The sequence below is a fragment of the Sediminibacterium sp. FW305-C-269 genome (assembly GCF_058231045.1).
This window is the reverse complement of record NZ_JBIQXQ010000002.1, coordinates 692,058-749,728: the sequence shown is the minus strand read 5'-3', so window position 1 is coordinate 749,728 and position 57,671 is coordinate 692,058. Positions and strand designations below refer to the sequence as shown.

Annotated in this window: 41 protein-coding genes, 1 tRNA gene and 1 CRISPR repeat array (2 of these 43 cut by a window edge); of the genes, 9 read left to right on the top strand and 33 right to left on the bottom strand. The window is 45.4% G+C overall.

All coding sequences use genetic code 11. The annotated features are described in order from the left end of the window. Positions 1-80, top strand: the 3' end of a protein-coding gene (locus ACH3Y6_RS08555; RefSeq protein WP_490835183.1) for a DUF4197 domain-containing protein. It extends 646 nt beyond the left edge of the window; only the last 80 of its 726 coding nucleotides appear in the window; the start codon falls outside the window, past its left edge; its stop codon occupies positions 78-80. A gap of 59 nt (positions 81-139) precedes the next feature. Here ACH3Y6_RS08555 and lpdA read toward each other — a convergent pair whose 3' ends face one another. The 3 genes from lpdA to ACH3Y6_RS08540 form a co-directional block, all read right to left on the bottom strand. Then, the gene (gene lpdA / locus ACH3Y6_RS08550) at positions 140-1,549 is read right to left on the bottom strand and encodes a dihydrolipoyl dehydrogenase (protein WP_490835182.1); all 1,410 of its coding nucleotides are present in this window, start codon (positions 1,547-1,549) and stop codon (positions 140-142) included. Positions 1,550-1,731: 182 nt separating this feature from the next. Further along, positions 1,732-2,553, bottom strand: coding sequence for an SAM hydrolase/SAM-dependent halogenase family protein (locus tag ACH3Y6_RS08545; protein ID WP_490835181.1), 822 nt, complete (start codon positions 2,551-2,553; stop codon positions 1,732-1,734). A gap of 29 nt (positions 2,554-2,582) precedes the next feature. Continuing rightward, complete coding sequence (locus tag ACH3Y6_RS08540) at positions 2,583-3,389, bottom strand: SDR family oxidoreductase (RefSeq protein ID WP_490835180.1); 807 nt, start codon at positions 3,387-3,389, stop codon at positions 2,583-2,585. A gap of 170 nt (positions 3,390-3,559) precedes the next feature. On the opposite strand from ACH3Y6_RS08540, the gene ACH3Y6_RS08535 reads away from it, so the two are divergent. Next, a tRNA-Lys gene (locus ACH3Y6_RS08535) sits at positions 3,560-3,635 on the top strand. A 378-nt stretch (positions 3,636-4,013) separates the two neighbouring features. Here the strand turns inward: ACH3Y6_RS08535 and ACH3Y6_RS08530 are convergent. From ACH3Y6_RS08530 to ACH3Y6_RS08430, 21 genes are all read right to left on the bottom strand, one after another. Further along, a complete protein-coding gene (locus ACH3Y6_RS08530) occupies positions 4,014-5,387 on the bottom strand; it encodes an HAD-IB family phosphatase (RefSeq protein ID WP_490835179.1) in 1,374 nt (457 codons plus the stop codon). A gap of 216 nt (positions 5,388-5,603) precedes the next feature. Beyond that, positions 5,604-6,998, bottom strand: a complete 1,395-nt coding sequence (locus tag ACH3Y6_RS08525) for a chloride channel protein (RefSeq protein ID WP_490835178.1) — start codon at positions 6,996-6,998, stop codon at positions 5,604-5,606. A 23-nt stretch (positions 6,999-7,021) separates the two neighbouring features. After that, positions 7,022-8,677, bottom strand: coding sequence for a tetratricopeptide repeat protein (locus tag ACH3Y6_RS08520; RefSeq protein WP_490835177.1), 1,656 nt, complete (start codon positions 8,675-8,677; stop codon positions 7,022-7,024). Positions 8,678-8,714: 37 nt separating this feature from the next. Next, on the bottom strand, positions 8,715-9,584 hold the full coding sequence (locus ACH3Y6_RS08515) for a universal stress protein (RefSeq protein WP_490835176.1): 870 nt from the start codon (positions 9,582-9,584) through the stop codon (positions 8,715-8,717). A 224-nt stretch (positions 9,585-9,808) separates the two neighbouring features. Next, positions 9,809-11,131 carry an ATP-binding protein gene (locus ACH3Y6_RS08510; protein WP_490835175.1) on the bottom strand — a complete coding sequence of 441 codons (1,323 nt, stop codon included), beginning with the start codon at positions 11,129-11,131 and terminating at the stop codon, positions 9,809-9,811. A gap of 55 nt (positions 11,132-11,186) precedes the next feature. Further along, positions 11,187-11,876 (bottom strand): response regulator transcription factor, encoded by a 690-nt coding sequence (locus ACH3Y6_RS08505; protein ID WP_490835174.1) that lies wholly within the window; start codon positions 11,874-11,876, stop codon positions 11,187-11,189. 440 nt (positions 11,877-12,316) lie between these two features. Beyond that, complete coding sequence (locus ACH3Y6_RS08500) at positions 12,317-14,572, bottom strand: xanthine dehydrogenase family protein molybdopterin-binding subunit (RefSeq protein WP_490835173.1); 2,256 nt, start codon at positions 14,570-14,572, stop codon at positions 12,317-12,319. A gap of 30 nt (positions 14,573-14,602) precedes the next feature. Beyond that, complete coding sequence (locus tag ACH3Y6_RS08495) at positions 14,603-15,067, bottom strand: (2Fe-2S)-binding protein (RefSeq protein WP_490835172.1); 465 nt, start codon at positions 15,065-15,067, stop codon at positions 14,603-14,605. A gap of 186 nt (positions 15,068-15,253) precedes the next feature. Continuing rightward, a complete protein-coding gene (locus ACH3Y6_RS08490) occupies positions 15,254-16,804 on the bottom strand; it encodes a TSUP family transporter (RefSeq protein ID WP_490835171.1) in 1,551 nt (516 codons plus the stop codon). After that, the gene (gene cysI, locus ACH3Y6_RS08485; protein WP_490835170.1) at positions 16,788-18,467 is read right to left on the bottom strand and encodes an assimilatory sulfite reductase (NADPH) hemoprotein subunit; all 1,680 of its coding nucleotides are present in this window, start codon (positions 18,465-18,467) and stop codon (positions 16,788-16,790) included. Before cysI ends, ACH3Y6_RS08490 begins: the two co-directional genes overlap by 17 nt. Before the next feature lie 67 nt (positions 18,468-18,534). Continuing rightward, the gene (locus tag ACH3Y6_RS08480) at positions 18,535-20,253 is read right to left on the bottom strand and encodes a diflavin oxidoreductase (protein WP_490835169.1); all 1,719 of its coding nucleotides are present in this window, start codon (positions 20,251-20,253) and stop codon (positions 18,535-18,537) included. Continuing rightward, positions 20,219-21,073 (bottom strand): uroporphyrinogen-III C-methyltransferase, encoded by an 855-nt coding sequence (gene cobA / locus ACH3Y6_RS08475; RefSeq protein ID WP_490835168.1) that lies wholly within the window; start codon positions 21,071-21,073, stop codon positions 20,219-20,221. The genes ACH3Y6_RS08480 and cobA overlap by 35 nt, the downstream gene beginning before the upstream one ends. 10 nt (positions 21,074-21,083) lie before the next feature. Beyond that, complete coding sequence (gene cysK, locus ACH3Y6_RS08470; RefSeq protein WP_490835167.1) at positions 21,084-21,995, bottom strand: cysteine synthase A; 912 nt, start codon at positions 21,993-21,995, stop codon at positions 21,084-21,086. A gap of 18 nt (positions 21,996-22,013) precedes the next feature. Then, positions 22,014-22,847 carry a serine O-acetyltransferase gene (locus ACH3Y6_RS08465; RefSeq protein ID WP_490835166.1) on the bottom strand — a complete coding sequence of 278 codons (834 nt, stop codon included), beginning with the start codon at positions 22,845-22,847 and terminating at the stop codon, positions 22,014-22,016. Between the two features lie 11 nt (positions 22,848-22,858). Beyond that, positions 22,859-24,100 (bottom strand): sulfate adenylyltransferase subunit 1, encoded by a 1,242-nt coding sequence (locus ACH3Y6_RS08460; RefSeq protein WP_490835165.1) that lies wholly within the window; start codon positions 24,098-24,100, stop codon positions 22,859-22,861. A 44-nt stretch (positions 24,101-24,144) separates the two neighbouring features. Beyond that, positions 24,145-25,053: a sulfate adenylyltransferase subunit CysD gene (gene cysD / locus ACH3Y6_RS08455; RefSeq protein ID WP_490835164.1), complete on the bottom strand. Its 909-nt coding sequence runs from the start codon at positions 25,051-25,053 to the stop codon at positions 24,145-24,147. 21 nt (positions 25,054-25,074) lie between these two features. Continuing rightward, positions 25,075-25,794 carry a phosphoadenylyl-sulfate reductase gene (locus ACH3Y6_RS08450; RefSeq protein ID WP_490835163.1) on the bottom strand — a complete coding sequence of 240 codons (720 nt, stop codon included), beginning with the start codon at positions 25,792-25,794 and terminating at the stop codon, positions 25,075-25,077. A gap of 283 nt (positions 25,795-26,077) precedes the next feature. After that, entirely contained in the window at positions 26,078-28,441 is a 2,364-nt protein-coding gene (locus ACH3Y6_RS08445) for an alpha-L-rhamnosidase-related protein (RefSeq protein WP_490835162.1), read from the bottom strand. A 19-nt stretch (positions 28,442-28,460) separates the two neighbouring features. Continuing rightward, entirely contained in the window at positions 28,461-29,513 is a 1,053-nt protein-coding gene (locus ACH3Y6_RS08440) for a cellulase family glycosylhydrolase (protein WP_490835161.1), read from the bottom strand. A gap of 37 nt (positions 29,514-29,550) precedes the next feature. Then, positions 29,551-32,268 (bottom strand): family 78 glycoside hydrolase catalytic domain, encoded by a 2,718-nt coding sequence (locus ACH3Y6_RS08435; RefSeq protein WP_490835160.1) that lies wholly within the window; start codon positions 32,266-32,268, stop codon positions 29,551-29,553. Positions 32,269-32,436: 168 nt separating this feature from the next. Beyond that, a complete protein-coding gene (locus tag ACH3Y6_RS08430; RefSeq protein WP_490835159.1) occupies positions 32,437-33,360 on the bottom strand; it encodes a hydroxypyruvate isomerase family protein in 924 nt (307 codons plus the stop codon). A gap of 53 nt (positions 33,361-33,413) precedes the next feature. Here ACH3Y6_RS08430 and ACH3Y6_RS08425 point away from each other — a divergent pair, with 53 nt between their 5' ends. From ACH3Y6_RS08425 to ACH3Y6_RS08395, 7 genes are all read left to right on the top strand, one after another. After that, positions 33,414-34,415: an FAD:protein FMN transferase gene (locus ACH3Y6_RS08425; protein WP_490835158.1), complete on the top strand. Its 1,002-nt coding sequence runs from the start codon at positions 33,414-33,416 to the stop codon at positions 34,413-34,415. Positions 34,416-34,659: 244 nt separating this feature from the next. Beyond that, entirely contained in the window at positions 34,660-38,388 is a 3,729-nt protein-coding gene (gene cas9, locus ACH3Y6_RS08420) for a type II CRISPR RNA-guided endonuclease Cas9 (protein WP_490835157.1), read from the top strand. 345 nt (positions 38,389-38,733) lie between these two features. Beyond that, positions 38,734-39,480 (top strand): DUF6261 family protein, encoded by a 747-nt coding sequence (locus tag ACH3Y6_RS08415; RefSeq protein WP_490835156.1) that lies wholly within the window; start codon positions 38,734-38,736, stop codon positions 39,478-39,480. Between the two features lie 79 nt (positions 39,481-39,559). Continuing rightward, complete coding sequence (gene cas1, locus ACH3Y6_RS08410; protein ID WP_490835155.1) at positions 39,560-40,474, top strand: type II CRISPR-associated endonuclease Cas1; 915 nt, start codon at positions 39,560-39,562, stop codon at positions 40,472-40,474. Further along, positions 40,471-40,818, top strand: coding sequence for a CRISPR-associated endonuclease Cas2 (cas2, locus tag ACH3Y6_RS08405; protein WP_490835154.1), 348 nt, complete (start codon positions 40,471-40,473; stop codon positions 40,816-40,818). Before cas1 ends, cas2 begins: the two co-directional genes overlap by 4 nt. 146 nt (positions 40,819-40,964) lie before the next feature. Then, positions 40,965-45,087: a CRISPR direct-repeat array (repeat unit 47 nt; unit sequence GTTGTATAAGAGCTAAGTTACATTACAATTTGAAAGCAAATCACAAC). A 159-nt stretch (positions 45,088-45,246) separates the two neighbouring features. Next, entirely contained in the window at positions 45,247-46,209 is a 963-nt protein-coding gene (locus ACH3Y6_RS08400) for a formylglycine-generating enzyme family protein (RefSeq protein WP_490835153.1), read from the top strand. 18 nt (positions 46,210-46,227) lie between these two features. Next, the gene (locus ACH3Y6_RS08395) at positions 46,228-47,556 is read left to right on the top strand and encodes a Gfo/Idh/MocA family protein (protein ID WP_490835152.1); all 1,329 of its coding nucleotides are present in this window, start codon (positions 46,228-46,230) and stop codon (positions 47,554-47,556) included. Positions 47,557-47,643: 87 nt separating this feature from the next. Here the strand turns inward: ACH3Y6_RS08395 and ACH3Y6_RS08390 are convergent, their stop codons facing one another. The 9 genes from ACH3Y6_RS08390 to ACH3Y6_RS08350 form a co-directional block, all read right to left on the bottom strand. Beyond that, positions 47,644-48,660: a zinc-binding alcohol dehydrogenase family protein gene (locus ACH3Y6_RS08390; protein WP_490835151.1), complete on the bottom strand. Its 1,017-nt coding sequence runs from the start codon at positions 48,658-48,660 to the stop codon at positions 47,644-47,646. Positions 48,661-48,669: 9 nt separating this feature from the next. Continuing rightward, positions 48,670-49,689: a 3-dehydro-L-gulonate 2-dehydrogenase gene (gene yiaK, locus ACH3Y6_RS08385; RefSeq protein ID WP_490835150.1), complete on the bottom strand. Its 1,020-nt coding sequence runs from the start codon at positions 49,687-49,689 to the stop codon at positions 48,670-48,672. 9 nt (positions 49,690-49,698) lie between these two features. Further along, positions 49,699-50,604, bottom strand: coding sequence for a DMT family transporter (locus ACH3Y6_RS08380; protein WP_490835149.1), 906 nt, complete (start codon positions 50,602-50,604; stop codon positions 49,699-49,701). 84 nt (positions 50,605-50,688) lie between these two features. Then, positions 50,689-52,047 (bottom strand): Gfo/Idh/MocA family protein, encoded by a 1,359-nt coding sequence (locus ACH3Y6_RS08375; RefSeq protein ID WP_490835148.1) that lies wholly within the window; start codon positions 52,045-52,047, stop codon positions 50,689-50,691. A 23-nt stretch (positions 52,048-52,070) separates the two neighbouring features. Further along, entirely contained in the window at positions 52,071-53,474 is a 1,404-nt protein-coding gene (gene uxaC / locus ACH3Y6_RS08370) for a glucuronate isomerase (RefSeq protein WP_490835147.1), read from the bottom strand. 38 nt (positions 53,475-53,512) lie between these two features. Then, positions 53,513-54,334: an SDR family oxidoreductase gene (locus tag ACH3Y6_RS08365; protein WP_490835146.1), complete on the bottom strand. Its 822-nt coding sequence runs from the start codon at positions 54,332-54,334 to the stop codon at positions 53,513-53,515. A 96-nt stretch (positions 54,335-54,430) separates the two neighbouring features. Then, the gene (locus ACH3Y6_RS08360) at positions 54,431-55,039 is read right to left on the bottom strand and encodes a TonB-dependent receptor plug domain-containing protein (RefSeq protein ID WP_490835145.1); all 609 of its coding nucleotides are present in this window, start codon (positions 55,037-55,039) and stop codon (positions 54,431-54,433) included. 4 nt (positions 55,040-55,043) lie between these two features. Then, entirely contained in the window at positions 55,044-56,393 is a 1,350-nt protein-coding gene (locus tag ACH3Y6_RS08355) for a putative oxidoreductase C-terminal domain-containing protein (protein ID WP_490835144.1), read from the bottom strand. A 128-nt stretch (positions 56,394-56,521) separates the two neighbouring features. Continuing rightward, positions 56,522-57,671, bottom strand: partial view of a Gfo/Idh/MocA family protein gene (locus tag ACH3Y6_RS08350; protein WP_490835143.1) — the 3' portion only. The gene runs 254 nt beyond the window's last position; only the last 1,150 of its 1,404 coding nucleotides appear in the window; the start codon falls outside the window, past its right edge — the gene reads right to left on this strand; the stop codon is at positions 56,522-56,524.

The following is a 57,671-nucleotide window of genomic DNA, read 5'->3' as shown; positions in this document are numbered from 1 at the left end:
TGGCACTGGAAGAGAAAAACATCCGAAAAGACCCCTTGGCCAGGACCTCCGAGATATTACAGAAAGTATTCGGCAAATGAGCTGATAAAAAAAGCCTCCGTTTCGGAGGCTTTTTTTATCAGACAACCTTTCTAAGGTATTAAATATCAATAGCTTCTCCGTATGCGGCCGCTGTAGCTTCTTTAACAGCTTCGCTCATGGTCGGGTGAGGATGCACAGCGTTCAGGATCTCGTGCGCTGTGGTCTCCAGTTTACGGGCCACCACCGCTTCCGCGATCATGTCGGTGACGTTCATACCGATCATATGACATCCCAGTAATTCACCATATTTGGCATCGTAGATGATCTTTACAAAACCATCGGTAGCACCTGCCGCACTGGCTTTACCGCTGGCCATGAACGGGAACTTACCGATCTTCAGTTCGTAACCGGCTTCTTTGGCCGCTTTTTCGGTATAACCCACGCTGGCGATCTCCGGGGTGCAATAGGTACAGCCGGGGATATTGTTGTAGTCCAGCGGTTCTGGCAGGTGGTGGTGTTTCTTCTCCAGGTAAGCCATATGCTCCGCCGCATTGATCCCTTCTTTAGAAGCTACGTGCGCCAGGGCCTGTCCGGGAGAACAGTCTCCAATGGCATAGATACCCGGAACAGAGGTCTGCTGGTAGGCATCCACCACGATCTTTCCTTTCTCGGTTTTGATGCCGTTCTCTTCCAGTCCGATGTTCTCGATATTGGCTACCACACCTACCGCGCTTAATACGATATCAGCTTCCAGGGTAACAGTGCTGCCATCCTGTTTTTTTACGAGGGCTTTTACGCCGGCTCCGCTGGTATCCACTGAATCAACAGAAGCGTTGGTCATGATATCGATACCCTGTTTCTTGTATTGTTTTTCCAGTTCCTTGGAAATATCCTCATCTTCTACCGGAACTATTCGGGGCAAGAATTCCACGATGGTCACTTTGGTTCCCATGCTGTTGTAGAAATAGGCAAATTCCACTCCTATGGCCCCGCTACCTACAATGATCATGCTCTTGGGCTGTTCGGGCAATACCATGGCTTCGCGGTAGCCGATCACTTTCTTGCCATCCTGTTTCAGGTTAGGCAATTCTTTACTGCGGCCACCAGTAGCGATAACGATGTATTTTCCTTCCACCACGGTTTTACTTCCGTCGGCAGCGGTCACTTCAATCTTTCCTTTGGCTTTCACCTTACCGTAGCCCATCACCACATCTATCTTGTTCTTTTTCATCAGGAACTGAACACCCTTGCTCATCTTATCTGCCACACCGCGGCTCCTTTTCACTACGCCACCGAAATCGTGGGCAACACCTGTGGCATTGATACCGTAGTTGGTGCTGTGTTTCATGTATTCGTACACCTGTGCGCTTTTCAGCAGCGCTTTGGTAGGGATACAGCCCCAGTTCAGGCAGATACCACCCAGGCTTTCTTTTTCTATGATCGCAACTTTGAATCCTAATTGAGAAGCACGGATAGCAGCCGGGTAACCACCGGGACCACTACCTAACACAATTACGTCGTATGGCATGATTAATGATTGAGTGAATGTGATTGTGAGATTTATTTCAGGGAGCAAAAATACTGGCAATTGAGGAAACGGACAAATGTGGGGAAGGGTGAGTGGTCAGTGGTGAGTAGGAAGTGAGTAGTCAGTCGTGAATGGGCAATTGTGAATTCACTCCCTACTCACCACTGACGACTGAAGCCTCCTTATTCAAAAAAGATCCGCACCGTTTGGTAGAACCACTTGTTGCTGGAAGCGGAGCCGGTTTGCTGCATTTGTTCGTTATAGCCCTGCAGTCCGAACAATCCGGCCATATTGCCGTTGCGGAGGGCAATTTCGAGGTAACCGGCCGAATTGAACCAGGCCAGCTTTTCCGATTCGGCTACCGAAGTGTAGTTGTCGCTGATGGTATCGATGGTCTCGTTGCGTTTGAAGACGATCTTGAAATTCCTGCCCTTGCGCTGTTCATTGAACTCCTCGCGGGTGATATTGATGACCACATTCTCGAAATTGTCGATGAAGAGGATCTGCCCTTCCATCCAGTTGGGACCCACCGTAGCCCGCAAGGGGTATTTTTCTTCGATATCGGTCACCGGCTCACCATGCCCTTTCAGACTGCCGGATTCCTGGATATGCGCAATGGTAAACGCCACTTCCTGGGTGATCTCGAGCAGGGTCTGGTGTTTGTTCATTTCAATGCCGATGATCTCCCTGGGTTTACCGCCTGCAATCATGGTCAGTATCCCGTTGTCCGGGCAAATGATGTACTGGTCCTTGTGTTTGGCCACCAGCATATACCGCCTGGCAGTTTCAAACAGGTTCACCATAATAAAATGAAAAGTGCCCGGGGGATAATACCGGAAAGCGTTGTTACAGGTATAAGCCGCCTGCGGAAAATTGGTCTGGGAAAGATAATGTGTGATGTCGAGGATATTGAGATCGGGCATCAGGTTCACGAACTGCCCCTTGATCGCACCAACAAGATAATCCCGCTGGCCTATGTCTGAAGTCAACGTTAGAATAGGCATCGTGACAGTTAAACGTTTGAACAGACAGGTTATTTCACCAGCTCCCCATTTTTAAAGAAAAAATTCCTGACCAGTTTATCCGCCAGTGAAGGGAAAAAGCGGTTCATGAATACGGTTCTTTTGCCAGTAAAAGTAAGTACCAGGCTACGTTTTCTTTTTTCGATGGCTTTGAGGATGTGCCGGGCGCAGGTATCGGCGCTCATCATTTTGCCTTCATCCATCGGTGATTCACCCTGTGATTTACCCAGGGCATTCAGGGCCACATTTCGGATATTGGAAGTGGTGAAACCAGGGCATACCCACATCACATTGGTGCCGCTGTCGAGCAGTTCGGTGCGCAGTGCTTCCAGCCATCCGTTTACGGCAAATTTGGAAGCCGAATAACCGCTTCTGCCCGGCAGACCACGATAACCGGCAATGGAAGAAACCCCCACTATCGTACCTTTATTACGGGTGATATAAGGCAGGGCAAACTTGGTGCAGTATACCGTGCCCCAGAAATTGATATCCATTACTTTGCGGATGGTATCCAGCTGCACCTCGGAAACGAGTGAACGCATAGACACACCTGCATTATTGATGAGGATATCGATGGTACCGAAAGCTTTTATGGCCGCTTCAATAAAATTCTGGCAATCGGTTTCCTTACTCACATCGGCGGTATGAATCAGCAGGGGTTTGCCGGGATAGGTGGACTGCAGCTGGTATAACTTATCATAGTTACGGCCGCAGGTGGCCACTTTGGCACCCAATTGGAGAAAAGCATCTACCAATGCTTTCCCGATTCCTTCCGATCCCCCGGTGATCACAACCACTTTTTGTTGAAAAACTGACATGAGATTAGGCTTATTACACAAAAATAGGCAGTTCCTTCCTCAGTTATTGACGTTCTGTGTGTAAAAAATGGAAAATACTTTTATAAAAATTTGGCAGTTTTTTTATTTCACCTATTTTTGCACTCCCAAAGAAAAAAAGTCACTGGCTTTTCTTCCCAGGGTAAGGGTTTGATTCCGTAGCTCAGTTGGTAGAGCAATACACTTTTAATGTATGGGTCCTGGGTCCGAGTCCCAGCGGGATCACCAAAAAGCCTCACAGTAATGTGGGGCTTTTTTAATGTTGGATATTGAGCAAGGAATGATGCATATTGAAGGGTTCTGTTGCAGGACCACCTCGTTGGTTCTTGTCGGGTGGGCGGAAGGCACTCCCATCAATGTAGGTAACCTGACCCACATCTAACGAAAATCGATTAAGGAATAATTCTTTCATGCCGTCAGATTCATTCAGGAAGCGCTTCGTCTGCTGGAAGTTACTTATTACTCAGGTACCAACTATGGCGAAAAACAGTTATCCAAACAGCTCCTTAAGACCACGTTCTGGAGCAATTGATGAATCTTATGACCAACAGATACGAACGAGTTCATAAGTGCTGCTAAAAAGAATAGAGTAAGCCGGCTGCTACTTTAATTAATGATAGGCAACAATAATTCAAAATCCGGTTCTTTAACAACATAATCGGCCTCCTGATCAACCATGGGATTGGTAGAACAGAATGAGACGCCAATGCCGGCTTTCCTGATACAGCAGATATCATTTTCTCCATCACCGGCTACAAAAGTGTTTTTTAAATCAACCCGGTATTTCTGACAGATACTGATAAGTGCATTCAACTTACAGTACTCATGTTTACATTGACTATGCTCATGTGGTAAAAAAACAGAAGGAACTTTCACCTCCCCTGTTGCAATACTTTTAGAGAACTCAAGCTCATTCGATATCGTAAAATCAAACCCATACTGATTCTTCAGATGATGGGTAATACAATCGTAGCTGTCGCTGATGATACCGACAATAAATCCCTGCTCTTTCAAGGCATTAACGATCAGTTGCAGGTTCGGTGTAACCGTTATGCCATCTGTTATTTCAAGCAGGTCTCCGATGGACTTGCCCTTCAGTAGTCTGGCAATCAGTTTTGTCCGTATTATAGGATTGGGATTACAGGTTACGATATTACTAAGTTCATCTCTGAACCCCCATTTCTCCGCAGCCGTTTGTATAAAACTGGACCGGAGAATGGTATTGTCCATATCGAATATGGCTATTTTTTTCAACGACATCAGGCTTTCCTTTATCGCATATTCCATCTGTTCCCTGATAACCTGTATATTTTCATAGGTTTCGAGATTCTGGATATCCACTGCTTTTGATTTTTTCATGATCGTACGCGCCACTTCCCGAGACATTTTTCCCAGCTCCTCAAGTTGTTGCATCCTGTTTTCAATATTACCGATATTTACTTCCTGTATCCTGGCACCCAGACTTACCATGTCCATCAGTATACCGATATCCACTCCGTACCCTTCTTCAAATTCACAGCGCAGGAAGAAGTTTTTCTTACCTGCGATCATTCCGCTCAATGGTTGTCGGAAAGATGGAAATTCAGGACTCAGAATAGATAGCAGTGGCTTAGCTACCAGTTCCGTTACCCGTCCTGCCTGCCGGGTGAACCAGGATTTGACAAAATCTGCTTCCTCTTTTATCAGGGGGGATGTCAACAGCTCAATTGTATTTTCCTGATAAGAAGTGATATCCGCATCCAAAAAAACAACGATTTCATTTTTTGCCACATGTATCCCATCTTTCATGGATGCCCCTTTGCCAAGTTTTGTACTAGTAATTACGGTAGCACCGGCTTCCCGCGCTTCCTGTATGGTATTGTCCATTGACTTATCATCCACAACAATCACTTCGGATACAGCAGAAGCTCTTCTTGCCAATTGAACAACCGAGGCTACTGTTGTTCCTTCATTGAGTGCTGGTATAATTACAGTAATCATGCATTAATAATAAAACCAATGAATAAAAAGTCCGGTTACGATAATCTCTCTGCAATCATTTTTGTTTTAATCGATGCTATTTTTGCTGAATGGGACAATAACACGAATACAAACAAAGCAGTAGAAATATTGCCTTTCCGACATAACACATCCCTATCCAAAAGATTCCGGGAAGCCTGTTACAGGATGCTTTTGTTGTGTTGATTCCCATCTGTATCAAGCAGGAATCTTCGTTCCCGGTTCGGCAGAAATATTTCTTGCTTCTGCATCTTCTTTTTCCAGCTCACGCAAATAATTTTGTTTGAGCCTATCGTAAAACGAATGTTTATCCACTATCAATGAAACAAAACCCGCTAACATTCCTGCCAGCATCAGGTAAAAAATAATTGCATGCCTGTCTGTCATTTCAAGAACCAATATGGCTGATGTAAAAGGTGTTCGGGTAACACCTGTTAAAAAAGCCACCATGCCTGCAAGAATCAGGAGGTTAGTATTGGTATCCGAAAGATGAAAGAGGCCTGATATCCAGGATCCGATACTTGCACCGGAGCTTAATGCAGGAGCAAATACACCTCCTGCCGCTCCCGTAGTAAAGGATACAACAGATCCAGCTATTCTCAAAAATGGCATATACCAATCAGAATATTTATTACCAGAAAACAACATTTCAAGCATATAGTCTTTTCCGGAACCGATAGTTCTTTCATCTATAAAGAGTGCTGGTAAGACAACCAGCAATGAACAGCTAATTAAAAACAGTATATGTTGCCATTTGGCAGTGAACCTTTTTTTCCAGGCAAGAACAGAAAGCATGATTCTGCACATTGCACTTCCGGCAAGACCAGCAATTATGGCAACAGCCATGACACCAATAAAAATATAGGGCGACAGGTTTGTGATTTCCGGATAACCGATATACAAATACCTTCCTGCCAAAGCCTGAGCAGTTAATCCGGCAATGATTACGGCCGTAAAAAGAGCTGTTTTAAAGTAATTGATATGCGTTTTACTCAATTCCTCTACAGCAAACACAATTCCGCCAAGTGGTGTATTAAAAGCCGCCGCAAGTCCCGCTGCCGCTCCTGTCAAAATCATATTTCGTTTTGATATTTTGGGCCACCAATCCGGTAACCCTAAATTGATCTTCCTGAATACAGAAGCTGCTATCTGTATCGTAGGTCCCTCCCTGCCTATCACACCACCCCCTAAAACCATTAGCAAACTGGAGGCAACTTTTACAACTATAATCCTGAGGCTCAATAAACGGTTTATTTTCCCGGACTCGCCAGGTTTTGCCAGTTCAATAGAGGCCATTACCTGAGGAATTCCGCTTCCTTTAGAAAATGGGGCAATTTTTTTCACTACCCACCAGGCTGCCAAAAAAAACAAGGGCGATACGATCAGCAGATACCAAACCTGTTTATGCAATAGAAAAAGTGTCCCTTTTTCCGCAAAGGCAAACATTTTGGCGTATAATACTGCCAGTACCCCGGTAATAAAAGATCCCGACCAGAATGGAATGGCTTGAAGGATAGCCATCTTAAATTTTTCATTACGAATCCTATCAAATGAAATCTTTAATCGATGCTTTACGGTTAGCCATATTCCCATCTGAGAAAGTTTAAGCGTCTAATTTAGTTTTTATTATCCACTTCTTTTTGTTGCTTACTGTTTTTTGCCTGATTTTTATACTCGTTCATGTCTTGTATGTATTTCTTTAACCCTGCAACTGTTTTCTTTAACTCAGTGCTTTTAGGCTGAAACTTCAATAACATAGTATAATATTCAAGCGATTTTCCATATTCTTTCTTACTGAGATAATATTGCCCGAGGTAATTATAAGATTGTTCGAGCATCGTTTTATATTCCTGTGTCATATTCGAACCCGCTTTATCAACAAAATCTTCAAAATACGGAACAGCTACCCCGGTAGTCATACTACTGTCAACTTTAGCTTTAATACCTGCCTGCATATAAATACCTCTGTATTCTTCCGGATATAAATTATTAAACTCTACAAATAATTTTTCAGCTTTATCCAACTCATTGAACTCATACCAGGCCACACCAATCCGATACATATCCACTTTATCAAAACCCTTTAACGGGAGAAGTTTTTCGCGCCAGACGGTGGCTGCATATTTATCACCTGTGGTTACATAATGGTTCACCAATGACATTGCATAGAATTTCTTATTGGTAAGGCTTGTATCGCTTTCATAAGCATCTGTTACATAAACAAGCGTAGTCGAGTCTTTTGTTTTCTTCCGGACAGCCAGCTGCGCAATCAGGTACTTATCATAGGCAGTTATTTTAGAAGAATCCTGGGTCTGCATATAGCGATCCATATTTTGGTAGGCATCATCAATGCGACCAACTTTGTAGTAACTGAATGCAACATAACGGTAGGTGTCCGGCGACATCTGAATATCTCCCTCTTTAAAAAGCCTGTTTGCACGGTCGATCACGGCTATATACTTTTTGGCATTGTAATCCAATACTAGCAACTGCAGCTCCTGTTGGTCGGTCTTATCGGACAAATCAAGAAATTTTGCATAATATTTTTTCACATGCTCTTTATCGTTGTAATAAGCATGCCTGTATAACTCATACCAGGCAGGAGCATACAAAGAATCTTTCGCAATAATTTTTCTAAGCAGGGGCATATACATATCCTGATTCTTTTGAGAAATGAATACTTTTGCCAATGAAAAATATGACTGCAGGTAATTGCTGTCTACATTTGTAGCTTTTGTAAAATAACCATATGCTGCAGATCCATCGCCTCTCCGGAGTTCATTATTACCAGCCTGCACCAATACCCGGGCATTAACCGGATCAATCATTGTGGCTTTCCGGAGCAACTTTTCTGCACGTACAAAATCTTTCATTTCTGTATAGGCCCTGGCTATGGCCGTAATAAGGCTTACACTATTTGTATTTTCCGAAACAGGGTTTATCACAGACAATATATTCTGTGCCATAGTTCTGTTACCGGATGCAGCATAAGCCTGGGCAAGGCCGGCTTGTAACAGTACAGATTTTTTCGCAGCCAGAGCGGCCTTGTAATGTGCAATAGACTTAGGATATTCTTTCTGCAACAGCAATACCTGTCCCTGCCAGTACACGGCACTGGTATCTGCAGGATTTACTTTTGCTATACCTGAGAAAATAGCAAGGGCAGACTGGTAACGTTGGTATTGCATCATGGTAAGGCCATCAGAAAAAGATTGCCCGTAGCCAACAAGTCCGGCTATTACAAAGAATAAGGATACCGATATTTTTTTCATGTTTGACAGATTTAAGAGATCATAAATAAAGTCCGCTTCATACTGACGGCTGATACATTGTCTCCGGATCAAATGAGCTAAACTGTAAAAAACCTGGTATTAAACCACGCCATAACTTACTGAACCCTGAGTGGGGTATTTTCCTGCTGGTGATCAATACATCGGCTTGTATACTGTTGGCATAAACCACAAAATCGTGCTCAGCATTTACTCCGGCTTTTATACAACTGCATTGTACCTGTATATTACCGGTTGATTTGAGCATCTTCAAGGTATCAATGATAAAAGGGAACTGGGTTAAACTTCCTTCTTTCCGGATCGGAGCAAGGGTGATCAGGTGAATTTTAACATGACTGTTCCTGGCGATCCTGAAAATAGTTTTTATCCGTAATTCGGGAACGAAACCTACTACCGGGATCACTATATTTTTCCATTGTTCAATACTTTCTGTATTTGAAAAAAAAGTAATCACCTGACAGGGACTATTCTGTATAATCTTCTCAACCGGATCCGTTCGGAAAAAGCCCTTCCATTTTTTTTGAACAGGTTTTGAAACTGCGATGAGATCCGCTTTTTTTTCGCGGGCACAATCCAGAATACAGTTTTCCCATTTACCACATACTACTTCCGTGGTAATAGTGACACCGTAAATAACCTGGAGGCTGGATTGCCATGTTTGCAACATCGCGCTCTTTCGATTTGTCAACGACAATAAGGAAGCGGGCCGCAAAAAGTCAGCAAACGCCACATACCCTGTTCGCACCTGAGTATCAATAATATGCAAAAGATGTACTACAGCACCATGGTCTCTTGCCAGTTCTGCTGCCTGCCTGACAATCGCCAGTGACGCTTTATCCAGGTTTACAGGCACGATGATTGTTTTCAATATATCGTATGGCTCTTTCATACCTATCTCATTTCTGATGTAAAAATGATAGACCGGAATGAAAAGTTCATTAGACCCACATTAGAAAGCAATTAGAATACTGTCATTTTGAATCAATTATCATGTCAAAAGTATGACAATGCATATCGTACCAATCAATGAATGGTGTGTTGGAAATTTTACAATAAAACAGGTTATACACAGGCTAGTATCGTAAGCCTTAAGAAGTAAGTAAACAGCCTAGATTAAGCTGCTGATTCAAGGATTACCGAGATCACCACCTGCCCTGCACCGGTCAATTCCATTTTAATCTCCCCTTTATGTAACAGTATGATCCGCCTGGACAAAGGGAGTCCTAATCCATAACCTTTGATCCCGGCAACATAATTACCCCGCTGAAATGGCTGGAAAATATTCTTTAGATCTTCGGGGTTGAGCGACTCTGCCAAATTTGTAAAAAGTATCAGAATATTATTCTCAATAAAAGAAAGAGAGATCTGTACCCGGCAATCTGGCGCATACTTGCACCCATTCTCTGCAAGGTTCTTAAATGCAGATAACAGCAATTCATAATTTCCGTTCACCATACAGCGCATTTCATTCTCAGGCAGGTCGTCAAAAAAAATATCTACTGTACAACCGGTTGAATTTTTATGGATAATCGCGGGAATTTCCATCAAGAGCTCATCTATGCGGATTAATTCCATTTGTAAGGCTCCACCCCTGGATGTCCGGGCTATATTAAGCAGTTGATGTGTAAGGGATCCCAGGTACTGCACTTCAGACCGTACATATTCAAGTACTTTTTTATACGCATCCTTTTCACGGTCTTTATTCAATATAACATCTATCTGACTCTGAATGGACGTCAAAGGTGTAGACAATTCGTGAGACGCATTGGCAATAAATCTGCCCTGCAGTTCAAATGAATCCTGTAACCGCGCAAGAAGCCCATTAAATGTATCCGTCAGTTCGTACCACTCATCCCGTGTATCTCCTCTTGCCAATCTCCGTTCAATATTGGTTGCTGATATTTCTTTCACAGTGGCACTCAGTTTTTGCAATGGCACCAATATCCGCTTACTGAAAAACCATCCGGCAAAAAAAGAAAGTAATAAACCAGCTATGAATGTCTTTTCCTGGTTCTGCAACAGTTCCCTTAGATTGGCCTTACCAACAATATCTACTGCAGATATCACTACCACTACAGGAAATTCAGCTGATTGGGAAAACAAGGCCATTGCGTGTTTATTGTCAATCATCACCTGTGCTTCTCCTTCCAATCTTGCCCGTTTAATTAATTCCGGCTGTATACCAATGGTATCTTCGTAGTTCCTGGCAAACCGGTAAATACATTCATCCCGGCTGTTGAATATGTAAACAGACTCAGAACCTAACAGATTAATGGTGGAACTATCTACCCGCGACAGAAAATCATAATTACCGGCGTGAAGACGCTGGTAAATATAAGAAACCGTAAGTGCCCTGTTATGAAGTCTTTTAGTAAAATCTTTTTTCTGTTGTGCTACAGTACTGATATAAGTTACTGAAAAAAGGATAAACAGCATGACTGCTGAAATCAAAACGAATGCAAAGGTTATCTTATACCTCACTTTCATCGTCTCAATGATTTTCTTTCATGATATACCCAAATCCCACCTGTGTATGAATCAGTTTATCAGGAAAATTTTTGTCGATTTTATTGCGCAGGTAGTTGACATATACATCAATCGTATTGGTTCCTGTACCAAAATCAAGGTCCCATACATTCATACCAATATCGGCACGGCTTACCACACGGTTTCTATTCTTCAGCAGGTATTCCAGCAGCTTGAATTCGCGGGCCGTAAGTTTGATCTGTTTTCCGCCCCTGGTAACAGATTTGGTATCAAGATTCATTTCAAGATCCCCCAGTTTAAGCAGGTTTCCCTGTGGCATGTTCTCATTTCCTGCACGCCGCAATAAGGCGGCAATCCTTACAGCCAGTTCATGAAAGGAGAAGGGTTTTACCAGGTAGTCGTCTGCACCAGCGTTGAATCCTTCCACTTTATCAGGAACAGAATCAAACGTAGTCAGTATGAAAATAGCTACAGATTTACTTCTTTGCCTGAAACGTCTGCATAGTTCAAGGCCATTGATGCCCGGCAGGTTGATATCCAGGATCACCAGGTCAAAATGTCTGTTCGTGAACATTTTCTCGCCTATCAGTCCATCATATGCCACCATTACTTCATATCCCGCCTCACGCAGTCCCTGCTGTAATGCATCTGCAATGGCTTTTTCGTCTTCAACGATGAGGATATTTGTTTCCATACGCATTTATGTAGCTATTACGTAAACAGGTTGTACGCAAGTTATTGTTTTTAGTCAATAAGAGGGTATGAAGGACCCATACACTATAGCATTGCAAAATAGCTATCCCCATCCTGCACAAAACTATCCAAGATCGTCTGTCTATTTTATTAAGTATGAATAAAATAGCACAGACCGCCACCAAACTTCCTTCCAACCGGGGACTAAAGTCCTAAAAGAAATGCATGTGATAATTGACACCCACGCCCTGAAGGGCGCGGCAATGTTATGATACAGCATTTTCTTCTGAACAGTTGTAGCCGCCTGCCACCTGACCAACATCCAGCAAAAATCCAAACACTGGCAATACCTGCGAGATGAACTCATTAAAAAGCACCGTATCTATAACGGTGCTTTTTATATTTCCTGATCGGGCCAGAGGGGATTTTCCTGCTGTGTTCTTACCCTTTCTTGTTTAATTCATTGATGAAAGGCTGCTGATACAATCTTTTACCGGTTGCCTTATATAAAGCATTGGCCAGTGCCCCAAAGATGGGTGGGAATGGCGGCTCTCCCAATCCGGTTGGATCGATCGTATTCTGCACAAAATGCACATCAATCTTTTTGGGCGCTTCATTATGCCGGATCATCCGGTACTGGTGGAAGTTCTTCTGTATGGGCTCACCTTTCTCAAATCTCAAACCACCGAACAATGCATTACCAATGCCATCTATAATGGCTCCTTCTACCATATTCTTTGCGCCTTCGAGGTTTACCACTAGTCCGCAGTCCAATGCGGAAACCACATTGTCCACCACAGGCTGGCCGTTCTTCATAGTCACATCCACTACATGTGCCGCATAGGAATTGTGGCAGAAATAGGCCGCTACCCCCCTACGTAAGTTTTTGTTCTTTTCCTTACGCCAGTTCGATTTTTCTTTTACCAGTTCCAATACACCGATATACCTGTCTGCATCGTAATCATTGTTCTTCCCTACCGGATTGTTTTTAGCTCTTTTCAGCAATTCGATCCGGTAATCGATGGGATCCTTGCCGATCAGTTCCGCCAGCTCATCCAGGAATGACTGCTCGGCACTGGCGATAAAATTGGAACGCGGCGCCCTGAATGCACCAATCGTGATGTTGGATGGGATCTCCCAACCCTCGGCAAGATAATTGTCAAAAGCACCTGCCGGAAAACGGTCGGCATGAATGGCATTCTCAGGAACGCCCCCACCTTTTATGTGAACAGCAGTAACTTCATTTTTGTCGTTGATCGCTGCCCTGTATGTGACCATATAAGCCGGACGGTAAATACCATTGGTCATATCATCTTCCCGGGTATAAATGAGTTTGATCGGCGCTTTCATTTTCTGCGAGATCAGCCCTGCTTCTACCATATAATGGCAATAGGCCCTTCTGCCAAAACCGCCACCCATCCTGGCCAATTGTATCTCAATCGTTGAAGCCGGTATCCCTAAATTGGCTATCAGGGTTGGTTTGATGAATTCGGGCGCCTGAGTAGGTGCCACAAAAAATGCTTTTTCGTTTGTGATATGCGCAAAACAGCTGATGGGTTCCATGGTATTATGCGGCAGGAATGGTGCGGAATAAGTCCTTTCCAGCACTTTCTTCGCTTTTGCAAATGCATCTTCCGGCTTTCCATCTTTGCGCAAAATCCGGCCAGGCTTTTTCTGCATTTCGTGCATTTTCTTTATGTGGTCAGCCGTACTCTCCAGACCTGAGGGAATGATTTCTTCCCGTTTGGCACCCCAGGCAGCCACCACTTCTTTGCTTTCCTGTATGGGCTCCCACTGGATCGATATCTTTTTCCGGGCATTCATCACTTGCCAGGTAGTATTTCCTACCACCACAATCAGATGATTAAAAGTACGGGTATCAAAACCTGCCCGTTCAAAACCATCCTTATACACTTTGATATCAAAAACATCTTTGATGCCAGGCATCTGCAATGCAGCTGAAGCATCGTACGATTTCAACTGCATCCCGAATGCTGTGGGACGTATCGTCATGGCGATCAACATGCCCTCCTGGCGGTAATCCATGGTGAACAAGGACTGTCCTTTTACAATTTTCTTCCCCTCCACATTCTTCTGGTGCGTACCCAACAGTGAGAATTCGGTCGTTTTCTTCAGTAAAACATTTTCCGGAACGGGCAATTGAGCGGCAGCTGTAGCCAATGAACCATAAGTGGCGGAGCGATTACTGTTCTTATGATAGACCATTCCCCCGGAAGCCGTCAGTTCCTCTAACGCCACTTTCCATTCAGCTGCAGCAGCCTGCAATAACATGAATTTGGCCGAAGCGCCTGCCTTTCGGAGAATCTGCCATCCCTGTCGGATAGACTGGCTACCACCTGTAAACTGCCGTTTGTATTTGGGTGTATTGAAATCCGCCTGCTCTACCTGCACATTTTTCCAGTCGGCATCCAGTTCCTCTGCAATGATCATGGGCATGGAAGTGATCACGTTCTGTCCGAATTCCGGATTCGGTGACATAATCTTTACCTGGTTGTCGGGCGTGATCTTCACAAAACCGGTCAGCTCCACCCACTGTTGCACCGAAGGGGTTCCTGCCAATACTTCATTGGGTTTTACACTGGCCAGCCAGCCAAATCCGATCATCATACCTCCACCAGAGATAGATGTCACCTTAAGGAAAGACCGGCGGCTATACATGTTGTTCGTTTTTTCCATAAAAACATTTTGCTTGAGGTAGTGTAACAATTATTTACCGGATGATTTGGCTGCTGTTTTAATGGCTTCTTTGATTCGTGTATAGGTTCCGCAGCGGCAGATATTCCCTGTCATCGCATTTTCGATTTCCACATCACTTGGATAAGGATTGGATTTCAGCAGGGAAACTGCCGTCATGATCTGGCCGGTCTGGCAGTACCCGCATTGTGCCACATCCAGTTCCAGCCAGGCTTTCTGAACCGGATGATCCCCATTCTCAGACAAGCCTTCAATGGTAGTAATTTCCTGCGAGCCAACAGCAGAAACCGGTAACTGGCAGGAACGCAAGGCCCGGCCGTTCAAATGAATGGTACAGGCCCCGCAGGAACCTATACCGCAACCATACTTAGTGCCCACCAAATTCAAATGATCGCGCAGTACCCATAATACCGGGGTAGCCGGGTCTACCTCTACTTCCTGTTTTTTGCCGTTGACGGTAAGTGTCATTTTTGCCATAATCAATATCGTTTAAAAACAAAGCACAACTATCCAGCACTAATTTACCCCAGTTAGGGATTAGTTGGTCATGGAATTCAAATAAATCATTACGAAAATCAAATACTTGCAAAAAAATAACATTTGCCTAGGAGAAGTACCATAGTGCCAATTTTTATAGCCAAACAAAATATTTCCTTGCAAATATCAGTGTTGCAGCAGGTTAACGGCTTTCCATAAGGTAAACAGGCTGGTGCAGATCACCAGTCCGCCCACGAGGAAATACATGGTTTTCAGCGGTAGTTTACCCACCAGCCGGGCTGCAACCGGGGCCGCCAGGATGCCTCCGATGATTAGCCCCAGCACATCTCCCAGAGGAATATGTTTCAGCAGGATAAAAAAAGTAACGGCACTGGCAAATACCACAAAAAATTCAGCAAGACAAACCGATCCGATCACATAGCGTGGACTTTTTCTTTTGGAAATAAGCGTACTAGTTACCAGTGCGCCCCAGCCACCGCCGGCAAAAGCATCCATAAAACCGCCCACACCTGCCAGCCAGCCTGCACGTTTTACCTTATCCTGCTGCTGTTTTTTCCGGATCGCTTTTTTGATGATGAAATATCCAAGATAACAGGTATAGATAGCCAAAGGCACCCGAACATAAGTGGCATATCGCTGACCGATATAGGCCAGTGTGGCACCGGTTACGGCACCAATGATACCTGGCACTACGAGTGTTCTGAATAGTTTTTTATTGATGTTCCCGAAGCGGTGATGACTATACCCCGATACTCCGCTGGAGAATACCCGTGCAGAATGCACACGGCTGCTTACCACGGCCGGTGGTACACCATTGGCCAGCAGGAAAGTGGTAGAGATGGTACCATAGCCCATACCCAGTGAGCCATCTACCATTTGTGCCATAAAACCCGTAAGCAACATCATTAAAAAAGAACGGACATCAATATAATCAGGAACTGACCTGACTACACCATACAGTTCTTTTGCAGGGAAATAAGAAAAAACGGCCGCCCCCAGAATCATACATACAAACGCAAACAGGCAGATTTTTACGATTTGCTGCCATTTTTTCTCTTTCTGTTTTTTCAGGTTGACTTCATCCAGCGACACCTGTTTAGCCACCAGCACTTTGGTGAGGTCGTTCAGCTGTTTTACCTTATTCGTAAAATCACCGCTCAGCTGCTGTCGTATCTGCTGCATATCGTTGAGCACATCATCCATCTCAGAAGGAATGATCTCGTTCAATACTTCTTTGATCCGTTTGGCAACCGTAGGTGATTTCCCATTGGTGGAGATCGCGATCTTCAGGCTGCCTTTCTGCACGATCGAACCCAGATAGAAATCGCAGAGTGCAGGTTTATCGGCCACATTCACCAACAGGTTCCGGGCTTTCGCCTCTTTGCGGATATATTCACTTAACGGAATATCATTCACAGCCACCACCACAATGTCTGCACCGTCAAGGTCAGTCTCCGCATAACGCTTCTCTACCAGTTTAACAGCCGGGTATTTTTGGCATAGCTCACGGATCTGTTCGCTGATCTCCAGGGCCACGATATGGATACGGGTTAGTGGCGCATTACCGAGTAAAGAACCCAGTTTTTCCAATGCTACATTACCTCCACCCACCAGTAATACGGACAATTGTTCCAGCTTCAGAAAAACAGGGAACAAGGGATTGGCAGATCCGGATGAGGGAACGATCTGTATGGATGGATCAGTTGCTTGCGCCATGTGATGATACCCACTGTTGTCTGATGGCAAAATCGCCGAAAGTCTCTCCGGGCAAACGACCGGTTGCATACTGTTCGAAAAGACCATCAAGAGAAGCCAGTATTTCTTCTTCTCCTATATTCTCCCGATAAATGGCATTCAGTCGCTGCCCTACCCTGTCGCCACCCAATTGCAGGTTATACCTTCCCGGACCGGTTCCCACAAAACCGATCTCGGCTGCATAGGATCGGGCACATCCGTTGGGACAACCCGTCATGCGGATAATGATCTCTTCCTGTTGTAATTGATGCTTGTGCAACAAAGGTTCTATTTTATCCAGCAAACTGGGCAGGTACCGCTGTGCCTCGGCCAGTGCCAGCGGACAGGTAGGTAATGCCACACAAGCCATAGAGTGGCGACGGGTCACCGAACTTTTTTCTGTCAGCAGTATCACACCATAAGTATCCAGTATGTTTTCAATCGCTGCTTTATCAGTTTCTTTCACATCACTGATGATCACATTCTGGTTACAGGTGAACCGGAAATTGGCCTTACCTGTGTGTGCTACGGCCAGCAAAGCTGATTTTACCTGCGCAGCTGCTTCATCCGTGACCCTTCCATTCTCTACCAAAGCTGTGTAATACCAAAGCCCTTCTTCGTTCTGATACCAGCCAAAATGATCTTTACGGCTGGTAAATACAGTTTTACGAACGGGCTCGAGGGCAAAGCCGGTCCTGCGTTCCAGTTCTTCTTTGAACCAATCAATCCCCACACGGTCAACCGTATATTTTAAACGGGCCAGTTTACGGTCGCTCCGGTTACCATGATCGCGTTGGATGGTGGCGATCTCATACACGGCTTTCAATGTTTTTTCTTCACCGGGCACAAAACCGATCAGTGTGGCCAGGCGCGGATAGGTATCCGGATTTCCATGTGTGCTCGACAATCCTCCTCCAATAGCGATATTGAATCCCACCAGCGTATTATTCTCGATCACGGCGATCAATCCAACATCATTGGCAAACACATCCACATCATTGTTCGGTGGTATGGCAATGGCGATCTTGAACTTGCGTGGCAGGTAACGGTCCTGGTACAGGGGATCCTCTTCTTCTTTTTTGTCAAGCAGGGGTTCCTCGTCCAGCCAGATCTCATAATAGGCCCTGGTCTTGGGCATCAGTAAGCGACTGATCCTGTCGGCATACCCAAATACTTCCGCATGGATAGGCGATTCTTTCGGATGTGAACTGCACAGCACATTACGGTTGATATCGCCACAGGTAGCTATCGAATCCAGTTTGGCCTCATCAAATGCCTTGATCGTCGGCCTGATTTTCGATTTGATTATACCATGCAACTGCAGGGTCTGTCGTGAGGTGATCTTGATCACCCCCGTTGTATTCTTACCCGCCACATCATGTACGGCGATCCACTGCTCCGGCGTTAGGAAACCGCCCGGTAACCGCAGACGTATCATGAATGAATACAAACGCTCCAGTTTTTTTGCGGCCCGCTCTTCGCGTCTGTCACGGTCGTCCTGCTGGTACATGCCATGAAATTTGATCAGGGCCTGGTCATCTTCACGGATGGCGCCGGTGATCTCGTCCTGCAGGCTCTCCCGGATGGTGCCGCGCAGGCCATCACTGGCTTCTTTAATGATCTCTATCGCTGATTTTTTTGACATAATATCTGTAAGTGCTTCGTATATGATTGATGAATATCCAACGGTATGTCCTGAAGTTTTGCCAGGATCAATACAGTTCCCTGGAATACCTGCCTTCGGTTTTCAGTTGTTCTAAATAACTGTGTGCTTCACCGGCATCTGTTTTGCCTTCTCCGGCAATGATCTGCAGCAATGTTGCTTCCACCGATTCACCCATGGGCGACTTTTCGCCGCAGACATACAGGTAAGCGCCTTCCTGTATCCAGAGGTACACTTCTTTGGCATGGGCCTGCAATTTTTCGGCCACGGAAAATGCCTGTGGCTGGTCTTGCCGGAATGCCAGCGAAATACCATTCAGTACGCCTGTCTGGTACCAGTCCTGCAGTTCGGTCTGGTACAGGAAATCACGGGTAAAACTGTCTTCGCCAAAAAACAACCAGTTCTTACCGGAAGCTCCCGTGGCATCCCGTTCTGCCAGGAATGCGCGGAAAGCCGCAATACCGGTTCCCTGCCCGATCATCAATACTTGTTTATCGCCATCCGGTAAGCGGAAGCGTTTGTTCTTCTGTACAAAAAATTCCAGGGTTGCCCCTTCCGGCAAAGCTGCCAGGTAACCGGAACACAAACCATGCTGAGTAGTTTCCCCAACCATGAACCGGTCCAGCTCTACTGTCAGGTGCAGTTCTCCTGTATGTGCGGCAGGCGATGAGGCAATGGTATAGATCCGGGGTGATTGCGCCGGCAGGATTCCGATCAGTTCCTCAAACTTCGTCTCATTTTGCAGGGGATAGTTTTCCAACAATTGCAGCAGGTCTGCTTTCTGTTCAGGAATGTCCTGTTGCACCATGGAAGCATATTTTTTGACCACCCGCTCATGCAGGTGACTCACAGCTAATTTCTGCTGTAACAATTCTTCTGCGGTATACAATTCATTTTTATGAGAATACTGCCGGGTTCGGTCAAAGCCGGTAAGGGCAAACAGGCGGTTCACCAATGCAGTGGAATTATGCGGAACAATACCGATAGAATCGCCGGGCTCGTATTCCACTTCCTCTGCCAGCAGTTCCAGGTGATACACTTCTTTATGCGATCCCCGATCGTTCAGCAATTGTTTGCCGGCCAGGATGGCCGTATAGATCTTTTTATTGGATTTTGTTGCTGTTGTTTCTGTTGCTGCTTTGATGGATGCAGCTGCAATGGTTCCGGTGCCCTTCACAGACAGCAATACCTGTTCAAACCAGCTTTCGGCATCTTTTTCATAATCCACATCGCATTTGCGTATGGGCACTATCCTTTTGCCTCCCAGTTTCTCCAGCTGGCTATCCACATCTTCGCCTGTTTTACAGAAAAAAGGATACGAGGTATCGCCCAATGCCAGCACGCCGTATCTGAGCTGTTCAAGCCGAAACCCATTCCGGTGAATATGATCGTAGAATTTCTGCGCCGCCACCGGAGGTTCTCCATCACCCTGTGTACTGATCACCACAAACAGGTTTTCTTCACGGGAGAGGTCGGTTAAACGGTATTGATCAAGTCCCGCCAGTTTTACCTGCAGGTTCTCCTTCTTGGCTTTAGCCGCAAATGCCGTGGCCAGTTTTTTGGCATTACCGGTTTCGGTACCGTACACCAATGTGATCTTTCTGGCAGCAGCTGAAACAGTGGCCGCTTCCGGCACTGCTTCTTTACCGTTGATCAGGGCAGAAAGGTATCCGTTGATCCAGATCAGCTCTTCCCTTCCGATACCGGTCACCAGTTCGGTCAATAATTGTTGTTTATGCCCTGCCAGCATATTGTTTGGGTTGCTCATGTGTTTGTATAGATTTGACGGGACTTGTCAATGGTTTAAAATAATATTCCCCCAGGTCGCTTCCCCTGAACCAGTTGAATGACTGCTGTAATGCCACAACTTTACCTACCATAACCAATGACGGCGATAAAAAAGACCGGTTCCCGAATTTCTCTGCGTATTCGTAAATGCCACAGGTATATACCTGCTGGTAGGTGGTGGTGGCCTGTTCGATCACTGCTAATTGTATGGACGCATCTATTCCATGTTTGATCAGATTACCGACCAGCAGATCCAATGTCTCAGATGACATATAAAAAACAAGGGTATCGGTAGTGCTGGCCAGTTCTTTCCAGTAATCATCGCTGATCACTGCAGACTGGTAACAGGTCAGGAACCGAACAGCGGTGGCATGGTCACGGGCCGTTAGCGGTATACCTGCATAAGCAGAAGCACCGGAGGCCGCAGTAATACCAGGCACGATCTCGTAAGGAATCCTGTTGGCCAGCAAACTGTCCAGTTCATCAAACACGTTGGAGAAAAATGCCACATCACCTCCTTTCAACCTGACCACCAGTTTACCGGCAGATGCATGTTCAATCATCAGTTCATTAATGGTCTGTTGTGGGGTGGATACACCTCTGCGGCATTGTTTACCCACTTCAATGATCTTAGCCGAAGGCCTTACATATCGTTGCAGGATCACTTTACTCACCAAGCGGTCCGTGAGTATTACATCGGCCTGTTGCAGGTAGTTGGCGGTCTTCACCGTCACCAGGTCCGGATCACCGGGACCGGCTCCTGCCAGTATCACTTTTCCTGTTTGTTGTAAGGGGTTCATAGATTCTTTTTTAGAAAAGTCCTTCTATTGACAAATACCTTTCGCCGGTATCATAATTAAATGTGAGGATCTTTGCTCCTTTGGGAATATCTGCCAGTTTTTTGGCAACAGCGGCCAGTGAAGCGCCGGTAGATATACCAGCCAGAATACCCTCTTCTTTCGCCAGGCGTTGTGTATAGGCAAAAGCTTCCTCTTTACCAACCTGGATAATCCCGTCCAGTACCGGCACATTCAGTACAGATGGCACAAAACCGGCGCCGATACCCTGTAAAGGATGCGGAGAAGGTGCGCCGCCACTTAATACAGGCGACAGTTCAGGTTCCACCGCAAATACTTTGAGTGCCGGGAATTTTTCTTTCAGTACTTCCGCCACCCCGGTGATATGTCCGCCGGTACCCACCCCTGTGATCAGGTAATCGATACCTTCCGGAAAATCAGCAGCGATCTCCGCAGCGGTTGTCTGCCGGTGAATAGCCACATTAGCCAGGTTATCAAACTGCTGAGGCATCCAGGCTCCCGGTGTGGAGGCAACGATCTCCGTGGCTTTTTCAATGGCGCCTTTCATTCCTTTTTCACGGGGCGTTAACACAAATTCTGCACCGTATGCCGACATCAGTTTACGCCGTTCTACGCTCATACTTTCCGGCATCACCAGGATGATCCGATAGCCTTTCACCGCAGCCACCAGCGCCAGCCCGATACCCGTATTGCCGGAAGTGGGTTCTACAATAATGCTACCCTTCTGCAGCAAACCCCTGGATTCCGCATCTTCCACCATTGACAGTGCGATACGGTCTTTGATACTGGCGCCGGGATTGGTCCTTTCCAGTTTGATCCATACTTCCTGATCCTGTCCGAACAGTCGGTTGATCTTGACATGTGGGGTATTCCCAATAGTTGCGAGGATGTTATAGGCCTTCATATAGGGTTGATTTATTTTTTAAATGACAAAATTCAATGGTTCGGGAAAAGGGTTATTGTCCCTGACCCTGATCTCACTTTGGTGATATACGACCGAATAAGGATCCACGCTGTAGGTAAGCCATACATTACCGCCGATGATACTGTCGTGACCGATCACCGTATCCCCGCCTAAAATGGTGGCGCCCGAATACACGGTTACATTATCCTGTATGGTAGGATGTCTTTTACTCCTGGCATTTTCCTTGGCCACACTCAATGCACCCAGGGTCACACCCTGGTATAGTTTTACCTGGTTGCCGATCACTGTGGTTTCACCTATGACCACCCCTGTTCCATGATCAATAGAAAAAGATTCCCCAATACTTGCACCGGGATGAATATCAATACCCGTCTTACTATGTGCATATTCCGTGAACAGTCTTGGCAGAATCTGCACGCCGGCTTTCCACAACAGGTGCGACATCCGGTATACTGCAGTGGCATAAAAACCGGGGTATGCCGACACCACTTCTTCTTCCGAACCCGCCGCGGGATCGAATGCAAGAATGGCCTGGGCATCTTTCAGCAACAGGCTGTGCAGCTCCGGCAATGCAGCAAAAAAATCATCAACTACTTTCTGCAATACCTGTTCATCGCTGATGACAGCTGACAACAAAAACTTACAGCTCGATTGCAGTGATCCATAGGTATTGGTCAGGTCCTCTTTGGATACCAGCCGGCTGTCTTTAGGGATGAATAAAAAATCAAAACAGTCGTCTATGAACGCATGGGCCAGTATCCTGTCGGGAAAACGGATGGCACAGGCCTGGTTACGCTTATGCAGTTTTTCTATAAATGAAGAATAATTCATGATAAACGATTTTATTGTATCATACAGGCCCCTACAGTTACATGGCTGGTTTCATCGATCAGAATAGCCCCGCCGTTCACGCGCAGGTCCTTATAGGCATCGTATGCAACAGGCGAAGCTGTTTTAATGGTTGCCCGTACCACTTCATTCAAGCCCACGGTTCCGGGTAAAACCTCCTGCTGCAGTGAATTCACATCTAACTTATAACGGATCTCTTTGACAATGCTTTTCACCTGGCGGCTGTTGATCTGTAACAGGTAACGGTTACCTTCTGCAAGCGGTTTGCTGCCCATCCAGCAAAGCAGTACATCCAGTTCCTGTGAGATATTCGGAAGGTCGTGGGATGCTACGATCACATCCCCCCTGCTGACATCCACATTATCTGCGAGATGCAACACAGCGCTTTGCGGTGCAAAGACTTCTTCCACTTCCCTGCCGCCCACTTCGATCCTGCTGATGCTGGTCTGCAGACCGGAAGGGAGTATCGTTACGGGGTCTCCTTTTTGATAAATACCGCTGATGAGTTTACCGGCGTATCCGCGATAATCGTGCAACAGATCGGTCTGCGGGCGGATCACGTACTGTACCGGGAAACGGGCATGCTGCAGGTCTGTATCGTTCTGTACCTCCACATTTTCCAGCAGGTTCAGCAAGGTTTCTCCCTCGTACCAGGAGAGACGTTCAGAGCGGTCCACGATATTATCGCCATGCAGGGCACTGATGGGTATATAGGTCACCTGCGGCAGACCCAATGAAGCCGCCACTGCCGCATAATCGATGACAATATTGTTATAGATATCCTGCGAATAATCCACCATATCCATTTTATTCACTGCCACCACCACATGCGGAATATTCAGCAACGACGCAATGATGGAATGGCGACGGGTCTGCTCAATCACCCCATGCCTGGCATCGATCAGAATAATGATGAGGTTGGCATTGGAAGCCCCCGTCACCATATTACGGGTGTACTGGATATGACCGGGCGCATCGGCGATGATGAACTTTCTTTTGGGCGTGGAAAAATATTTATAGGCCACATCGATCGTGATGCCCTGTTCGCGTTCTGCGCGCAGGCCATCGGTGAGCAAAGCCAGGTCTATATCGCCTTCTTCCCGGTTGCGTGTCTGTTTTTCGATCGCTTCCAGCTGGTCGATCATGATCGACTTGCTGTCGTAGAGCAAACGGCCAATCAAAGTACTTTTGCCGTCGTCTACACTTCCTGCGGTGATGAATCTGAGGATGTCCATGGGTATATAATGAGTGAATGATAGAATGAGTGAATGGGGGTGGGTTAGAAATAGCCGCTTTTTTTTCGGTCTTCCATGGCGGCTTCGGATACTTTATCGTCGATACGGGTTTCTCCGCGCTCGCTGGTTTTGGTGGCGATGATCTCGCTGATGATATCATCGATCGTGGTGGCATTCGATTCTACGGCTGCGGTACAGGTCATATCACCCACCGTACGGTAGCGGACCCGGCGTGTACTGATCTTATCGGTTTCCTCCCGTTGAATGAATGCAGACAATGCCACCAGCTGGCCTTCGTGTTCCAGCACTTCACGGTCGTGGGCAAAATAGATCGAAGGCAGTTCAATGTTTTCGCGGCGGATATAATTCCAGATATCCAGTTCTGTCCAGTTACTGATCGGAAACACCCGTACGTTTTCGCCCTTGTGTATGCGCCCGTTGTAGGTATTCCACAGTTCGGGGCGCTGCAGTTTGGGATCCCACTGACCAAATTCATCCCGCACGGAAAAGATCCTTTCTTTGGCGCGCGCTTTTTCTTCATCGCGACGGGCTCCGCCAATGCAGGCATCAAACCCGAACTCCTGAATGGTATCCAGCAAAGTGAAGGTCTGCAATGCATTCCTGCTGGCGAATTTGCCTTTGGGTTCGGCCAGGTTCTGTTGACGGATAGTGTCTGCCACATACCGGACGATCAGCTTCTCCCCCGTTTTTTCCGCCAGCGCATCCCTGAAATCCAGTGCTTCCTGAAAATTGTGACCGGTATCGATATGCACCAGTGGAAAAGGAAATTTCCCGGGACGAAACGCTTTCAATGCCAGGTGAACCAGGGTAATGGAATCCTTTCCGCCACTGAATAACAAAGCAGGTTTTTCAAACTGTCCGGCCACTTCACGCATGATGTGAATGGCTTCTGATTCTAACTGCTCAAGATGATCCAAATGATATTTCGACATTTTTCTGGTATAATAGTTTGATCAATGTTGTTTTTCGTGTAAGCCACATTCTTTTTTGCTGTTATCCTCCCACCACCAGCGACCGGCTCTAAAATCTTCCCCAGGTCTGATGGCACGGGTACAGGGGGCGCAGCCAATACTCACAAATCCTTTATCGTGCAGCGGGTTATAAGGAATTGCCTGTTCATCGATGGCGGCTTTTACCTGGCTGGCTGTCCAGTGCAGCAGCGGGTGATATTTGAGCAGCTGGTTGGTATCATCCCATTCCAGCAAGGGCAGGTCATGACGTGCAGAAGAATGTTCCGAACGCAAACCGGTGATCCAGACTGCATTGCCTGCCAACGCCCTTTTCAGGGGCACCACTTTGCGGATATGGCAACAGGTTTTCCGGTTCTCCACAGAATCATAAAACGCATTGGGACCATTCTTTACAATGAATGCCTCCAACAATTCCCGATCAGGGTAATAGGCTTTGATGGGTAATCCATACCGTTGCAGGGTACTACTCCATACCGAATAGGTTTCCGGAAACAAACGGCCTGTGTCTAATGTAAACAGGGTGATAGGTAAAGCCGTTTCTGCTATCGCTTGAGTGATCACCTGATCCTCCAGACTGAAACTGGTAGAAAAAGTAACCCTGTTCGGATACTGCTGCCAAAGCAGGTGAAGCGCATCCTCTATGCTGAGCTGACTGACTTGACTGTAAAGTTGATCGAATTGTGATTGTGAAAAAGCTTCCATGGTAAACGTGTTGGTGTAGAAAAGACTTGACTAGCTGTTGGTCAGCAGCAACAACACGGATAACATTTTAGTGAGGTGGAAGCGAATAACATAATAGTCTACTTGTTTAATAGGACAAATATATAGTCTATATAAATACTAGACAATATTATTTTAGCGTTTGACAATTTTTTTACAATGTCATCGCACAAATAGACGAATGTTTGTTAGTATTGAACAAATAGGTAGCTGACTTTCAGGCAAAACCGGAAACTGCCTTTACAAAAGAATCGTTCACAAAAGATCAAAGCAGGATGCGTTGTTCACCACCATGCAAAACAACGTGTTTACCCTTCCAGATAAATTCTCCGGAAATTTTTTTGGGGAGATGGATACGTGCTTCTATCCCGTTATTGTTTCTGCGTTGCAGGTTTACTTTGATATTCCCATCCGGGTGCGGCATTTCTCCTGCAGCAAATGTTAATTCGCCCAATGCCGGTTCGATCCTTACGGTGGCAAAACCTGGTGATGCAGGAACGATGCCGCAGATGGTTGCCAGGAAATCGTAGTTAGGGCTAGAACTCCAGGCATGACAATCAGATCTGGTCGGATCGGGATTTTCTGCGAACGTGGTGAGTCCGTTAGCGATCATTCCCCGCCAGGGCGTCAGCTGAGAATAATACCTATCGGCCATGCCCGCTTTTTTCAATGCCCGGTTCAGGTAAAACCGATAATAGAAAGTAGCCTGGCTCAGCGATGTATCGTGCAGAATTTTATCGAGTACCTTTTGTTCATCTGTATTGGGTATTGCTCCCGTTAAGATGGCCATGATACCCGCATGCTGACTGAATGTTTTCTTTTGCGGCGTATTCGCCATCAGCATTTTGTTTACATCAAAACACTGCCGGTATACGGCTTTGTTCAGCTGGTCGGCCAGTTGCCGGTAATGTTCAGCTTCGGCTTTTTTTCCAAAGCCGGAAAACAAGGCAGCGGCCTGCTGCAGGGTGGCTACATATTGTAGTGTGATCACGGAAGAATTACCATCGGTTGCGCCATCCGGCACACCACCTGGGAAAGCCAGGTTCCAGTCCACAAAACCCCACCATTGCATGGGTCCCAGCATTTGTTTGCTGCGGTCTATCTTTTGTTCATACCAATCCAACACCCCCATAACCGGCACCAGGAAATTTTGGATGAAAGCTGGATCTTTCCGGTGCATCCAGTAATCATACACCATCGACACCCAGTACAAAGAAAATGGCGGGATCACCTGCAGTCGGTTGCTGGGGTATCGCCCCTGTGTCAATCCTTCGGGTACCCTTGAATGGTAAAAATCCAACAGTGCTTTGCGCATTAAACGGTCGTCGCCGGTAACATATAAGGATATCAGCGACTGGATACGGGTATCGCCTTCATACTGCAATTGTTCATAATACGGGCAATCAAAATAAGTTTCACCCGCACAGAGCTGTGCGGTTCGCCAGCCAATGTCCCAGATACGCTGCAGAGAACTATCATTGCTGGTGAATGATGCTTTTACCGTGAAGGGGTAACCCGTAGCGGATCCATAGAGGTCATTGATCTGTAAAGGCTCATCGCCTGTTGTTATATCCAGTTGCAGGTAACGATAGGTACGGAACCAGAGCGGACGAAAATGCCGGTTCTCTCCTCCATCAGGTAAAAAAATATCATAATTACCTTTGATGGTCTTCCCGCTGATATCATCCCGGTTTCCTTTTACACCGTTCTTATCGAACAAGGCTTCGGCATAGGTCATGGTAACAGCCGATCCCTTGCCCTTGCTGACAAACAATTCCGGATATGCAACAGCATTATACGCCTGGTCGAACAGAATGGAGACCGTTTGGTGTGCGGGTATGCGCAAAGCCGTTTTTCCCTGCAGGAAACCGGCGGGTGTTTGTATGTGGTCCTCTCTTCGAACTGCTATCAGCCGCTGTGCCGTTTCTTCCATCAATGGAATATTCCGGGGTTGCAGGGTCCAGAGATTATCGGTTCCGTAGCCCGCTGTTACCGGGTTACTGATTTTACGACCAGCTTGCCAGTGATGATCATCGTAACCGGGTTGTTCCCATCCCCAGGGATAGGCAGCTGCATTGACACGATCTCCGGGTCCGACCACCATATAAGTTTGCAAACGGGAGCCGTTATCGGTGGAGCAGGGTGTATATGCCGTATCATGCAACACTTTCCAGCTTTCGTTGGTATTGATGATATGCTCTGGGCGACTATTCCCCTGCAATACAAAAGCGGTCTGGTTACTGATCTGCGCCACCGGGGCATGTTCGCCCATATTCCATACCAATGCGGCAATGGTATTGCTGCCGGCCTGCAGGTAAGGCGCTATATCCAGGGTTTCAAAATACCAGTTATACAGATCACCACGTGCAGGGCCACTGCACACGGCTTTCCCATTCACAAACAATCGATACCGGTTATCGGCCGATACATGCACCGGGAAAGCAGCGGGTTTTTCTGCCAGAGAAAATGTTTTCCGAAAATGATAGACTCCATAATCCCGTTGCGGTACTCCGGGACATGTAATCCAGGATGCTGACCAGCTTTTTCTCAACAAGTCAGGATGTATTGCCTGTTGTGCGTGGATGTTCATCATCCAGCAACAGCAGAGCAGGGTAAACAATTTTCGCATGGCAGTGAGCTTGCTTCGGTTAACGGTTGGTGAGTTTGCGGATCAGGTCCACTTCTTCCTGGCGGTACGGTGTTCCATCGGGCCGGAAAATATCATGGAACCATTCCTTGGGTTGTGAGCCATCTTTCAGTGGCGTATCCCAGGCAAAAATGGTATTGGTTTTACCACTCACAAATCCCCAGTTGATGGCTCCTACATTGTATCTTTTAAGCATGGGCATAATGTTGCTGAAATAACTGTTCCTGGTACGGGCCATATATTCCGTGCAGATCATAGGCCTGCCGAATGCTTTGAGCACCTGTATTACCCGGCGGTGTTTATCGGGCTCCTCGTAATTATGATAAGTAATGATATCAGAGTTCTGCGCCATGAATACATTAAACTTCTCCAGGCCCCAGTCCCACAATCCCGCACTGATCGGCTGGCTTGGGTTTACTTTACGGGCCCACTCGAATACCTTTTTCAGTAATACCAGCGAAGAATCTTTTTTGCCGCTGTTACCGGGTTCGTTGTACAGGTCCCACAGAAGAATGCGTTTGTCATCTTTAAAATGCGTGAGCACATCCGTTACATATTTCTCAAGCATCGGATAAATGGTCACATCATTCGAAGCAGGTTGCCCCGGGTCCTGCATCCAGCCTGAATTATGAATACCTGTCTGGGGTTCTGGCTGTTTTCCGGGCTGCGGTACTTTGTTCCAGCAGTCATCAAAGAACACAAAAACGGGTTCAATCTTATGTTTGGCACAGATCCCCAGGAAACGACCCATCCGTTGCTTGAACCCTTCCGGATCCTGTTTCCAGGCCAGGCTGTGCAGGTATACCCGAAGGGTGTTAAAACCCAGTCCTTCCGCCCAACCCAGTTCCTTATCGATTGTTGCAGGATCAAAAGTATCAGCCTGCCACATTTCCAGCTGGTTGATGGCATTTGCCGGAATATAATCCGCACCCGCCAGCCAGGCATGCTTGCTGTACCATTCATTGGCTTTTTCGATGGACCATTGCTGGGCACTGGCAGATATACTGATAACCAGAACGGAAAGGAGAAAGAGAGATCTGAAGAGGGATTTCATAATGAGTGAATGAGTGGATGAGTGAATGAGTGAATGATCAATTTTGTTTACTGTTGAAATGATAGTGACCGGAGCCAAGGGAAAGGGATACATAACCATTGCTGGTTTCGAGTATTTTGACATCTTTATTACCTGCAACCGGCAGGCCATTCTCGGTGACCGCATCTACAGTTTTGGCGGGGATAAATACAGTAGAGCGGGTATTGGCGGGGATCTCAACATCCATCTGAATACTGCCATTACCAAGTTTCCAGGAGCTGCTCAGTGTTCCGTAATAGGTTTGCAGGCTCGCAGCCGCCTCCTTGAAACTTCCTCCGATATGGGGTTGTATTTTACTGTGTTTGTATCCTGTTCCGTCTTCATATGTGTCAAGTCCCACCATGGTCCGATACATCCAATCGCCAATGGCGCCGTATGCATAATGATTATAAGAATTCATGGAGGGCACCTGGAAAGAGCCGTCGGGTTTAATACCGTCCCATCTTTCCCAGATGGTGGTGGCACCCATTTTCACCGGGTATAACCAGGAAGGATAGGTTTCCTGCTGCAACAGGGTGTAAGCAAGATCAAGGTATCCGAAACGGGTAAGTACATGACAGAGATACGGGGTCCCCAGGAAACCGGTTGTCAGGTGATTACCATAACTTTTTACGTTCTCTGCCAATCGCTCAGCAGCCTGTGCCCGCAGGTTGTCGGGTAACATATCAAAATTCAATGCCAGCACATACGCAGTTTGTGTACTGGATACCAGTCGGCCACTGGGTGTGAGGTATTCTTTGACAAATGCTTCTTTGATCCTGTTCAACAATGATTCATACTGACTCACATCCGCGGTTTTATCCAATACCCTGGCTGCATTGAGCAGGATCTGTGTAGAATGTGCGTAAAAACATTGGGCTATCAGGTATTTATCTGTAACCGCAGCCCTGCCGTCGTTATCATCGTTCGGGCGAAAGAACAGCCAGTCTCCAAAATGAAAACCTTTGTTCCAGAGATCGTCCTTGCTGTTATTACGCATGTAGCCCACCCATGCTTTCATACTGCTGTACTGGTTCTCCAGTATTTTACGATCGCCATAAGCCAGGTACATATTCCAGGGAATGATGGTGGCTGCATCCGCCCATCCGGCTGAGCCTGCGGCGCCGGCACCTAAGACATTCGGAACCACGAAAGGCACACTACCTGTTGGCAACTGATCCGCTTCCACATCTTTCAGCCATTTGGTAAAAAAGCTGTGTACGTTCATATTGAAAGCAGCCGTACGTGAAAATGCCTGCGCATCACCTGTCCAGCCAAGTCGCTCATCTCTTTGCGGACAATCGGTGGGTACATCCAGGAAATTGCCTTTTTGCCCCCACTGAATATTATGCTGCAACTGATTGACCAATGCGTGTGAAGAAGAGAATGAACCCGTCACCGGCATATCGGAATACAGTGCAACCGCTGTAAAATTCTCCGGCTTCAGTTCTCCGGGGTAACCTTCCACCTTTATAAATTGAAATCCATGCCAGGTAAAATGCGGTTCAAATATTTCTTCCCCGCCTCCTTTCAGGATATAAGTATCCTGCGCCCTGGCAGCCCGCAGGTTGGTGGTATAAAAATTACCGTTCTTCTCCATCACTTCGGCATGAGACACTACGATCTTATCGCCTGCCTGCCCTTTTACTTTAATGGAAACCCACCCCACCAGGTTCTGGCCAAAATCGATCACCTGATCACCGGAAGGTGTTTTGAAAATGTGTTTGGGCTGAAATATTTCTTTCTTACGGATGGGTTCGTTGTAAGTGCCCACCAATCGGCTCATAGAATGCGAAGCTATTTTTACGCCGCTCCATTTACTATCGTCGTATCCAGGCAGTTCCCAGCCTTTCTTTTCCAAACGCGCATCAATGGTCTCACCATTGTAGATCTCCGAATAACGGATGGCGCCGGTGGTTGACTTCCAGCTGTTATCGGACACAACGTAGTCCGTAGTTCCATCGCTATACGTGATGGCCAGCTGAAACAGCAGGGCAATGTCTTTCCCGTATACATTCCGGTTATTCGAAAAACCGATCACACCACGGTACCAGCCACTACCCAGGGTCACACCAATGGCATTGGTACCCTTGTTCAATAAAGGAGTTACATCATATACCTGGTATTGCAGTCTTTTCTGGTAGGCCGTCCAGCCCGGTGTAAAATAAGCGTCACTGATGCGTTTGCCATTGATCTGTGCCTCATACAAACCATGGGCCGTGATAAACGCTGTGGCGGATACTATTTTTTTTGAGGTCTGAAACTGTTTGCGGAACAGTGGACTGGGACGCATTACTGAATCCTCCACATAACCCGGTTCTATCCACTGCGCTTTCCAATCAGCTGCTTGCAAGTGCCCCATCTGAAAGGTACCGATCCCACTTTGTGCCGGTTGTGTATTGTTATTGTCCCAAACCTGCACCTGCCACTGATATTTTTTTCCACTTTGTAAAGCTGTGCCCGCGTATGGCAGATAGACGGATTGATCTGTATTGACTTTACCTGAATTCCAGACAAGGTTCTTTTTATTGCCGGCTTCCCAAACCTGAATGGCATAGGCGGTCTGCACCGTATTACGAACAGATGCATGAATCTGCCAACTGAAACGGGGTGTGTTCTCTTCGACCCCAACCGGATCGGGGCGATTCTCTGTCAGAAGATGTGTTACAGATGTCTGGGCAAAAAGAGCGCTCAGCCATACAGGCATGACAATGAGCAGGCACAACAATTTCTTCATGGCGGAATGATTTACCATCGATTTGAAAATAAGCTGAAAACTATACCAAGTTCTGTATTAACCATCATGAACTGTGCTGCTCTGCCCCGAACAGCTAAACAGGCGCTGAATGATATTGTGATCAAACAAAATGCTGCCGGAATATATCAGACAACCCACCCTACTTCGCTACAGGAAATTATCCGCATCACGGTATGCCTTGATCAGGGCCAGTTCACCTTCTTTACCGGGATGGGCATTACCATGCTCCATACCCAGTATGCCTTTGTATCCTTTACCATGCAGGTGCTTAAAAATATTCCGGTAATTGACTTCACCGGTACCGGGTTCTTTCCGTCCGGGGTTGTCTCCTATCTGGAAATAACCGATCTCATCCCATGCCCGGTTCATATTGGCGATCAGGTTCCCCTCATTGCGTTGCATATGATACATATCGAACAGGATCTTACAGGAAGGACTATTCACCGCTTTACAGATGGCATAGGTCTGATCGGAATAACGCAGGAACAGGTCCGGCGTATCGCTTAACGGTTCCAGCACCATCACCAGTCCGGCAGGTTCCAGTATCTCTGCTCCACGCCGAAGGAACTCGATCACGTTGGCCGTCTGAAAACCCATGGGCAGGCTCCTGTCGTAATTACCGGGCACAACGGTTACCCATTTGGCATGGCAACGTTTGGCCACTTCTACCGCATCTTTACAGTATTGTATGAATTTATCCTTCCATTCTTTTTTACCGCCGGCCATATTGGTAGATAAAGGCCATTTGTCAAACTCCACCACAAATACGCCCATCGACCAGCCCAACTGTTCCAGTGTGTCACCGATGCGTTTCTGCTGTTCGGGTGTGCGACTCATCATTCCATTGTCTTCCAGGGCCCGGAAACCCACCGAATGGGCAAACCTGATCTGGTCTACGATATCCGGCCCGCCATGGTTTTTGAACATACCGTCGTGAATGGCATAAGGCAGATGAAAAGGTTCATTATTGTCGAGCAGCTCTTTTTTGTTCTGTGCAGAGAATGCAGCCGTAGCGGTTACCAGCGAGCCCCCGGCCAATAAAGTCTGCTGCATGAATTTTCTTCTTTGCATATACCTTTTTTTTGTGCTTAAATTTACTGATATCACTGTAACAAACCGGCACTTTGCAAAAACAAATCCTTTTCTTTTTTTCCACGCTGCTGTTAACAGGACAGCTGCATGCGCAGGCACGGAAATTTCATTTTACCCAACAGAAAATGGGCTCTCCCTTCAACCTGGTGCTGGTTTCGGACGATTCCGTTAAAGCCGCTTCACTGGCTACACAATGTTTTGCGCTGGTGGATTCGCTGAACCGGATCTTCAGTGACTACGACAGCAGCAGCGAATTAAGCCGGCTGAATGCACAGGCAGGAAAAACAGCCAGTCCTGTTTCTTCCAGATTGTGGAAAGTCATTTTACAGAGCAAAGCAGCTTATCAGCAAAGCTGGCATGCTTTTGATATTACGGTTGGGCCGCTGAGCCGTTTGTGGCGAAAAGCCAGGAAAGAAAAAATATTTCCGGACAGTAGCCATATTATGCGGGCAAGGGAATCAGTAGGATTTGAGCAGGTGCAGATGAACCCTTCTGATTCGAGTATCCTGTTAGCAAAAACAGGCATGCTGCTCGACCTCGGCGGTATTGCCAAAGGGTATACGGCACAGGAAGTGATCCGCTTTTTACAGGCAAGAGGTATCACACAGGCCCTGTTGGATGCGGGCGGAGATATGGCCATGAGCCAGGCACCACCGGGTAGCAGGGGCTGGACCATTGCTATCAACATTCCTGAAAATACAGACGAACTACTGCCCCGCAGGCTGTTGTTGCAAAACAAAGCGGTGGCCACTTCCGGCGATGTATATCAGTACATAGAACATAAAGGAAAAAAGTATTCGCATATTGTAGATCCCAGAACCGGTTACGGGATCGCTTCACAGCGGAATGTGACCGTGATAGCAGACGATGGCGCTCTGGCCGACTGGCTGGCTACTGCCTGCAGCATCCTGTCTATCGCAGAAGCAAAAAAGCTGGCGGTCCAAAAAGGAGCGGAACTGCTGATCACAGAATTGCGTAACAATCGGATCTTGTATCATGTTACACAGGGGTTTGGGAGGTATTGGAAAAAGTAAATTGATGCAAGAACAGCTGTATCAGCCCCAACAATTGCCCGATAATTTCTATTGAATTTTCCAAAAGGTTATTTATATTTATTCATCCTCCCTCCCCCCGAAATGTCGAAAGCCAAAGACATTCAATAATAGTTGTCATAAAAAAAGCCGAGGCATGACCCCGGCTAAAATGTTTTCACAACGGTAAAACCTTATTGTGATTTGCTTCAAATTGTAAGCTAAATATAGAACTAATATTTATTCTATGAAAATAATTTTAGGCCTTGATGTAGGTGTAAATTCAATCGGGTGGGCATTGATACACGAACCGGAAACTGATAATGAGCAATACAGGATTATTAAGATGGGGAGTCGCATCATCCCTTTAAATCCCACCGAAGCGGATGAATTCACGAAAGGAAATGCCATCAGCAAAAATGCTGACCGAAGAATAAAAAGAGGGGTCAGGCGCGGTTTCCATCGTTATAAAATGCGGAAACACAAATTAACCTCTCTGCTACGCGATCTGGAGATGATGCCCGATGAGGCACTTTTCAGATTGAATGCACTTGACTTATATTCTTTACGGGATAAAGCCATTCACCAGCAACTCAGCTTGCAGGAAATAGGCAGGATCTTTTATCATTTAAACCAAAAAAGAGGATATAAAAGTAACCGGAAAGCCAATAACGAAGAGGAAACAAAGCCCATAACGGTCAATGCACCATCTGAGGAAAAGAAGCCCCAAAAATTAAGTTATACGGATAAGATCAACATACGCGAAGAACATCTTCGGGTAAAAGGGTTAACGATCGGGCAATATTTCCATGAACAATTACAAACCAACAGCCATTTCCGGATAAAAGAAAACATCTTTTTACGAAAAAGCTATGAAGCTGAATTTTTAGCTATCTGGAACAAACAAAAAAACTATTATCCCAACATCCTCACGGAATCTAATCTCCGTAAGTTTTTTAACGAGATCATCTATTTTCAAAGGCCTTTAAAAAGTCAAAAGCATTTGATCAGCGACTGCTTATTTGAATATAGCTATGCAAAAGATAAAAATGGCTCTTTTTTAATGGATGATGCCGGACAAAAAATCAAAATCAAGCCCAAAGCCATCGCCAAGAGTAACCCTTTATTCCAGATTGCCAAGATCTGGCAGGATATCAACCACCTTACAATCCGGGATAAGTCGGGATCAGACATACTACTGACACAGGAACAAAAACAACTTTTATTTGATGAATTAAACAAAAAGGAGAAAATCAGCACTACAGAACTAAAGAAAAAACTCGGCCTTACTCCATCCGATAATTATTATACAAACCTGAAAAAAGACCAGATCGAAGGCAATAAAACGCGCGCAGCATTCCGCAAAGTAATTACGGATGACGAAGCTGACTGTCTACAGTTAGACCTCACTATCATTAATAAAAACTTTACCGACTATTCAACAGGTGAAGTAAGGGAAATACCCGTAATTGACTCCAGTGTTGAGAAGCAACCTCTTTACCGCTTATGGCATTTAGTATATTCCATTGAAGAACCAGAACATTTAATCAGGCACCTGGTGAATGATTTCGGGTTCTCACCGCAACAAGCCGAAAACCTGTCCAAAATAGATTTTTCCAAAACCGGATATGGCAGTATCAGTGCCAAAGCTTATCGGAAAATCATCCCGCAGCTGATGCAGGGGCATACTTATGACAAAGCCTGTTTTTATGCCGGATACAACCATTCGAATTCCATAACGACTGCTGAAAATTTATCCCGGGAACTCGCAGACAAACTAAACCTCTATGCTAAGAACACATTAAGAAACCCCGTTGTTGAAAAAATCATCAACCAGATCATTAACCTGGTCAATACTATTATTGATGAAAAAAGCGGGCTTGTTAGTCGTAAAGACCGCGACAATGACAAATTTGAGATCAGGGTTGAACTAGGCAGAGAGCTAAAACAAAATGCCGAACAAAGGAATAACACGTTCAGCCGTAATAATAAACGGGACACCGAACACAAAGCCATAGCAGAGCGTTTAAAAAGAGAATTGGGATTCACCAGCGTGAGCAGAAGAGACATTGAAAAAGTAAAACTGTTTGATGAATTTGGCGGAGTTTCTCCCTACGAACCCAATCACCCGGTACAGTTAAGAGAATTATTTAATGGCGATTATGAAGTAGAACATATTATTCCTAAAAGCAGGCTGTTTGACGACAGTTTCGCCAATAAAACCATTGCCCGTGTTGCTTTAAATAAGCAAAAAGATAACCTGACGGCTTTTGATTTTATTCATTCATTAGGAGAGCAAAAATTTCATGACTATACGGAGTTTGTAAAAAAACACCATTTCAAAAAAGAGGGTATCAGCCGGACCAAATTGAACTATTTGCTGATGCCAGGCGATAAAATACCGGACGACTTCATTAACAGGCAAATGCGTGAAACAGCTTATATAGCGAGGGAAGTTAAAGGTTTGTTACAGGAAATATCTTACAGGGTATATAGTACTAGTGGCAGTGTAACCGATTACCTTCGGGAAAACTGGGGTATCAACAGGGTATTGCAACACTTGAATTTTGAGAAATATAAAAAAGCGGGATTAACCATTTCCAAAACCATCCAAAAACCAGATGGCAGCATCCACGAAACAGAAGAAATTAAAAAAGACATCTGGAGTAAACGGGATGATCAACGACACCATGCCATTGACGCATTGGTGGTTGCGTTAACTACCCAGGGTATGATACAGAAACTGAACCGGCTCAACCAGAACCATGCCAACCAGCGGGAACTGAAAGAAAGCGGCTATAAATTTCCCGAACCCTGGAAAGGTTTTGTGAAGGATGTCATGAATGCAACTGAACAGATCTTAGTCAGTTACAAAGCAGGAAAGAAAGTTTTTACCAAAAACAAAAACAGGATCTTCAGCAATAACAAACTCATAAAAGAAACCGAGGAACTGACACCAAGGGGTTTCCTGCACAAAGAAACCGTATATGGGCAGATCAAAAGATTCGAAAAACTGGCTCTTACACCCAAATTCAACCGGTGGGACAGCATCGTTCATCCATCCATTCGAACTGAGCTGGAGCAAAGACTTGCAGCAAATAATAACGACCCTAAAAAAGCATTTGCGGATACTGCCAAAAGTCCTTTACCCGATCATCTTAAAAAGATCTCCGTATTTAAGAATGAATTTGTAGTACGATACAATCTGGATGGCAATTTTAAAGCTGCTGATGCCGAATATATTGTTGATGAAAACATTAAAAAGCTGGTTAAGGAAAGACTGCAACAGCATAACAATAATCCAAAAGAAGCTTTTAAAAATCTGTTGGAAAACCCGATCTGGTTGCACGAAAAGAAACAAATACCCATTAAAGCGGTACGCTGTTTTACCGGATTAACCGACCTCACGCCATTGCATAGAAATCTGGAAGGCGAAGCCATAGACTTTGTAAGCACCCGGAACAACCACCATATTGCCCTTTATAAAGACAAAGAGGGCAACCTGCAGGAGAATGTTGTTACTTTCTGGGATGCACTGGAAAGGAAAAAGAACAACCTGCCCATTGTCATCAAAAATCCTTCAGGTATATGGGACCAGATATTAATTGATGGTTTCGACAATCAAACGATTCTCGAAAAATTACCCAGGGATGATTGGGAATTTATGACAAGTCTATCGCAAAATGAGGTTTTCGTTTTTGGATTTACTATTGACGAGTTACAAAAGTTATTATCGACGAAAGATTTCAAACAAATAAGTCCGCAATTATTTAGGGTTCAAAAAATTGCGACAAAAAATTATTGTTTCAGACATCACCTAGAAACGTCAACCGATGATAAAAAGAATGGCGGAGAGTTATTATCAAAGAAAATCGGAAAACTTATTATCATTCAAAGTCTTGATGCATTTAAAGAAAGAAACCCTATAAAAATCAGATTAAACGCATTAGGCGAGATTGTAAAGATCAACGAATAAATAACCGGCTGCGCCCCCTGGCTTCCCCCACTGACCAGATAAACCGGAACTGAACAAGACTGTTGGTATTGACAAATAGGGTACTGTTATAAAACAGTCACGTTATGTATTGTCTGTTCATTTCCCGCTCCCCTCCTGTTACCATTCCCATTCAGATGGGTTGCCGCATTTCTATGCCCATAGATAACCTGCTGCATAGCAGATCCGGCCTTCTATCTTCCGGGGAACCGTTTACAGGCCTGCATTTACATTTCTATAAGGATAGAATGGGCAAAACAGGACTGTTACCGGCTTCCCGGCAAAACAGATATCATCCGTATCCATTTACACAAAATATTGATAATCATGATCAACAGCATCCCTTTACAAACACTCCGCAACGGTGAGTTTTTGCAATTCATTTCCGATATCCTGGGTATTGTATCGCTGAACGATCCGGCCCGTTTACAGGTATCCGGTCAGTTTACGCAATTGCAGACTGAGTATGCTTCCTTACAGGAACTATTCAAAACAGACCGCAGTAACCCTGTAACAGAAGAAATTATCGCATTGGATATTCGCCGCGATGAAGCGGTTACCGGTATTTCAGCACTGATAAATGCCTTTACTTACCATTTTAATCCAGCCATACGCAACCCGGCCAACCTGTTACAGGCTAACCTGAAACTATATGGAGCAGGCGTAGCCAGGGACAATTATATGAGCGAGACGGCCACCATCAGCAGTATCGTTGGCGACTGGAAAAAGAAACCGGAACTGCAAGCCGCAATTGCCTCCTTGCAGGTTGGTGATTGGTTAACGGAGCTGGAACAGGCCAATACGGCATTCAATACCCGTTATATCTCACGCACACAGGAAATAGGGGCCGCGTCACCGGATAATATCAAACAGAAAAGGGTAAATGTGGCCAACGCCTATTATGCATTACGCAATCATATAGATGCTTATTTCACCATTAACCAGGGGGCAGAACCCTTTGCCAAAGCAGGCAATGAGATCAATGCACTGGTAGACCAGTATAATGCCCTTTTAGTGGGCAGGCTGGTAAAGCCGGCCGATAGCGTTGCAAAAGAACCCAACACGAATGCCTGATCTTATAATGCAGGGCAGGTTTAGTCGTCTGAACAAGCCTGCCCTGCTGATTGATTTCCGGTTCCATCAACTATGTCTTATGATAAAACGAACCCTCTATTTCGGTAACCCCGCCTACTTGAAAACACAGCATGAGCAACTGGTTTTTGAAGGTCTGGACAGTGGTGAAACCAAACAGGTTCCCATAGAAGATATTGGCGTGCTGATCCTGGATAACCAGCAGATCACGATAACCCAGGCCCTGATCGCCAAACTTCTCGCCAATAATGTGGCCCTGGTCACCTGCGATAATACCCACCACCCTACCGGTTTATTATTGAACCTGGACGGGCATAGTTTGCAAAGCCAGAAATTCCAGGCACAACTGGAAGCAACGATCCCGCTTAAAAAACAATTGTGGCAGCAAACCATTACCGCCAAGATCAGGAACCAGGCAACCTTACTGGAATGGCACCGGATCCCTGTAAAAAATATGCAGAACTGGGCATCAGAAGTGAAAAGCGGCGACCCGGAGAACCTGGAAGGAACAGCAGCAGCCTATTATTGGAAGCACCTGTTCACCAATACTGCCGTGGGCGCAGGGTTTAAACGGGAAAGGGAAGGCATGCCTCCTAATAACCTGCTTAATTACGGATATGCCATTTTACGAGCGGTTGTGGCACGCAATATTGTGGCAAGCGGCCTATTGCCCACACTGGGTATTTTTCACCGGAACCAGTACAATGCGTATTGCCTGGCGGATGACCTGATGGAACCTTACCGCCCCTTCGTGGATAAACTGGTATGGGACATGACACGTATGCACGGACTGTTCCTGGAACTAAGCCCCGACATGAAGAAAATACTGCTACAGATCCCTGCCATGGATGTACTGATACGGGAAGAGAAAAGTCCGCTGATGGTGGCCGTACAAAAGACCACCGCCAGCCTGTCTAAATGTTTTGAGGGCAGGATACGAAAAATAGACTATCCGGCATTTGCCAACCTGGTATGAGCCGGCATTATCATACACGTTTAAATGCTTACCGCATTATGTGGGTACTGGTACTGTTTGACCTGCCAACCGAAACCAAAAAAGACAGGAAAGCCTATGCGGTTTTCCGAAAAAAATTATTGGCTGATGGGTTCCAGATGTTTCAGTTCAGCATTTATATGCGGCATTGTCCCAGCCGAGAAAATGCAGATGTACATATTAAACGGGTAAAAAGCTTCTTACCGGTAAAAGGGCATATTGGTATTTTCCAGTTCACCGACAAACAGTTCGGAATGGTAGAACTTTTCTATGGAAAAGACCCGCAAAACACCCAAAGTCCCGTACAACAGCTGGAAATGTTCTGATAATATCCCGATTGGGGATGGCTGGTATACCTGTACAGGACAGGTTTATAACTGAAAACAGGATGAGAAAAACAGGTGGGATCACCCTTTTTTTCATCCTGTTTTCAGGCTAAAATACAATACAGATAAGGCTTTTAGTCAAACCCGTTGTATAAGAGCTAAGTTACATTACAATTTGAAAGCAAATCACAACCCAAAGGCTCACATTGTCTGGATTGAAGGGGTTGTATAAGAGCTAAGTTACATTACAATTTGAAAGCAAATCACAACTAAGAATTTCAGATAGAAAACATGATGCATGTTGTATAAGAGCTAAGTTACATTACAATTTGAAAGCAAATCACAACAGCAACCGTACGGCAGCCGAAAAGCATAAGTTGTATAAGAGCTAAGTTACATTACAATTTGAAAGCAAATCACAACTATAACTTATGAACAACACACATTTTGTAAGTTGTATAAGAGCTAAGTTACATTACAATTTGAAAGCAAATCACAACCTGTGCAGGTTGTGGCTGCTGTTCGGTAGTGTTGTATAAGAGCTAAGTTACATTACAATTTGAAAGCAAATCACAACACCGACTACAACGAACCAATCACCATCCAAGTTGTATAAGAGCTAAGTTACATTACAATTTGAAAGCAAATCACAACTCTGGCTGGTAGTGCCCTTCGTTGTTCTTTGTTGTATAAGAGCTAAGTTACATTACAATTTGAAAGCAAATCACAACAGCAAAGAGCTGACCAAACTTAACGAAGATGTTGTATAAGAGCTAAGTTACATTACAATTTGAAAGCAAATCACAACTGTTTACTCACGTCAACATTTTAAGCCTTCGTTGTATAAGAGCTAAGTTACATTACAATTTGAAAGCAAATCACAACATATAGGCGGGTTTACAAGTGGGCTTCCTGGTTGTATAAGAGCTAAGTTACATTACAATTTGAAAGCAAATCACAACCACGGCTGTGTGAGCCATGATGTTATCAAGTTGTATAAGAGCTAAGTTACATTACAATTTGAAAGCAAATCACAACACGAGCAAGGTGATCAACTGATTACCGTTAGTTGTATAAGAGCTAAGTTACATTACAATTTGAAAGCAAATCACAACGCAAAAGCGTTTGCCCTTGCTTTTCTAAGTGTTGTATAAGAGCTAAGTTACATTACAATTTGAAAGCAAATCACAACCTCCGCACGTGTAACTGTGTTATCGTTCATGTTGTATAAGAGCTAAGTTACATTACAATTTGAAAGCAAATCACAACTAAGAATTTCAGATAGAAAACATGATGCATGTTGTATAAGAGCTAAGTTACATTACAATTTGAAAGCAAATCACAACCTCCCAGGGTTGGCGTGGTGTTTTCATTGGTTGTATAAGAGCTAAGTTACATTACAATTTGAAAGCAAATCACAACACAAATACTGATACCTGTTTTCGATGTCATGTTGTATAAGAGCTAAGTTACATTACAATTTGAAAGCAAATCACAACGGTAAATGTTAAACAATCTTTGTGATACCAGTTGTATAAGAGCTAAGTTACATTACAATTTGAAAGCAAATCACAACCGCCTTAACCTATCAGCACCAGCAGGGGCTGTTGTATAAGAGCTAAGTTACATTACAATTTGAAAGCAAATCACAACTCTTCATCGTAGGTTGCATCATATTTGTAGTTGTATAAGAGCTAAGTTACATTACAATTTGAAAGCAAATCACAACACAGGTGCATCCACTCTCAAAGAGCGTGTAGTTGTATAAGAGCTAAGTTACATTACAATTTGAAAGCAAATCACAACCGCGCGTGTGTGTGCCTTCACTGCCCCGTTGGTTGTATAAGAGCTAAGTTACATTACAATTTGAAAGCAAATCACAACACGCAAAAGCTGAACAATCTTGAAAACCTGGTTGTATAAGAGCTAAGTTACATTACAATTTGAAAGCAAATCACAACACCTGGCCATCTGCCAATACTTGCGGAAAAGTTGTATAAGAGCTAAGTTACATTACAATTTGAAAGCAAATCACAACTACACCGGCCGACTGCCTGGAATGGAAGGCGTTGTATAAGAGCTAAGTTACATTACAATTTGAAAGCAAATCACAACACAAAACTGGTAATTACCATCAATATCCTTGTTGTATAAGAGCTAAGTTACATTACAATTTGAAAGCAAATCACAACTTTATAAACGCAGTTCTGATTGCCTGCCGCGTTGTATAAGAGCTAAGTTACATTACAATTTGAAAGCAAATCACAACTACGTTCCCGGTTTATCCGATTATTTTGATGTTGTATAAGAGCTAAGTTACATTACAATTTGAAAGCAAATCACAACATGAAGTGGTGTGATTCTGTTTATGTTCGGTTGTATAAGAGCTAAGTTACATTACAATTTGAAAGCAAATCACAACCATTCATCGCAGATGTAAACAGTTTTGTTTGTTGTATAAGAGCTAAGTTACATTACAATTTGAAAGCAAATCACAACAGTTTATGATGGTTACAACTTTACAAGGTTGTTGTATAAGAGCTAAGTTACATTACAATTTGAAAGCAAATCACAACAATCTCGATGATCGTATCAATGCACAGGACGTTGTATAAGAGCTAAGTTACATTACAATTTGAAAGCAAATCACAACTAGCCACATGCGCAAAACAATCTTAATCGCGTTGTATAAGAGCTAAGTTACATTACAATTTGAAAGCAAATCACAACTGACAAGCTGCTGCAGTTGAACCAACCGGTGTTGTATAAGAGCTAAGTTACATTACAATTTGAAAGCAAATCACAACGCTTTTGATTTCATCGAGCGGCCCGGTAATGTTGTATAAGAGCTAAGTTACATTACAATTTGAAAGCAAATCACAACGAATACGGCATATAATGCAAGGTTAACCACGTTGTATAAGAGCTAAGTTACATTACAATTTGAAAGCAAATCACAACGGCAACCATGCGATTGTGTTGTGTATTATTGTTGTATAAGAGCTAAGTTACATTACAATTTGAAAGCAAATCACAACCTGGATCGGCGAAGGCTACCCCATGCCGCTGTTGTATAAGAGCTAAGTTACATTACAATTTGAAAGCAAATCACAACCCTGGCTGAACGGGTGCAAACCAAGTACATGTTGTATAAGAGCTAAGTTACATTACAATTTGAAAGCAAATCACAACCAGCGCCGGTACATCTACGCCCACGTAACCGTTGTATAAGAGCTAAGTTACATTACAATTTGAAAGCAAATCACAACAGTGGGGCTACGTTTACTGGTAATGTAAAAGTTGTATAAGAGCTAAGTTACATTACAATTTGAAAGCAAATCACAACTCCTGGCTGGTGATCCCCAGCTGTGGGATGGTTGTATAAGAGCTAAGTTACATTACAATTTGAAAGCAAATCACAACACAAAGAATCACCTTCAGCGACAGCAGACGGTTGTATAAGAGCTAAGTTACATTACAATTTGAAAGCAAATCACAACATATTGATCGTAGGGGTAAGAGGCACCGGTGTTGTATAAGAGCTAAGTTACATTACAATTTGAAAGCAAATCACAACATTTATATGCTATACTCACAAATTGATGTGTTGTATAAGAGCTAAGTTACATTACAATTTGAAAGCAAATCACAACTACATCGAAGTGATCGAGCAGATGATACAGGTTGTATAAGAGCTAAGTTACATTACAATTTGAAAGCAAATCACAACCCGGATATCGAGCTGATCAAAACCGGGTATGTTGTATAAGAGCTAAGTTACATTACAATTTGAAAGCAAATCACAACACAGTCTAGGCAATCCCTATTGGGCGTACAGTTGTATAAGAGCTAAGTTACATTACAATTTGAAAGCAAATCACAACCTAATGGATTTTATGTTAAAAGTGTAATCAGTTGTATAAGAGCTAAGTTACATTACAATTTGAAAGCAAATCACAACTATTGGGTGCTATTTCTTCCAGTTCGTAGTGTTGTATAAGAGCTAAGTTACATTACAATTTGAAAGCAAATCACAACCAGCAGCCATTCAGTTAATGGATTGGCTGTGTTGTATAAGAGCTAAGTTACATTACAATTTGAAAGCAAATCACAACAACGCCAATGTACACATCATACCTAATGCCGTTGTATAAGAGCTAAGTTACATTACAATTTGAAAGCAAATCACAACATTTAAAGGTGCAACATTTCAAACCTGTTTGTTGTATAAGAGCTAAGTTACAGTACAGTTTGAAAGCAAATCACAAAATATTTGTTTTTCACTGCAGCAACCCACTCAACGTACAGATGATCATTTCTCCCAAAAGATCATCAACACTTCCGGTTACACATCTACTTCTGTTCCACAATAATGAATTCGATTTTGATTTTATTAATTCAGTATCTTGACAACTCAAATAATACCCAGTGAAAAGAGTTGTTCTCCTGTTGTTTTTTTCCTTCCTGCTGATAACTGCCAGCTCTCAGCATACGGCAAATCCATTCAGCACTTACGAACAGAAAATACCGGGCAGCAACCAGACTTTCGTCATGAAGCCGATACCCGCGGGTAGTTTTCTGCTGGGTAGCCCTGCCACTGAAAAAAGACGGGATGCAGATGAAGGTCCGCAAAAGAAAATCGCCATCTCCGCTTTCTGGATGAGCGCCCATGAAGTAACGCGGGATGCATTCGATGTTTTTTTTAAAGACGAGAATACCAGCGCCAATGATGATGTGGATGCCATTACCCGGCCCAGTCCTCAGTACATTGATCTCAGCTGGGGCATGGGTAAGGAAGGCGGGTACCCGGTGAACAGCATGTCACAGATGGCCGCATTGATGTACTGCCGCTGGTTATATAACAAAACAGGCCTGTTCTACCGTTTGCCCACTGAAGCCGAATGGGAATATGCCTGCCGTGCGGGAAGCTCCACTGCTTTTTATTTCGGTAACGACAGCACCCAACTGGATCAATATGCCTGGTATGCCGGCAACAGTGAAGACAGATACCACAAAACAGGTGAGAAACTGCCCAATGCCTGGGGGTTATATGATATGCTGGGCAATGTAATGGAATGGACCCTGGATCATTATGAAGCAAACAGGTATGCCAGTCTTACCGCAGGTTCCAAAGATCCGGCAGTAGCCCCCAACAAAGAGAAATATCCCAAAACACTAAGGGGTGGTGGTTTTGCCAGTACGGCCGGTGAACTGCGGAGTGCCAACCGTACGGCATCCGATCCGGAATGGAATGTACGCGATCCGCAGATCCCGCAAAGCAAGTGGTGGCTGACAGATGCCAGCTGGGTAGGTATCCGGCTGGTAAGGCCATTGAAACAACCCGGCACAGCAGAGATCAACCAATTCTTTAAAAAATACCTGGGTCGATAAACTTTAAAAAACAGTAGTATGCAAAACGATGCTTCCAAAAACCCATCAAGGAGGGACTTTGTAAAACAGGGTTCTCTGATCGCCGGCGGATTGATCGCTGCGCCATTGCTTTCCAAAGCCAATTATTTTGCCGGATCGGATGATGTGATCAAAGTGGCCCTTATCGGCTGCGGAGGTCGCGGTACCGGTGCTGCCATGCAGGCGCTGAAAAGCAAACAGAATGTAAAACTGGTGGCTATGGCAGACGCTTTCAAAGACAACCTGGATAAATGTTATGAATCGCTCACCAATAGCGCGGATCCCAAAACCGCGGAAGAGCGTAAACGCATTGATGTTCCTGAGGAAAGAAAATTCTCCGGTTTTGATGCCTATGCCAAAGCCATTCCGCTGGCCGATGTGGTGATACTGGCCACGCCACCCGGATTCCGGCCCATTCATTTTGAAGAAGCCATCAAACAGGGTAAACATGTATTCATGGAAAAACCGGTAGCCACCGACCCGGCAGGTGTGCAGAAAGTGCTGGCCACAGCCGCTATTGCCAAACAGAAGAAACTGAATGTGGTAGTAGGTTTACAACGCCATTACCAAAGCTCTTACCGCGAATTGTACAAACGGAAGGAGATGATCGGCGACATCACTTCGGCCCAGGCCTGGTGGAACAATGATGGCGTATGGGTACGTCCGCGAAAGCCAGGACAAACCGAAATGGAATACCAGATGCGTAACTGGTATTACTTTAACTGGCTCTGCGGAGACCATATCAACGAACAGCATATCCACAACATTGATGTGATCAACTGGTTCAAGGGAAGTTACCCGGTTAAAGCACAAGGTATGGGCGGTCGCCAGGTACGCAAAGGCAAGGACCATGGCGAGATCTTCGATCATCATTATGTTGAGTTCACTTACGCAGATGGCTCCATACTGAACAGCCAATGCCGTCATATACCCGGCACCATGAGTAAGGTGGATGAACTGCTCATCGGCACCAAGGGTAAGATCTTCTGCGGCGCTGCAAATATCACGGATGCTGCGGGTAATGTGGTATACCATTTCGACACGAAGGGAGAACCGAATCCCTACCAGGTAGAGCATGACGAACTGTTTGCCGCCATCGCTAAGGGCGAGTACAAATTTGAGGATGCCGAGAATGGTGCAAAGAGTACTATGACCTCTATCCTGGGAAGAATGGCTACGTATAGCGGACAGGTAGTAAGCTGGGACAAAGCCATCAACTCCGGCCTGGATATCATGCCTAAGGTTTTTGCATGGGATGCGACTCCACCGGTATTGCCAGGTGCAGATGGCTTTTATCCTATTGCTGTACCGGGGGTTACTAAATATTAAAAGCCTCGTAACCGTGCCTTTGTGCCTTGGTGTGCTGATAAATCGTTTTATATATCACATTAGGTAACAAAAGCACGGTTTTTTTTGTCAGAATAGCAACACCACTTTTCCTTTTTCTACCTCCGGATCTTCAATCAGCTTCAGCGCATCGTGTATTTCCGTGAACAGATATCGATGTGTAATCATATCTGCAACCTGTATTTTCCCGTTTGTAAAATGATCAATCACGGTGGGAAAACAGTTATTGTGCAACCTTGATCCCCTGACATCGATCTCTCGGGCCGTAATGCTGAACTGGCTGATGGCAGAGGGTTCTTTTGCAAAACCCAGTGTTATCACCCTGCCGGCAGCACATACACACATGATTGCCTGTTCAAAAGAGCTTACTGAACAAATCGCATCGATCACCACAGTGGCGCCATTGCCTTCCGTTAAACGCACGATCTCGGCTTGCGGGTCCACCTGTTTCGCCTGAATAACCGCATCGGCCCCATAGTTCTGCGCCAGTTCTAGCCTTGAGCCTAGTATATCCGATATATAACAAGTGGCACCTGCCATCTTCGCGCGTTTCAGGATGCTTAACCCCACAGGACCTGCTCCCATTATGAATACGATATCTTCTGTCTTAAGCGCTGCTCTTGAACACACCTGTTCTGCAATGGTAAAAGGTTCAATCATCACCGCTTCTTCCCAGGAAAGTCCGGCAGGTATTGCATACACGCTTTGTTGCGGCAACACGATGTATTCCTGGTAACCTCCATCTACATGAACCGATCTTACTTTCAGGTTGCGGCAAACGTTACGGCGGCCAATACGGCATTGATAACAACTGCCGCAATGGATCACAGGATCCATCACCACCCTGTCTCCAACAGTCAAACCTGTTACAGCATCGCCTATTGCCACAATTTCACCTGCTATCTCATGTCCGATCACACGCGGGTAGCTGGCCACGGGTGAACTGCCATGATAAATATGTACATCCGACCCACAGATACCGGCAGCTTTTACCTTTACCAGCACTTCGTTCCCGTTCGTAATAACCGGCATGGGCCTTTCTTCTATGACCAGCTGATGGGGTGATTGTACACAGAGTGCTTTCATAGTAGTTGATTAAACAATGCCTGCGAGTTCTTTTACTTTTGCCCAGATAGCATCATCCACCGGTATCCCCCTCTCCATATTCTCTTTTCTTTTTCGCAGTGACTGCTCGCCCGGATAATACAGTCCTTCACTATCTTCTGCAGGCACTGAGGCTTTGATCTGTGCAATGGTATTTTCCAGTACCTGGTCCACCATTCCCTGTGTGTTGATCTGTAAGGGATCGATGGCAATAAAGACCTGCGAGCAACCCGTACTGCTGCCTTTGCCCAATTTATCAATAGCCGAAGTACACAACCCTCCTGAAACCAAAGCTGCCAACAGGTCCAGGAGTACCGAGAACGCCGATCCCTTCCAATACCCGATAGGCACCACCCGGCGTGTTTTGGAAATGATGTCCGGATCATCCGTCAACTTCCCTTCCTCATCAAAACCACCGGGGTAAGGCAATTTTTCATTCTTCCCTTCCAGTCCCCATATCTTTCCATAGGAATATTGCGACATAGCCATATCCAGTACCACATGACCTTCTTTACGCGGCACTGCCATAACAAAGGGATTGTTACCGATACCCTCTGACCTAGCTCCCCATGCCGGCATACAGGATTCTGTGTTTGTCCAGCAGATACCCATAAACCCTTTATCGGCAGCCATCCATCCATAAGCACCGCCGCGCATCCAGTGCGTGGTATTATTAAGTCCTACCAAACCCACCCCATTGCGGGCAGCAATTTCAGTGGCTCGGTTCATGGCGAAAATGGCATTCAAAATACCCGGGCCATAATTACCATTGTACACTTCCAGAGCACCCAGATTCAAATGCAGGGATGGTTCTGCATGCGCATCTACCCAGCCTTTCTGGAGGTACTCCACAAAACGTTCCACGCGGTTCAGTCCATGAGAGGCAACCCCATCCCTGCTCGACTCTGTATGGATTCTTGCACAGACTGCTGCTTTTGCTTCCGGCATTCCGGCGCGTATAAAGACAGACCGGATCGTATGGAACATTTCATCAAATGGAATTCTTGTCATACAAAAAAATTAAGCAGTGACGGATTCGGTTCTCTTTTTGAAATTAGCCAAAAAGACGCCACTCATGATCAATACTGCAGCCATGATCTTGGGCGTACTCAATCGCTCATGCAGCAACAACGTGGAAGCTACTGTTGTAAAAAAGGGCTGTGTATAAATGAATGCACCTGTTACCGCAGCGCCCAGCTTATTGATGCTGTAGTTCATGAGCCGGTATGCAAAAAAAGTTCCGCCCAACACTACATACAACAGACAAAACCAGCTCAGGAAATCAAAGTTCTGCCACGGCACCCGGTTAAGGTCAAACCAACCAATGGGTACACTGGCAAACATGCCAAACAGAAATACCCACTGCAGAATATGATTGGCTTTGTACTTCATCATTAGGGGCCTGATGCTTACCACATAGGTAGAATAACTGATGGCACCCATGATCACAAACATATCACCCAGGGATTGTTGATCGCCTGCGATATCCGAAATATCCCTGGCAAATACCAATAGGGTTCCCCCGGAAATACCCAGTAATAAACCGATCAGTTTCAGTACTGTCAATCGTTCTCCCAAAAACCAGGCGGCCAGGAAGGTAATGGTAATGGGGGTGGTCAGTATCAGCAGGGATGCATGTATCGGGCTGGTATAGGCCATACCCAATACAGAAAAGGTCTGGTTCATGGTAATACCTGCCAACGCACAGAGGAACAAACGCAGGTAGTCTTTCCTGACAATCCCCGTTGTAACAGGATTCATGAAAAACATTGTCCAGAAAAGAAAACTGGCCGAGCAGATACGAACTGCAGTTAAAGCAAGTGGCGGTATCAATGAGGGACTGATGTGTTTGACCGCGATCACACTGGTGCCAAAGAAAAAATTCCCGAGTAAGACAGCGATCCTTGCTTTTGTTTTCTCGTTCATGCAATTTGTTTTCTGTCGAAACATAAGAAAAGGGAAATCGCCTGCTGGCGTTTCCCTTTCTTGCTATGTGTAACCCAACTGCCGTCAGTATTTGAATACTTTACCGCCGGCCATTACTTCCTGTGTTTTTTCATCGAATGTAACTTTCTCTCCCGTGCGGCAGGCTGCATTGGCCATGATGGTGGCAATAGAATGGGTATACCCCGCTTCCACCGGTGCATTGGGTTGTTTCCGGCTACGGATACATTCCATCCAGTTACGCACGTGTGCGGTTGTTAAAACATCTCCTCCGGTATTGGCGCCTGCTTCTACTTTAATGGCCATATCGGTGAGGTTCAGTTCAGGCAGCAGGTTAGGCTGCATTTTCATGGCAGCTGCAGGGCCTGCTTTGAGACCGCCCTTAGGTGACACTTTATTGGTGATCAGGTTCAATTCTCCACCATTACTGAAATAGATCTCGCTGGGGCTTTCATCGCCATTGTGCATACGCGACATGAACACCACCTGGAAACCGGTTGTGGGATCATTGGCGGGACCGTAATCAAACACAGCGGTTGTGGTATCCCAGTTCTTACGGCCATCTTTCCATTGATAAATACCACCATTGGCAGTAACACTTCTGGGATGCGCCAGGCCACTGAACCAGTTTACGGTATCTATCTGGTGACTCATCCATTGTCCCGGCATACCTGATGAATAGGGCCAGAACAAACGGTATTCCAGGTATTTCCTTGGATCAAAGTTCTCATACGGACGGTTCATCAGATATCGTTTCCAATCGAGATCCGATTCGCGGCAATCCGCTACAAGTTCGGGTCTTCTCCAACGACCGGGCTGGTTTACGTTCCAGGTGAGTTCTACCATGGTAATGGGTCCGAACTTACCACTCTGTATAAAGTCAGCCGCAGCCTTATAGTTAGGTCCGCTTCTTCTCTGTGATCCGATCTGTACGATACTTTTGGAGGCTTTCACCGCTTTTAAAGCGGCCCGTGCATCTTCCATGGTTTCGGCAAAAGGTTTTTCACAATACACATCGCAACCGGCTTCCACGGCTTCTTTACAATGCAGTGCGTGCTGAAAATCGGCTGTGCTGATGAACACGGCATCAACAGCCTTGGCTGCATACATTTCTTCATTGTTACGGTAACCCGTCACCTCATGTCCCATCTTGTCTTTGAGGAAAGCAGATCCTTCTTCACGTCTTCTTTTCCAGATATCCGACACACCCACAATATCAAAATTCATTTCTTTGTAAAACTTCATGAACGGTGGAATATGCGAACTGCGGTGGCGGTCTGAAAAACCTACCACACCCACCCTTACACGATCGTTAGCGCCAATAATGCGTGCATAACTCTGCGCACTGAACCCGGTTGTGGCAATATAGGTTCCGGCAGCTGCTTTGGCGGTCTGTTTGATAAAATCTCTGCGTGAGTTTGACATAATTATAAGATTTGATGGTATAATTACAGGTTAAAATATTCTTTTGCGTTATAATAGGATATGTTGCGTACAATTTCTCCGATCCAGGCTTCATCATTGGGCAACAGGCCTTTCTCCATCTCATCTCCTAATAAGTTACAGAGAATCCGTCTGAAATATTCATGCCTGGGGAAGGAAAGAAAACTGCGGCTGTCTGTGATCATTCCAATAAAAGTGCTGATCAGTCCCATATTTGATAAGGCATTCAGCTGTTTCTCCATACCGTCTTTCTGGTCCAGGAACCACCAGCCTGATCCGAACTGCATTTTACCTTTGATGCTGCCGTCATTAAAATTACCCAGCATGGTAGCAAAGACTTCGTTATCGGATGGATTGATATTATAGATCACGGTTTTGGCCAACTGATCAGTCTGATCAAGGTGATCAAAGAAACGCGACATCTGCAATGCCTGTGGAAAATCACCGATCGAATCAAAACCACTATCTGCTCCCAGCAACCTGTTCAGGCGGGTATTGTTATTGCGTATCGGCCCCAGGTGGAATTGTTGTACCCAGTTTTTGGCGTGGTACATTTTACAGAGCTGCTGCAATACATATCCCATGAATGCATCCGGGTCTGAATACACCCCTTTCCTGTGCAACAGGAACTGCGAGAATTCTGATTCCAACTGGCTGGAAAAATGAAAGGATGCCGGCATCTGTACCAATCCATGATCCGATACTGTACAGCCATTCTTATGAAAAAAGTCTACCCGGTTCTGCAAAGCTTCCAACAGGGAATGAATATCGGTGACCCTGATACCACTTGCCTTTTCGAGCAACCCAAGGTTCTCAAAAAAAGAATGGGCATTTCCAATCATCAATACTTTATCCGGCCGGAAAGAAGGCGATACCCTGATGGGGAATTTTCCGGCTGCCAGTGATTGATGATGCTCCAATGTATCCCATGGCTCGTCCGTGGTACCCACATATTCCACTTTGAAAGATGACAGGATACCCTGGGTGGTCAGGGCCGGTTTCTTCAATAATTCGTTACAGGTATTGTACACTGATGTGGCAGAAGCCGCATCTAGGTATTCTGTAATTCCAAACACATTCTTCAGCTCCATATGTGTCCAGTGAAACAGTGGATTCCTGACGGTCTGCGGCACTATGCGGGCCCATGCCTGAAATTTCTCCTCATCACTGGCATCGCCGGTGATCAGTCTTTCCGGGACACCCAAAGAACGCTGCGCCCGCCATTTATAGTGATCACCGCGTAACCAGATATCTGTAAGATTGGTAAACTGCCTGTTAGTATCTATATCAGCCGGAGATAAATGACAATGATAATCGATAATGGGAAGCTCCTTTACATGGTCATGATATAAACGCTTCGCAGCTTTTCCCTGTAATAAAAAATCATCTGTTAAAAAATATTCGCTCATGTTGTTACGGTTAATGGGGATCAAATTTGCAGACCAGTTTATACGCCGCTGAATACGGTGAAGCCTCCGTCAACGCCCAGTTGCATGCCGGTCACAAAACGGGAGGCATCGCTGAGTAAGTAAACCAGGGCACCTACCAGTTCTTCCGGTTTTCCCAATCTTTTGAAGGGAGTGTTCTTTACCACCAGACTACCCCGCTCTGTATAGCTGCCGTCGGGGTTGGTGAGCAGGGTCCTGTTCTGTTCCGTAAGAAAAAATCCCGGCATGATTGCATTCATCCGGATCCTGTCGCCAAAGCGGTTGGCCATTTCAACAGCAAACCATTGGGTATAACTGTCTACGGCAGCTTTTCCCATGCTATAACCCAGTACTTTAGTCACCACCTGTTTTGAACTGACCGATGAAATATTCACGATACTGCCACTACCATTCCTGGCCATAACAGCGCCGAATACCTGGGTCGGTATGATGGTACCCCACACATTCAGCACCATGGCTTTTTTCATTCCTTCAATATTCATCGAAAAAATATCTGCATCATTCTGTAATACGCCTTCGGGCATATTTCCTCCTGCAGCATTTACCAGTCCATCAATTCTTCCATATTTTTCAACGATCAGGTCTCTGGCTTTTCCCATTGCTGCTTCATCCAGTACATCTGCCACCACCGGCATGGCATCACCGCCGCCTGCTATGATCTCAGCGGCCCTTTGTTCTGCCACTTCGCGGTTACGGCCCAGTATAACTGGTATGCCACCGGCCGCTGCAATCCCTTTCACAAATGCACCTCCCAGAATCCCGGTACCGCCTGTTACAACTATCACCTTTCCTTTCAGCGAAAACAATTCATTCGACTCCATATCTCCTTTGATTTATACTATGAATTTGATTCTTTTTTTACGCTATCCCTCCTTACCTGTCTTTTATATTTACGAAAACGATGTAGCCTTCGGAACCTATTCACGAATCATTTCTACCCGTTTAATATCCCTGATCGCTATCTGTATTTCCTTTCTCTTTTTGATAAATACCAGGGTACTGTCTTTCTGCGCCTGTATCACACCTTCTATGATTACCTGATCATTGTGGTCAAAGACCTTCAGGGGTGTCTTGTGTTCGATAAAATAGGTGTAGGCTGAAGCATGGTAATTCGAAACAATGGCTGGTTTGATCCCTCCCTGCCCTTTTTTGGTGGTAATGAGTATGACACCGGCAGCTCCCTGTGCCCCGTAAGCAGTTGCTGAAGCGGCATCTTTCAAAACACTGATACCGTCTACATCCTGCGGATTAATGCTGCTGATATCGCTGGAATAAATGGCTCCGTCCACTACAAAAAGCGGTGGCCGCTGGTTATTGAGACTACCAATTCCACGTATCAACACCGAGCCACCCGTTTTATCGGCGGAAATTTTCACCTCAAGTCCCGGTACATCACGCAGCATCTCGAAAATGGTGCGGTAACTGCCCTGTACCGCCTGCAGGGATTTTACCTGTGCCTTACCCTGCATAGAGAGGCAACACAAGAAGGTAACCAGTACCCTGCCAATACAGGACGGAATCTTCATAAGTTTATTTTTTTGAGGCCAGTTTCTGTGCCTGTGTAGTAGTATAATACTTGGCCAGCATATTAGGAACTTCCCATGCCGGCATATTCCGTTTGGAAAGGTATTCAAGATATTTCTCCGTTACGCGGGCAAAATGAGATTCGTGCCCCTCTTTCAAAACATCGGGGATCACTACTTCCCAACCCCTTTCATTTTTCTTAAGCGATATCCCTTTGTATTGCTGGGCTATCCTGTTTACCACTTCTGCAGCCTGTTTTTCGTAAGCTGCCGAATTTTGCAAAGGCTCTATGTAAAGGGTAGGCTTGAATTGCTGCTCAGCACCCTGCCGAATAACCAGATTGGCCTTTGTGCCACGCATAATAGAATAATGGGTATCGCCGGTACCTTCCGGCGCTTTGTAGTTCCAGATCACAGAAACTTTGGCATGAACCCCTTTCAGGGTATAGTTGATCTCACCATTGCAAGGCACCTGGATGTCTTTTTTCTGATCGGTATACTTATTCAGGTAGGCCGGCACATCTTTGAGTTTGGTCAGCTCCGTGAACTGATCTTTACTGATGGGCGTAGTCCAGCTTTTGGCAGTATTCACTTTTACATCTTTGATATAATCCAGTGTCTGCTCGGGGAAACATTCCCACTGAACCAGGTCTACCAGGTGGGTGGTCACATCTACAATACCTTCGCCCTCCTGCTCCACATCCAGGAACCAGGCCGGACGGGTAAGTACTGACCCGGACACATATTTGTAGAAATGGTGAACGCTTTCCTTGGTAACCGCAGGTTCGGCTGCTGTTCCTTTCTGTAAAACACCGAATACTGCCGGCTCCCTAGAAAATGCTTTCTGCAGGATGGTAGTGATCTCGTAGCGTTCTGTCATGATATCATATAACAGCAGGTCTTTCTTTTTTGCCACAGCAAAAGCCTGCTTCAGCTGGTTAAATCCTTTTTCATTGATCACCATCGGCTTATCGGAAAACACATTAAATCCGGCCTGAACAGATTTAAGGATATAGTCAGTCTTCAGCTGGTTATTACCCGCCAGTACCACTACATTTCCTTTTTTCTCTTGCAGCATCCGGTTCAGGTAATCATCCCCTTCATATACTTTTTCTATCCAGCTGGTTGGTGCAGTTGTACTGCTGTTATATGCTTTGATTTTATCCAGGTGCAATTGCAGATCAAGACCTTTTTTGGCATATACGTGAACGGTAGGGTCTACCTGCGGATACATGGATTTCTGTACCAGGGCGGCGTGGAAGTGACCGGGATCGAGGGTGATCAGTTGTACTTTTTTTTGAGCAATGGCTCCGTAAGACAGCAGCAGGCCGGATAAGGCCAGACAAAAATTACGCATTCTGTAAGTTTTATGAAACAGTTGATTGGTGATGAAAGATATTCATAAATTATGACGAGGCAGAAAAGTACCGGCCGGCACAACAAAGATCCCTATTTTTCCGGCCAGACCTCTCTGTTGGTACTGCATCAATCCAGCCCCTTTACTTCATAAGGGAAACGATGTGGCCTGTTCAACATGCTGTTGGCCTCATCATCATTTAGGAACCTTTCGTTCATTGGATCCCAATAAATCTTCCTTTTCAGTTTCATGGAAATATGGTGCAGCAAACAGGTTGAGCAGGAACGATGACCGATTTCCACCGGTGAGATCGGCTGCTGGCGTGAGCGGATACAATCCAGCCAGTTTCCGTGCTGTTCCTCGCTTCTGTACAATTGTATCTCATTCTCTCCGATTACGGAAGTGATGATCTTGCTGTTGCTGGCCGTTAATGCCTTTGTATTCGCATTACTCTGAACCGGATCACTGGAACTGGCACGGTAATTACCACGGGTAACAAAGATCCAGCCTTCGGTTCCTTCAAATTTGATACCATTGGGCAACTCATTACTCACGATCATTTTAACGCCATTGGCATAGGTACCTACTGTTTCAAAAATGCCGTGTACATTCCAAAGTCCCTTAGTTGGGAACTCTACTTTATTACAAATAACCTCTACCGGACCGGTATATTCCGTATCCATTCCCCAGTGAGCACAATCCACATGGTGTGCTCCCCAGCCAGTAATCATACCCGCACCAAACTGCTCGCAACGCAACCAGCCGGGCCTGCTATAGTCGTTCTGCGGATGCACTCTTTTTTCTGTATAATAGACATAAGGGGTGGATCCCAGCCAGGCATCATAATTCAATGTTTTGGGAATCGGCATCTCTGGTTCTTCGTCACCCCCCGGATCGCCGGGCAGGCCCACATATACATTTTTGAGTGTGCCGATGCGTCCATTCCGAACCAGTTCTGCCGCATACCTGAACTGTACAGATGACCGTTGCTGGCTTCCGATCTGTAATATCCGTCCGGTACGATGTACCGCATTACTCAAGGCTCTGCCTTCTGCAATGGTCAATGACGCCGGCTTCTGCAGGTATACATCTTTGCCTGCTTCTACGGCATGAATACCGAGATAGGCATGTGAATGATCAGGTGTACTGATCAGTACGCCATCAATATCTTTATTCAGTAACAGCTCGCGATGATCGTTATACATAGTAACCCCATCGTATGCCTTCCCTGTTTTTTTAGCGTAATAATCATTCACATATTTTTTTCCTTCGGCGAGA

What these genes read in the sequence shown, in the direction of transcription:
- ACH3Y6_RS08380 (WP_490835149.1), bottom strand. Translation starts at nt 50,604, where the DNA reads ATGAACGAGAAAACAAAAGCAAGGATCGCTGTCTTACTCGGGAATTTT.
- yiaK (WP_490835150.1), bottom strand. Translation starts at nt 49,689, where the DNA reads ATGACAAGAATTCCATTTGATGAAATGTTCCATACGATCCGGTCTGTC.
- uxaC (WP_490835147.1), bottom strand. Translation starts at nt 53,474, where the DNA reads ATGAGCGAATATTTTTTAACAGATGATTTTTTATTACAGGGAAAAGCT.
- cobA (WP_490835168.1), bottom strand. Translation starts at nt 21,073, where the DNA reads ATGAACCCCTTACAACAAACAGGAAAAGTGATACTGGCAGGAGCCGGT.
- ACH3Y6_RS08495 (WP_490835172.1), bottom strand. Translation starts at nt 15,067, where the DNA reads ATGGCAAAAATGACACTTACCGTCAACGGCAAAAAACAGGAAGTAGAG.
- ACH3Y6_RS08515 (WP_490835176.1), bottom strand. Translation starts at nt 9,584, where the DNA reads ATGAAAGAGCCATACGATATATTGAAAACAATCATCGTGCCTGTAAAC.
- ACH3Y6_RS08395 (WP_490835152.1), top strand. Translation starts at nt 46,228, where the DNA reads ATGCAAAACGATGCTTCCAAAAACCCATCAAGGAGGGACTTTGTAAAA.
- ACH3Y6_RS08390 (WP_490835151.1), bottom strand. Translation starts at nt 48,660, where the DNA reads ATGAAAGCACTCTGTGTACAATCACCCCATCAGCTGGTCATAGAAGAA.
- ACH3Y6_RS08355 (WP_490835144.1), bottom strand. Translation starts at nt 56,393, where the DNA reads ATGCGTAATTTTTGTCTGGCCTTATCCGGCCTGCTGCTGTCTTACGGA.
- ACH3Y6_RS08505 (WP_490835174.1), bottom strand. Translation starts at nt 11,876, where the DNA reads ATGGAAACAAATATCCTCATCGTTGAAGACGAAAAAGCCATTGCAGAT.
- ACH3Y6_RS08365 (WP_490835146.1), bottom strand. Translation starts at nt 54,334, where the DNA reads ATGGAGTCGAATGAATTGTTTTCGCTGAAAGGAAAGGTGATAGTTGTA.
- ACH3Y6_RS08465 (WP_490835166.1), bottom strand. Translation starts at nt 22,847, where the DNA reads ATGAATTATTCTTCATTTATAGAAAAACTGCATAAGCGTAACCAGGCC.
- lpdA (WP_490835182.1), bottom strand. Translation starts at nt 1,549, where the DNA reads ATGCCATACGACGTAATTGTGTTAGGTAGTGGTCCCGGTGGTTACCCG.
- ACH3Y6_RS08440 (WP_490835161.1), bottom strand. Translation starts at nt 29,513, where the DNA reads ATGAAATCCCTCTTCAGATCTCTCTTTCTCCTTTCCGTTCTGGTTATC.
- cas2 (WP_490835154.1), top strand. Translation starts at nt 40,471, where the DNA reads ATGAGCCGGCATTATCATACACGTTTAAATGCTTACCGCATTATGTGG.
- cysI (WP_490835170.1), bottom strand. Translation starts at nt 18,467, where the DNA reads ATGTCAAAAAAATCAGCGATAGAGATCATTAAAGAAGCCAGTGATGGC.
- ACH3Y6_RS08375 (WP_490835148.1), bottom strand. Translation starts at nt 52,047, where the DNA reads ATGTCAAACTCACGCAGAGATTTTATCAAACAGACCGCCAAAGCAGCT.
- cas1 (WP_490835155.1), top strand. Translation starts at nt 39,560, where the DNA reads ATGATAAAACGAACCCTCTATTTCGGTAACCCCGCCTACTTGAAAACA.
- ACH3Y6_RS08520 (WP_490835177.1), bottom strand. Translation starts at nt 8,677, where the DNA reads ATGAAAAAAATATCGGTATCCTTATTCTTTGTAATAGCCGGACTTGTT.
- ACH3Y6_RS08510 (WP_490835175.1), bottom strand. Translation starts at nt 11,131, where the DNA reads ATGCTGTTTATCCTTTTTTCAGTAACTTATATCAGTACTGTAGCACAA.
- ACH3Y6_RS08415 (WP_490835156.1), top strand. Translation starts at nt 38,734, where the DNA reads ATGATCAACAGCATCCCTTTACAAACACTCCGCAACGGTGAGTTTTTG.
- cysK (WP_490835167.1), bottom strand. Translation starts at nt 21,995, where the DNA reads ATGAAGGCCTATAACATCCTCGCAACTATTGGGAATACCCCACATGTC.
- ACH3Y6_RS08445 (WP_490835162.1), bottom strand. Translation starts at nt 28,441, where the DNA reads ATGCGAAAATTGTTTACCCTGCTCTGCTGTTGCTGGATGATGAACATC.
- ACH3Y6_RS08480 (WP_490835169.1), bottom strand. Translation starts at nt 20,253, where the DNA reads ATGAGCAACCCAAACAATATGCTGGCAGGGCATAAACAACAATTATTG.
- ACH3Y6_RS08460 (WP_490835165.1), bottom strand. Translation starts at nt 24,100, where the DNA reads ATGGACATCCTCAGATTCATCACCGCAGGAAGTGTAGACGACGGCAAA.
- cysD (WP_490835164.1), bottom strand. Translation starts at nt 25,053, where the DNA reads ATGTCGAAATATCATTTGGATCATCTTGAGCAGTTAGAATCAGAAGCC.
- cas9 (WP_490835157.1), top strand. Translation starts at nt 34,660, where the DNA reads ATGAAAATAATTTTAGGCCTTGATGTAGGTGTAAATTCAATCGGGTGG.
- ACH3Y6_RS08500 (WP_490835173.1), bottom strand. Translation starts at nt 14,572, where the DNA reads ATGGAAAAAACGAACAACATGTATAGCCGCCGGTCTTTCCTTAAGGTG.
- ACH3Y6_RS08430 (WP_490835159.1), bottom strand. Translation starts at nt 33,360, where the DNA reads ATGCAAAGAAGAAAATTCATGCAGCAGACTTTATTGGCCGGGGGCTCG.
- ACH3Y6_RS08450 (WP_490835163.1), bottom strand. Translation starts at nt 25,794, where the DNA reads ATGGAAGCTTTTTCACAATCACAATTCGATCAACTTTACAGTCAAGTC.
- ACH3Y6_RS08525 (WP_490835178.1), bottom strand. Translation starts at nt 6,998, where the DNA reads ATGGGAATATGGCTAACCGTAAAGCATCGATTAAAGATTTCATTTGAT.
- ACH3Y6_RS08490 (WP_490835171.1), bottom strand. Translation starts at nt 16,804, where the DNA reads ATGGCGCAAGCAACTGATCCATCCATACAGATCGTTCCCTCATCCGGA.
- ACH3Y6_RS08360 (WP_490835145.1), bottom strand. Translation starts at nt 55,039, where the DNA reads ATGAAGATTCCGTCCTGTATTGGCAGGGTACTGGTTACCTTCTTGTGT.
- ACH3Y6_RS08540 (WP_490835180.1), bottom strand. Translation starts at nt 3,389, where the DNA reads ATGTCAGTTTTTCAACAAAAAGTGGTTGTGATCACCGGGGGATCGGAA.
- ACH3Y6_RS08435 (WP_490835160.1), bottom strand. Translation starts at nt 32,268, where the DNA reads ATGAAGAAATTGTTGTGCCTGCTCATTGTCATGCCTGTATGGCTGAGC.
- ACH3Y6_RS08545 (WP_490835181.1), bottom strand. Translation starts at nt 2,553, where the DNA reads ATGCCTATTCTAACGTTGACTTCAGACATAGGCCAGCGGGATTATCTT.
- ACH3Y6_RS08530 (WP_490835179.1), bottom strand. Translation starts at nt 5,387, where the DNA reads ATGATTACTGTAATTATACCAGCACTCAATGAAGGAACAACAGTAGCC.